The following is a 56,599-nucleotide window of genomic DNA, read 5'->3' as shown; positions in this document are numbered from 1 at the left end:
ACCGCGCCGCCATCTCGGCGCAGTCGCGGATGAAGGTGACCTCCGCGCACCGCATGAGTTCGTGCGGGGTGCGGGCGCCCATGTCCGCGATGTCCCCGCGCATCCGCTCGAACGCCTCGACGGCCAGCGAGAGCCGGGCGCCGCTCTTGGGCGGGGCGACGTAGTCGTTCACGAAGCGCCGCAGCTTGTACTCGACCTGTGGCTGCGGCGGTCCGTCCGGGTTCCGCAGCGGCGCGTACACCAGCGCGTGCGCGTCGGCGAGCTGGTCGCGCGGCAGTTCGCCGTCGTACGCCCGGTACTGGGCGGCGTCCTCGCCCGCCAGATCGCCGAAGACGAAGGCTCCGATCATGTAGTTGTGCGGTACGCACGCGAGGTCCCCGGCCGCGTACAGCCCCGGCACCGTGGTGCGGGCGTGTGCGTCGACCCGTACGCCCGAGGCCGAATGGCCGCCGCACAGGCCGATCTCGGAGATGTGCATCTCCACGTCGTGGGTGCGGTAGTCATGGCCGCGCCCCGCGTGGAAGGCGGCACGGGTGGGGCGTTCGGTGGAGTGCAGGATGGACTCCAGCGCCGCCACGGACTCCTCCGGCAGATGGCTGAGCTTCAGATAGACCGGGCCGCGCTCGCTCGCCACCTCCGCCGCGAACTCGGACATCATCTGCCCGGACCAGTAGTCGGAGTCGACGAACCGCTCACCGTGCCGGTTGACCTGGTAGCCGCCGAAGGGGTTGGCGACGTAGGCGCAGGCCGGGCCGTTGTAGTCCTTGATCAGCGGGTTGATCTGGAAGCATTCGATCCCGGTCAGCTCGGCGCCCGCGTGGTACGCCATGGCGTAGCCGTCGCCCGCGTTGGTGGGGTTCTCGTACGTCCCGTACAGATAGCCGCTGGCGGGCAGCCCGAGGCGGCCGCACGCGCCGGTGGCGAGGATGACGGCCCCGGCCCGCACGGTGACGAAGTGGCCGGTGCGGGTGTGGAAGCCCGCGGCGCCGACGGCCCGGCCGCCCGCCGTCAGGACGCGGACCGGCATGACCCGGTTCTCGATCCGGATGCGCTCGCGCATCTCGCGCCGCCGCAGCTGCCGGTAGAGGACCTTCTTGACGTCCTTGCCCTCGGGCATCGGCAGGACGTACGAGCCGGAGCGGTGCACTTGGCGGACCGCGTATTCGCCGTGCTCGTCCTTCTCGAACTTCACCCCGTACCGCTCCAGGCGCTTGACCATGTCGAAGCCCCGGGTGGCGGTCTGCCGGACGGTGGACTGGTCGACGATGCCGTCGTTGGCGCGGGTGATCTCGGCGACGTAGTCGTCGGGTTCGGCCCGGCCGGGGACGACCGCGTTGTTCACGCCGTCCATGCCCATGGCGAGCGCGCCGGAGTGCCGGACGTGCGCCTTCTCCAGCAGGAGGACGGAGGCCCCGCGCTCGGCTGCGGTGAGCGCGGCCATGGTGCCGGCCGTGCCGCCGCCGATGACCAGGACGTCGCAGGACAGCTCCTCGGCCGCGTCGAGCGCCGGGATTTCCAGGGGGTGCGGGGTTGTCACGAGAGGCCCTTTCAGGTGCCGAGTTCAGGTGCCGAGGGATTCGAGGACCCGGCGGCGCAGCGCGACCGTCGCGGCGGCGTCGTGCGCGGCGCGCTCGCGCGGATGCGGTACGTCGAGCACCCGGGCCGTGCCCGCGCCGTCCAGGAGGGCGATGCGGTCGCCGAGGAAGATCGCCTCGTCCACGTCGTGGGTGACGAAGACGACGGTGGCGTGCGTCCCGCGCAACACCTCCACCAGCAGTCGCTGCATCCCGGCCCGGGTCTGGGCGTCGAGCGCGCCGAACGGCTCGTCCATCAGGACGGCGCGCGGCGCACCGGCCAGCGCGCGGGCGAGCTGTACGCGCTGCCGCTGTCCGCCGGAGAGCTGGTGCGGAAGGCGCCGGGCGTGGTCGGTGAGCCCGACCCGCTCCAGCCATTCCGTGGCCCGGGCGCGGCGTGCGGCGCGCGGTACGCCCCGTATGACGAGGGGGAGTTCCACATTGGCGTGGACGGTGCGCCAGGGGAGCAGCGCGTCGTCCTGGAAGACTAGGGCGCGGTCGGCGGCGGGGCGGATGAGCGGCTCGCCGTCCTGGGTGACCCGCCCGCCGAGGGCGGGCAGCAGCCCGGCCAGCGTGCGCAGCAGGGTCGATTTGCCGCAGCCGGACGGGCCGACGACGGTCAGCACCTCGCCGGGCGCCACGTCCAGGCCGAGGCCGTGCAGGACGGGCGCCCCGGGGCGGCCCAGGACGGCGCCGTCCAGGCGCAGCCGCAGACCGGGCGGGGCCGGGGCGGTGACCGGCGGGGCGGTGGCGACATCGGGCGTGGTCACGGGGTGCCCTTCCTGATGAGGTGCGCCGACGGGGCGGTGTTCTCGGTACGCGGCAGCCAGCGGGTCAGCCGGCGGCCCGCCAGCTCCACCGCGGTGGAGGTCAGCCAGCCGAGGAGGCCGATGGTGGTCATGCCGACGAAGACGCCCGGATAGTCGACGATCGTGTAGTCCTGCCAGGTGCGGTAGCCGACCCCGTACGCGCCGGAGATCATCTCGGCGGAGATCACACAGATCCACGAGACGCCGATGCCGACCGAAAGACCGCCGAGGATGCCGGGCAGCGCGCCCGGCAGTACCACCGAGCCCAGGACGCGCCACCGGCCGCCGCCCATGGTCAGCACGGCCTCCTCCCACACCGGGGTCAGGGCGCGCACCGTGTGCCGGGTGCTGACCATGACGGGGAAGAAGGCGGCGGTGAAGGTGATGAAGACGATGCCCTGTTCATTGCTGGGGAACAGCAGGATCGCGACCGGGACGAGGGCGATGGCCGGGATCGGGCGGAGCACTTCGAGGACCGGGCTCAGCAGGTCGGACGCCAGCGGCGAGCGGGCGATCGCGGTGCCGACGGCGACGCCGAGGACCGCGGCGAGCGCGAAGCCGGTGAGGATACGGGTGAGGCTGTCGGTCAGGTCCTGCCAGTAGGAGCCGGTGGCCAGGCGCCCGGCGAACGTGTGGGCGACCTGGGTGACGGTCGGGAACTGCGCGAACCGCAGCCACAGGGTGACCTTCAGCGAGGTGAGCAGCTGCCACAGGCCGAGCGCGGCCAGCAGGGAGGCGGCGCGCAGCGCGTACCGCGGCCAGGGGCGGCGGCTCGGTGGTGCGGTGCCGGGCGCGGGCGCCGGGCGTACGGGGACGGTGGCGACCGCGCTTCCTCCGGCGCTTCCTTCGGCGGAGACCGTGCTGCCTTCGGCTGAGGTGGTCACTTCGCCTCCTTCAGCGCCGTGGCGTACGAGACGGTCCGGGCGCCGGGGTGCGCGGCGATCCACGTACGGGCGTTGGCCGCCGAGACGAACGCGTGCGGCTGCCCGCCGTCCTCGGCCCACACCGCCCGGTCCGCGAACCAGCGCGTCCCCGTACCCGCGTCGGGCACGTACGCGGCCCGGACCTTGCCCTGGTGGGCGGCGGTGAAGCGGAGCAGCGCGGCGGACGAGGGGAAGCTGCGGACGGTGTTCTCGCCCTGGAGCCACACCTGGTTCGGGGAGGCGGGCGGGGCGGCGCGCAGCGCCTTCGCGTAGGCGCCCGCGCTCCCGTACGCCCGTTTCAGATACCGGTCGTCGATGAAGGACTTCACGTCCACCGGGCCGGTCAGTTTGGCCTTGCGCAGGATCGGGACGTCCTTCTTCAGGGCGGCGATCAGCGCGGGTTTGAGGGCGGGGTCGAAGGTGGAGATGCCGCCCTCGCCGTTGTAGAGGTAGACCACCTCGGGCGGCAGCCCGGTCGCCTTCGCCACCTTCTGTGCGGCGGTGAGCGGATGGTCGTCCAGATAGCGGGTGGCGTCGATCTGGGCGGACAGGAACGCCTGGAGGACGTCCGGGTTGTCGTGAGCGAACGCGTCGCGCGCGGTGACACCGTGGAAGGTCGGCAGGTTCAGCCGGGCGCCGTCGTACAGCGCCTTGGCCTTCCCCTGGAAGGCCAGCAGCCCCGGCCAGGCCACGAACTGCGAGAGGGCGTCCACGCTGCCCGCCTCCAGGGCGGAGGCGCCGACGGCTGGCTGCTGGTTGAGCTTCTCGACGCCGTTCTCCGGGTCGATACCGGCGCCTTGAAGGGCGCGCACGAGCGTGCCGTCGGCGGCCGAACCGACGCTGGTGGAGACCTTCTTGCCGCGCAGGTCGGACAGGTCGCGCAGCTTCGATCCGGGCTTGGTGACGATCGTGTTGAGGCCGCCGCGCAGGTTGTAGCCGGTCACGGAGACGAGGCGGGTGGGCGCGTTCAACTGGGTGCCGCGCCCGGAGTTGATCAGCAGCGGGAAGTCGCCCATCGAGCCGATGTCGACCTTTCCGGCCACCATCTGCGCGGTGATGGGCGCCCCGGTGGCGTAGTCCTGCCACTTCACCTTGTAGGTGACGCCCTTGCGGTGGCCGAGCGCGCGCAGTTCGCGTTCGAAGTAGCCGAGCGAGCGCAGCAGGGTGCCCGCGGTCGTGGTGTTGATGGTCTTGGACTGGTAGCCGACGGTGACGGTCACGGTCTTGCCGCCCGCTTCCGCGTCGCCGCCGCAGCCGGTCAGGGACAGCAGCAGGGCGCCGGCGGCAAGAGCGGCCGGAAGGGTCGTGCGCTGCATCGGGGGGCCTTTCACCTCAGGAGATAGGGCATGTTGACCGTGACCGCGTCGGTGGGACAGCGGGCGGCGCACGGGCCGCAGTACCAGCACTCGTCGACGTGCATGTACGCCTTGCCGCTGTCGGGGTGGATCGCGAGGGAGTCCAGGGGGCACATGTCCACGCACAGGGTGCAGCCGTCGATGCACTTCGACTCGTCGATCGTCACGGGGACGTCGGCACGCTGGGGTGTCAGAGGCATGGCTGTCTCCAGGGAGGGCGTGAAAGGGGGGCGTGAAGGGTGGTGAAGGGGGCGGTGGGGGCGGTTTCAGGTGGTACGGCGCAGCAGTCCGCTCATGGTGATCCGGTCGCCGCGGAACCGGATGAACTCCAGGTCCACCGGGCGTCCGTCGGCCAGGTGGCTGAGCCGTTCCAGCATGAGGACGGCCGCGCCGCGCGGGGCCTGGAGCACAGCGGCCGAGTGGGCGTCGGCGTTGACGGCCTCAAGGGTGATCTCGGCGGTGCCGAGCCGCTGTCCGGTGATCTTCTCGATCAGCCGGAAGACGTCGGTGTTCTCCAGGTCGGCGCCCAGCAGCTCGGCGCCGATGTCCATCGGGAGGTAGGTGAGGTCGAGGGAGAGCGGCAGTCCGTCGAGCTGCCGCAGCCGCTCGACGTAGAGGACATCGGTGTGTACGGGGACCCGCAGCCGGTCGGCGACACAGGCCGGTGCGGGCACCGGACCGACGGTGCGCACCTCGTTGGTGACCCGGCCGTGTTCCTTCAGGGTCTCGGCCAGCCCCTGCAGCCGGTCGAGGCCGTGCGGGTACTTCTCGGCCACGACGACCGTGCCCACGCCCGGCTGCCGCTCCACCAGCCGCTCGGCGCGCAGCAGGTCGAGTGCCAGGCGCACGGTGTTGCGGGACGCGCCGTAGTCCGCGCCGAGCGCGTCCTCCAGCGGCAGGACGCCGCCGGGGAAGCCGCCGGTGAGGATCTGGTGGCGGAGCAGATCGGCGAGCTGCCTGGCCTGGTCGGCGCGCAACCGGCGACGGCGCGCGGCGGCGAGCGGCGGGGCGTGCTCGCGGGTGCGTTCGCGGGTGCGTTCGGCTGGCATCGGCCGGCTCCGGGGTGTGCTGGGCGGCGGGTCTCGTTCGGACCATACCGACGGGGCCGGTGCGGTGGTGTTGCCAGCACATTGCGCCACCTGGCGGTCCCTTGGAAACCGCCCCGACCTGCGCCTTTCACCGGAGCGAAAGCAAGATCTGCCACTGCCGCCACGCGCGCGGGCCCCCGGCGGTGTCGCCGGGGGCCCGCGCGCGGTGGAAGTGGATCAGCCGGAGGGGATGTCCTTCGGCAGGTCGGTGGGGAGGCCGGAGGGCAGCGAGGTCGGAATGCCCGACGGGATGTCGCTGGGGGAGGTGGTCCGGGTGAACGTGTCGTTCTCGGAGAGCGCGTCCCAGTCGACGGTGAGCGTCTTGCCGTCCCCGCTCGGGGCCACCTTGCCCATGGTGCGGTCGGTGTTGCCGTCGGCGCACTTGAACATCAGCATCTTCTCGCCGGTGTCGGTGTACTCACCGTTGCAGATGTGCTTGCCCGCGATCAGGGAGGCCTTCTCGCCGCTGATGGACAGGATGAGCGTCTGGCTGCCGGTCTTGGCGAGGTAGGCGCCGGTGATCGTGGAGTCCGCGCCCCCCTCCGCCGGGGCGCTCGACTCCTGCGCCGACGGGGTGTCCTTGGAGGTGTCCTTCGTCCCCTCGTCGCTGTCGCTGCCGCACGCCGTCAGCAGTAGGGCGGCCGCGGCCACCGTTCCGGCGATGCTCGCTGCCTTCTTCACGCGCTTCTCCTCAGATAGCCAGGTCATCAGGGCAGGAGCACGACAAATTAGCAGCCGCTCATGACGCAGCCGGGACAACGTGGCCGGTCACCTCGCCCATACCGATACGGACCCCGTCCGGGCCGGGGGCCCAGGCGGTGAGGGTCACTTCGTCGCCGTCTTCCAGGAAGGTCCGGGTGCCGCCGGGGAGGCGCAGCGGATCGCGGCCGCCCCAGGTCAGTTCGAGCAGGCAGCCCAGCTCGTCCGGGCCGGGGCCGCTGACCGTGCCGGAGGCGAAGAGGTCGCCGGTGCGCAGCGAGGCGCCGTTCACGGTCAGGTGGGCGAGCTGCTGGGCCGCCGTCCAGTACATGGCGGAGAAGGGGGGCCGGGAGACGGTGTGGCCGTTGACGGCGACTTCGAGGCGCAGATCGAACCCGCCGGGCTCGGCGGCCGAGTCGTCGAGGTAGGGGAGCGGGGGTACGTCGCGGGCGGGCGGGGCGGTACGGGCCGCGGCGAGGGCGTCCAGCGGGGTGACCCAGGCGGCGAGGGAGGTGGCGAAGGACTTGCCGAGGAAGGGGCCGAGGGGGCGGTACTCCCAGGCCTGGATGTCGCGGGCGGACCAGTCGTTGAGAAGGCAGACGCCGAAGACGTGATCGTGGAACCCGGCGAGGGGCAGCGGTGTATTCAGAGGGGAGGGCGCACCGACGACGAACGCGACCTCGGCTTCGAAGTCGAGGCGCAGCGAGGGGCCGAACACCGGCCGGGGAGGAGCGGACGATGCGGGAGCGGGCGATGAGGGGGCAGGCGATGCCGGGGCGGGAGATGAGGGGTCGGGCGATGCGGGAGCGGCCGGGGGCAGGTGCTGACCCTGGGGGCGGACGATGGGCGAGCCCGAGACGAGCACGGTACCGGCCCGGCCGTGGTAGCCGATCGGCATGTGCTTCCAGTTGGGGGTGAGAGCCTCGGCGTCCGGCCGGAAGATCTTGCCCGCGTTGGAGGCGTGATGCTCGCTGGCGAAGAAGTCGGCATAGTCCGCCACCTCGACCGGGAGGTGGAGCGCGAGAGTGGTGAGGGGGTGCATCAGGGGCTCGATGGCGTGCCGGTGCGCCGGGTTGGTCAGCCAGTCGCGCAGCTCCGCGCGGACGGCCTGCCAGACCGGACGGCCCGCGGCCATCAGCGGGTTGAGCGAGGACGCGCCGAGCAGTTCGGCGTGCGGGGAGGCCGCGACCGCCGCCGCGGCGCCCGCGTCCAGCACATGACCGCCGTAGCGCACGCCGATTTTCCGCAGATGAGGGGCGTCGGAGGTGGTGAAGACGCCATAGGGGAGGTTGTCCGGGCCGAAGGGATCGCCTTCGGGCAGGTCGAGCGGGCTTCGCTGCGCCATGGGTGCTGTCTCGCCTTCTCCTCGTCGCCACGGTCGGGCCAGGCCACACCCTATGGCCCGGGGGCGGTCCACCCCTGTGGGGCGACTGCCGCCTAAAGGGATGGCAATGTCCGGATAATCCTTGCTGGAGGAGGTAATTCCGAAGTAGCGTCCTTCATCAGGTCACGCACAGTGGGGGGACCACTGCGGTGGGGTGACCGAGGGGGGCTCGTGGCGAGCAGTGCTGTGCCATTCGCGGTGGACCGTTCCGTGCCGGGGCTGATCGTGAAGATAGGCGATTACCCGCTGCATCACGGGGGTGTGGGGGCCATCCGCTCCCTGGGCCGTCTCGGCATCCCCATGTACGCGGTCACCGAGGACCGTTGGACCCCGGCCGCCCGGTCGCGCTATCTCCAGCGGGCCTTCGTCTGGCCGACCACCGGCAGGGAGCGGCCGGAGTGGCTGGTGGAGGGGCTGCTGAGGGCAGGGCGGGCGATCGGCCGTCCGGCCGTCCTGCTGCCCACCGACGAGGAGGCGGCGGTGCTGATCGGCGAGCATGCCGATGTGCTCGCCGGGGAGGGCCGGTTCCTCTTCCCGCGCACCGAGTCGGGGTTGCCCAGACGGCTGGCCAGCAAGCAGGGCCTGCACGAGCTGTGCGTCGAGCACGGGGTGCCCACCCCGGAGGCGGCGTTCCCCGGTTCGTACGCCGAGGTGAAGGCGTTCGCGGTGGGCGCGCGGTTTCCGGTCGTCGCCAAGAACCGGGAGGCGTTCGAGCGGCGGAGGAGACCGGCGGTGGGCGGGACGACCCGGATCGCCGGGCCGCGCGAGCTGCTGGCGCTGGCCCGGGACTGGGGGCCGCGGCCCGGGGTGGTCCTGCAGGAGTACCTGCCGCGGGAGTCCGCCGAGGACTGGATCGTGCACGCCTACTTCGACGCGGAGTCCACGCCGCTGGTGATGTTCACCGGCGTCAAGGTGCGGTCCTGGCCACCGCACGCGGGCATGACGGCGTGCGCCTACGCGGTGGACAACGAGGAGCTGGCCCGGATGGCGGCCCGCTTCATCAAGCGGATCGGCTTCAGCGGCATCGTCGATCTGGACTGGCGCTTCGACCGGCGCGACGGGCGGTACAAGCTGCTGGACTTCAACCCGCGGATGGGCGCGCAGTTCCGGCTCTTCGAGAACGAGGCGCGGCTCGACGTCGTACGGGCCCAGCACCTCGATCTGACGGGGTGCAAGGTGCCCGAGGCCGCGCAGCTGGCGGGGCGGCGGTTCGTCGTCGAGAACATCGACCTGCCCGCCCTGCTCGCCTACCGCCGCAGTGGATACACCACGCCGCACGCGCCCGCCCGGGCGAGCGGTACCGAGCTGGCATGGGCCGCGCGCGACGACATGCGGCCGTTCTTCACCATGCTGGCGCGCAGCGTGCGGCCCGGCGCGACACATCTGTACCGGATGTGGCGTGCCAAGAACAGATAACGCCTTGGGGAGGGGATTCGTGAACGATCCGGTAGCAGTCATCGGGGCCGGTCCATACGGTCTGTCGGCCGCCGCCCACTTACGCGCCCGCGGCCTGCCGGTCCGCGTCTTCGGCGAGCCGATGGTGAGCTGGCGCGAGCAGATGCCCGCGGGCATGCTGCTCAAGTCCACCCCGGTCGCGTCGACCATCGACGCGCCGCAGCCGGGGCACACCCTGCTCGACTACTGCCACGCGGTGGGCGGCACGCCGTATCAGTCCGACTGGGACATCATCCCCGTCGAGACCTTCGCGCGGTACGGGCTGTGGTTCCAGGAGCGGCTGGTGCCGGACCTGGAGCAGACCCGGGTCGTGGCCGTCGACCGGCGGGGCGGCGGCGGCTTCGAGCTGAAGCTGGACTCGGGGGAGCAGTTCACGGCGCGGGCCGTCGTCGTGGCCAGCGGGCTCAGCGGCCTCGCCCATCTGCCCGCCGAGTTCGCCGCCGCCGTACCCGACGGACCGTCCGCTGCCGGGCCGGTGTCGCACAGTTCGCACCACCATGACCTCGGGCGGTTCGCGGGGCGCGAGGTCGTGGTCGTCGGCGCCGGGCAGTCGGCGCTGGAGAGCGCGGTGCTGCTGGCCGAGGCGGGCGCCGCGTCGGTGCGGGTGGTGGCGCGGGGGAGGGCCGCCGTCGCCTTCGGCGCCCCGCCGGACCGTCAGCCCCGGCTGCGGCCCGAATCGCCCTTCGGGCGCGCCTGGTCGCTGTACGCGCTGTCGTACCACGCGGCGGCCTTCCGGCGGCTGCCCGCACCGGCCCGGGAGCATCTGGTGCGCAAGGTCCTCGGCCCCAAGGGCGCCTGGTGGCTGCGCGAGCGCTTCGCGGGGCGGGTGCAGGTCACCCAGGGGGTGCGGGTCACCGGGGTCACCGTGGAGAGCGGCGGCAGGCCGGTGCTCACCCTGCGCGGCGGCAGCGGCCGGGTCGGGGAGCTGGCCGCGGACCATGTGATGGCCGCGACGGGCTACCGGATGAACCTGGCCGCGCTCGGCTTCCTCGGCCCCGAACTGCGCGCCGGGGTGGTCACCGGCGCCGGCGGCCCCTGGCTGGACGCGGGATATGGCTCGTCCGTGCCGGGGCTGTATTTCACCGGCCTCCAGGCGGCGGCCTCCTTCGGCCCGGTGATGCGGTTCGTCTGCGGCACCGAGTACGCGTCGCCCCGGCTGGCGAAGGCGGTGGCCACCGTGCGCGGATGAGCGACCCGGGCCCGGGGCGGACACCCCTGGGCCCGGTTCCGGTCCCCGACCGGTGAACGGTCGGGGGCCGCATGATGAATGATCTGCTGGTGATCGCGGTACGGCGTGGGGAAGGCGGTCGATCCGGGCGAGGGGCCTTGTGCGGCGCACAAGGCGGGAAGGCGCCCACAGCGATCGATACCCGACCGGATACGCTGCCTTTTGGTGGAGGCGGCGACACATCGACATTCCGCGTGAACGTAGGCAGACAGGAGTACCCCGTGAGCGTCATCGGGCCCTTCGGGCTGAGCGTGCGGGACCAGACTCTGGAAGCCGACACCCAAGCCGGGCTGGCGGCTGTCGAAGAAGGTCTGCTGGAGGCCACCAAGAGCGACGTACCGTTCATCACCGACGCCGCCCAGCACCTGGTGCGCGCGGGCGGCAAGCGGTTCCGGCCGCTGCTGGTGCTGCTGGCCGCCCAGTTCGGCGACCCGTACGCCCCCGGTGTGGTGCCCTCGGCGGTCGTCGTCGAGCTGACGCATCTGGCCACGCTCTACCACGACGACGTGATGGACGAGGCCGAGGTGCGGCGCGGAGTGCCCAGCGCCAATGCCCGCTGGGGCAATTCGGTCGCGGTGCTCACCGGTGACTTCCTCTTCGCCCGCGCCTCGCACGTCCTGGCCGATCTGGGTCCGGAGGCGGTGCGGGTCCAGGCGGAGGCGTTCGAGCGGCTGGTGACGGGTCAGATCCTGGAGACCGCCGGACCGCGCGGCCGCGACCCCATCGAGCACTACCTCGACGTCCTCGCGGGCAAGACGGGCTCGCTGATCGCCGTCTCGGGGCGGTTCGGCGCGATGATGTCGGGCGCCGACGAGTCCATCGTCAACATCCTGACCCAGTACGGCGAGCGGCTCGGCATGGCCTTCCAGCTGGCCGACGACGTACTGGACATCGCCAGCGACAGCCATGAGTCCGGCAAGACCCCCGGCACCGATCTGCGCGAGGGTATCGCCACCCTCCCCGTCCTGCACCTGAGGGCGCGGGCGGAGACGACCGGCGCGCCGGAGGACCGGGCGCTGTGCGAGCTGCTCGCGGGCGACCTCGCCGACGACGCCCGCCATGCGGAGGTGCTGCGGCGGCTGCGCGCCCACCCCGCCCTGGAGCAGGCCCGCCGGGACACGCTGCGCTATGCGGCGGAGGCCCGTTCGATGCTGGCCCCCCTTCCGGAGGGTGCGGCGAAGTCGGCCCTGGAAGGCCTGTGCGACGCGGTGGCCCACCGGGCCGGGTGACCTTAGGCCCATCGGGCCGGGTGACCTCACCCTTCCCGTGCCGTCCCGGGGCCGTCTTCCCGTGCCGTCCCGGGAGCCGTGGCCCCTACGGGATACCCCGAGGGGGATACCTCCCGCGGCGCGGAACGTCATACCCGAGCAGTACACGGACGTGATCCTGCGGGCTGACGTATCGGCGCTTCCGATTTGGTGGGATTGGAAGACCACCACATGGCGGGATCGGGAGACAATGGCCCGAGAGGTGGACGAGTGCAGGCTGACGACCGCCGCCGACGACGGAGGTAGAGCACACATGGCACGAATCCGACCGATACAGGTCGCCGACGACGGCTTCTGGGATGAGGAACGGCCCACACGACGCACCAAGGCGCTCCGCTACGGGGCCCCGGTGGCGGTGGCGGGCATCGCGGCCGCCACGATCGGGCTGGTCCCGGCGCTGGCCAGCAGCGGCGCCCCGGATCTGCCGAAGATCACCGCACAGCAGCTGATCAGCAAGATGGCCGCCTCGGACCAGCAGCGGGTGTCCGGCTCGGTGAAGATCACCACCGATCTGGGGCTCCCCACGCTGCCGGGCGGCGGCTCCCTCGCCGGTGCCGCGAACGACCTCGCGGGCGGGAAGGGCGACGGCGCCTCGCCGGAGGCCAAGCTCAGCGAGCTGGTGTCCGGTACGCACACCCTGCGGGTGGCCGCGGACGGCCCCGACAAGCAGCGGGTCTCGATCGTCGAGAACGCCGCCGAGTACAGCATGATCCACAACGGTGATCAGCTGTGGGCGTACGACAGCGGCAGCAACTCCGTCTTCCACTCCACCTCCCCCAAGGACGCCGCGGGCAAGCGCGGCCACCGGGGCGAGGCCCCCCGCGACCTGGGCGATGCCACCCCGCAGCAGTTCGCGAAGCAGATGCTCGCCGCCGTGGACGACACCACCTCGGTGACGGTCGACGGCACCACCCGGGTCGCCGGGCGGGACGCCTACCAGCTGCTGATCAAGCCCAAGGAGAGCGCGTCCACGGTCGGCTCGGTCCGGATCGCGGTCGACGCGGACAACGGGGTGCCGCTGAAGTTCACCCTCACCCCGAAGAGCGGCGGCAAGGCCGCCGTCGACGTGGGCTTCACCAAGGTGGACTTCGGCAAGCCCGCCGCGGGCACCTTCGACTTCACGCCGCCCAAGGGCGCCAAGGTCACCGAGGAGGACGGCGCCTCGGACCACCAGGAGAAGAGCTTCAAGGGTCAGCACCCGGGCGGCGCGGGCGCCATGGCCGGTTCCCTGTCCGGGCTGAACGTCACCGGGAAGGGCTGGGACACCATCGCCCGCCTCGACGACCAGGGCGCCGGTGGGTCCAAGGACGCTCCCTCCTCCGCCCCGAGCGGCAACGGCGGAGAGGCCTCCGGTCTCCTCGGCAGCTTCGGCACGAAGGTCAAGGGCGACTTCGGCTCCGGCACGGTGTTCAGCACCCGCCTGGTGAACGCGCTGATGACCGACGACGGCAAGGTCTTCGTCGGCGCTGTCGACAAGGACGCCCTGGTCGCGGCCGCGAACAAGGCCAAGTAAGGCCGGGTAGGAACAGTCAGAGGTAAGGGGAGCCCGTGGACGAGCCGTCCGGCGATGCCGTGGTGGAGACCCGCGGGCTCACCAAGCGCTACCGGGGCGGGCAGCTCGCCGTCGACGCGCTCGACCTGACCGTCCCGCGCGGCAGCGTCTTCGGCTTCCTCGGGCCCAACGGCTCGGGGAAGACGACGACGATCCGCATGCTCATGGGCCTGATCGAGCCCACCTCGGGCGGCGCCCGGCTGCTGGGGCGGCCGATGCCGCGCGCCGCCCGCAGCGTGCTGCCGAGGGTGGGCGCCCTCATCGAGGGGCCCGCCCTCTACCCGTATCTGAGCGGCCGGGACAACCTGCTGCGCTACGACGCCGCCGACCCGACCGCCGACCCGCGCACCCGGGCCTCCCGCGCCGCCGCGGCCCTGGACCGGGTCGGGCTCGGGGCCGCCGCGGGGAAGAAGGCCCGGGCGTACTCGCTGGGGATGAAGCAGCGCCTCGGCCTGGCCGCCGCCCTGCTCCAGCCGCGTGAGCTGCTGGTTCTCGACGAGCCGACCAACGGGCTCGACCCCCAGGGCATGCGTGAGATCCGTACCCTGGTGCGCGAGCTGGCCCGGGAGGGCACCACGGTCTTCCTCTCCTCGCACCTCCTCGACGAGATCGAACAGGTCTGCACCCATGCGGCGGTCATGACCCGGGGCAGGCTGATCGCCCAGGGCACGGTCGCCGAGCTGGCGGCGGGCAGCCGCGGCAGGCTGTCCGTCACCACCCCCGATCCGGCCGACGCCGTCCGCGTCCTCAAGGAGCACGGGGTGACGGACCTGGTGGTCCTGGAGGAGCGGGTCTCCGGGGAACTGCCCTCACCCGCGCCCGAGCCCGCCGACCTGAACGCCGCCCTGGTGCGCGCCGGGGTGCGGGTACGGGCGTTCGGCGTCGAGGGCGCCTCGCTGGAGGACGCCTTCGTCGCGCTGACCGGGGAGGGGTTCGATGTCGCGGGCTGAAGCGGACGGAACGACGGAAGAGGCGGAAGCGACCGGAACGACGGAAGAGGCCGGAACGACGGAAGTGGACGGAACGGCGGAAGCGGCTGTGGCGGCTGAGACCCGGCCGCGTCCGCTGTGGGCCCTGGCCCTGTTCCGCAGCGAGCTGTCCACCACCTTCCGCCGCTGGCGGACGCTGGCGCTGCTCGGGGTGCTCGCGGCCGTCCCGGTCCTCATCGGTGTCGCCGTGAAGATCGAGACCAGCGACGGCGGCGGCTTCGGCCGGGGCGGCGGGGGCGGCGGTGGAGGCGGAGCGAGCGGCGACGGGCCCGCCTTCTTCTCCCAGATCACCAACAACGGGATCTTCCTCGTCTTCGCCGCGCTGGCGGCGACGCTGCCCGTCTTCCTGCCCATGGCCATCGGCGTGATCGCCGGGGACTCCATCGCCGGTGAGGCGGGGCAGGGGACGCTGCGCTATCTGCTGGTCGCCCCCGCCGGGCGCGCCCGGCTGCTGCTCGCCAAGTTCGTCACCATCCTGGCGTTCTGCCTGGCCGCGACCCTCGCGGTGGCCGCCGCCGGGCTCGCGGCCGGGGCGATGCTGTTCCCGCTCGGCGATGTCACGCTGATCTCCGGCACCTCGGTGTCCTTCGGCGACGCGCTGGTAAGGGCGGTCGGCGTGGCGGGCGTCGTGGCGCTGTCACTGGTGGGGATCGCGGCGGTGGGCCTGTTCGTCTCGACCCTGACCAACAGCGGGATCGCGGCCATGGCGACCACGGTCGGGCTGGTGGTCACGGTGCAGATCCTGGACACGATCCCGCAGCTGCACGCGATCCAGCCGTATCTCTTCCCGCACTACTGGCTCAGCTTCGCGGATCTCCTCCGCCAGCCGGTCTACTGGGACCAGCTGATCAAGAACGCCGAGTTGCAGGGGCTGTATCTGGCGGTGTTCGGCTCGGCGGCCTGGGCCCGGTTCAGCACGAAGGACATCACGGTCTGAGCGGTCCGCACCGGGCGGTACGGACGCTCAGACCGTGCTGCCGACGGGTCAGGAGGACAGCGTCCAGACGGCGTACGCGATGGCGTCGCTGTTGCGGTCCAGCGCGGTGTCGTTCGTGTTGGACGTGGTGTCGCACGAGCGGTGGTAGCAGCGGTCGAAGGCCTGACCGGAGGTACCGCCCCACTTCTGGGCCTGGGCGGCGGTCTTGATGTAGTCGGCGCCGCTGAACAGGCCGCCCACCGGGATGCCCGCGTTCTTGAACGGAGCGTGGTCGGAGCGCCCGTCGCCCTCGGTCTCTATCTCCGTCGGGACGCCCTTGGTGGCGAAGAAGTCCTTGAAGACCCCTTCGAGCCGGGTGTCGTCGTCGTAGACGAAGTAGCCCGGGTTGGGCGAGCCGATCATGTCGAAGTTGAGATAGCTGTCGATCTTCGCCCGGTTGGCGGACGACAGGCCGTTGACGTAGTTCCGCGACCCGACCATGCCCAGCTCCTCGGCGCCCCACCAGGCGAACCGCAGATGCTTGGCGGGCTGCAGCCCCGAGCGGGCGACGGTGAGCGCGGTCTCCAGGATGGCGGCGGACCCCGAGCCGTTGTCGTTGATGCCGGGACCGGCGGAGACGGAGTCCAGATGGGCGCCGGAGAACACGACCTTGTCGGCGTCGCCGCCGGGCCAGTCGGCGATGAGGTTGTAGCCGGTGGAGCCGCTGGAGGTGAACTGCTGGACGGTGGTGGTGAACCCGGCCGCGTCCAGCTTGCCCTTGATGTAGTCGAGCGACGCCTTGTAGCCGGGGCGGCCGTGGGCGCGGTTGCCGCCGTTGGCGGTGGCTATGGACTGCAGCTGGGCCAGATGCGCCTTGACGTTGGCCAGGGGTACGTCCGGTACGGCGAGGGCGGCCCTGGATGAGGCGGCCGAGGCGACTGAGGCGGACGGCGCGGATGCGGCGGCCGCGGAGGTGGCCGGGGCGGCCGAGACCAGGGCGGCGATCGCCGCTCCGGCGGCGACGGCGGCGGCCGCCCGGCGGTTCGCGGATCTTCGGGGGGTGTGGTGCGGATCAGCACATGACGACATGGGGGGCTCCGATTCCGAACGAGGACTGCACGGAAGGACGTGACGCTGTGTGATGCACGTACGTGTACCCATGGGGGTGGTGGAGCGGTATGACGATATGACGCCGAGATGGCGCGTGCTGATGCTCCGGGTGTGGCTGATGCTCCGTCAAGAGCGGAAACCGGACATCATCCGCCGGATAGCGGTCCCGGCTGTGCCTCCGCCGCCCTGCCCGGCGTTACGCCCGGTGCCACGCCTGGCGTCACGTCCGGGCTCACGCCCGGTGCCACGGCCGCCCGTACGGCGGCGTCCGCCAGCGCCCGGCGCGCCCGGTGCGCCGTGTGCAGCGCGTCCCAGGTGAGCAGCGCGAGGGCGAGCCAGACGAGGGCGAAGCCCGCCCACCGCTCGGGCGGCATGGACTCGTGGAAGAGGGTCACCCCGAGGATGAACTGCGAGGTGGGGGTGAGGTACTGGAGCATCCCGATCGTCGACAGCGGCAGCCGTACCGCGGCGGCCCCGAACAGGATCAGCGGCCCCGCGGTGATCACCCCGCAGCTCACCAGCAGCACCGAATGCCCCATGCCGCCGCCGCTGCCGAACGTGCTGTCGCCGCGCGCCGTGAGGTAGACGAGGAAGCCCAGCGCGGGCAGGAACTGGACGGCGGTCTCGGCCGCCAGCGACTCCAGCCCGTCCAGTCCGATCCGCTTCTTGACCAGGCCGTACGTGGCGAACGAGAAGGCCAGCGTGAGGGAGATCCAGGGCAGCTTGCCGTAGCCGACGGCCAGCACGCCCACCGCTACCACGCCGACGCCGACCGCCGCCCACTGCGCGGGGCGCAGCCGCTCGCGCAGCAGCAGGACGCCGAAGCCGATGCTGACCAGGGGATTGATGAAGTAGCCGAGCGCCGTCTCGACGACGTGTCCGCTGTTGACGCCCCAGATGTACAGGCCCCAGTTGACGGAGATGGCGGTCGCGGCGAGCGCGACGAGACCGAGCCGCCGGGGCTGCCGCAGCAGCGGCCCGACCCAGGACCAGCGGCGCAGCACCAGCAGGATGAGTCCGACGACCACCAGCGACCAGACCATGCGGTGGGCGAGGATCTCCACCGCCCCGGCGGGCTGCAGCAGCGGCCAGAAGAGCGGGGCGAGGCCCCACAGGCCGTACGCGGCGAAGCCGCAGAGGAGACCGGCGCGGTCCTGGCGGTGCTGCGGCTGCATGAGGGCCCTCCCCGACGGCGCGGCGGCCCCGGGGCGTGACGACCGATCGGGAGCCTGTCCGACGGTAACGCCGGGCGGCCCGCCTGTCATCACCGTATCCGCGATATGGGACTGACAGGCAGGCCGCCCCGGGCCGCCCCGGGCCGTGCGCCCGGGCCGTGGGGTCAGCCCTTGAGGGCCAGGGTGAGGGAGTCCGCGATCGGGGTGGTGGGGCGACCGGTCAGTCGGGACAGGTCGCCGGGGGTGGCGGCCAGTCGGCCGCGCTCGATCGCGGCGTCGACGTCGGCCAGGATGGCGGCGAGCGGCTCGGGCAGGCCCGCGCCGGTGAGGATTCCCCGGACCTCGTCGGCGGAGACGGCGCGGTAGGCGATCTCCTTGCCGGTCTGGCGGGCGATCTCGGCGGCGTACTCGGCGAAGCTCCAGGCGGTGTCGCCGGACAGCTCGTAGGCCGTGTTCTCGTGGCCCTCGCCGGTCAGTACGGCGACGGCGGCGGCCGCGTAGTCGGCGCGCGAGGCGGAGGCGACCCGGCCCTCGCCCGCGGCGGCGACGACGGCGCCGTGCTCCAGCACGGGGGCCAGCCGCTCGGTGTAGTTCTCGTTGTACCAGCCGTTGCGCAGCAGCGCGTACGGCAGACCGGACTCGGTGATGGCCTGCTCGGTGGCGCGGTGTTCGTCGGCGAGCGTGAAGTCGGCGGCCGGACCGCCCAGGATGCTGGTGTAGGCGAGCAGCGCGACCCCGGCCTCCTTGGCGGCGTCGATGACGGCCTGGTGCTGCGGAACGCGCTGCCCGACCTCGCTGCCGGAGATCAGCAGCACCTTGTCGCCCGCGGCGAAGGCGCCGCGCAGCGTCTCGGGGCGGCTGTAGTCGGCCACCTTCAGGGTGACGCCGCGGGCGGCGAGACCGGCGGCCTTGTCGGCGTCGCGTACGACCGCGGTGATCCGGTCGGCCGGAACCTTCTCCAGCAGGCCGTCGATGACGAGGCGGCCGAGGTGCCCGGTGGCTCCGGTGACGACGATGCTCATGGGGGTGTCTCTCTCTTCTGCTCTTGTGCTCGCGGCTGCTGGCCGCGACGTCTCGTCTGGCTTCCGTGAGCCACTCTAGGCACAGCGCTAACCATTCGAAAGTACCCACTTTGACGTAAGGTACTGGCATGAAGGTAAGTGGTAACCCCACGGTCTGCCCTTCGCGGCTGATCCTGGAGCACATGACCAGCCGCTGGGGTGTGCTGGTGCTCGCCGTCCTGCTGGACGGCACCCACCGCTTCAGTGAGCTGCGGCGCGAGATCGGCGGGGTCAGCGAGAAGGTGCTCGCCCAGACGCTCCAGACCCTGGAGCGCGACGGTTTCGTCCACCGCGAGGCGCACCCCGTCATCCCGCCGCATGTGGATTACTCCCTGACCGGCCTGGGTCGGGAGGCGGCGAGCCGGGTGGGGGCGCTGGCGGGCTGGGCGGAGGAGTGCGCCCCGGAGGTACTGGAGGCCCGGGCGGCGTACGACGCGGCCAGGCCGGGTGCGTAGACCCGGCCTGGCCGTGTGTGCGGGAAATGCGGTCGTGCGGCTCAGCCGACGACGGTCCAGGTGTCGTTGCCCGCGAGCAGCGCGCCGAGGTCGCCCTTGCCCTTCTGCTCGACGGCGGCGTCGAGCTGCGTCGACATCTGGTCGTCGTAGACCGGGCGCCGGACGTCGCGCAGTACCCCGATGGGGGTGTGGTGCAGGGTGTCCGGGTGGGCCAGCCGGGACAGCGCGAACGCGTTGGTCGGGGAGTCCGCGTGGGCGTCGTGGACCAGGACGCGGTCCTCGTTCTCCGGGGTGACCGCGACGACCTCCAGGTCACCGGTGGCCTGGTCGCGGACGACGCCCTTGGCCAGCCCGGCGCCAAAGCGGATCGGTCTGCCGTGCTCCAGCCGGATCACGGCCTCCTCGGCCCGCTCCTTGTCCTTGAGCGCGTCGAAGGCGCCGTCGTTGAAGATGTTGCAGTTCTGGTAGATCTCCACCAGCGCGGTGCCCGGGTGGGCGGCGGCCTCGCGCAGCACCTGGGTGAGGTGCTTGCGGTCGGAGTCCACGGTGCGGGCGACGAAGCCCGCCTCGGCGCCGATCGCCAGCGAGAGCGGGTTGAACGGCGCGTCCAGGGACCCCATCGGGGTGGACTTGGTGATCTTGCCGACCTCGGAGGTCGGGCTGTACTGGCCCTTGGTGAGCCCGTAGATGCGGTTGTTGAAGAGCAGGATCTTCAGGTTCACATTGCGGCGCAGGGCGTGGATGAGGTGGTTGCCGCCGATGGACAGCGCATCGCCGTCACCAGTGACCACCCATACCGACAGATCGCGCCGGGAGGCGGCGAGACCGGTGGCGATCGCCGGGGCGCGGCCGTGGATGGAGTGCATCCCGTAGGTGTTCATGTAGTACGGGAAGCGGGAGGAGCAGCCGATGCCGGAGACGAAGACGATGTTCTCCTTCGCCAGCCCCAGTTCGGGCATGAAGCCCTGGACGGCGGCGAGGACCGCGTAGTCACCGCAGCCGGGGCACCAGCGCACTTCCTGGTCGGACTTGAAGTCCTTCATCGACTGCTTGCCCTCGGCCTTGGGCACCAGGGACAGCGCCTCGGCCAGAGCGGTGGGCGGCTGCGAGATGGTCTCAGTCATCGATGGCCTCCTTGAGGGCCGTCGCCAGCTGCTCGGCCTTGAACGGCAGTCCCCGCACCTGTGTGAAGGAGCGGGTGTCGACGAGGTACTTGGCGCGGATGAGGGTGGCGAGCTGGCCGAGGTTCATCTCGGGCACGACGACCTTGTCGTAGCGGGCCAGCACCGCTCCCAGGTTGGCCGGGAAGGGGTTCAGATGGCGCAGATGGGCCTGGGCGATCCGGTCGCCCGCCCGGCGCACCCGGCGCACGGCGGCGGTGATCGGCCCGTACGTCGAGCCCCAGCCCAGCACCAGGGTGCGGGCGTCGCCGGTGGGGTCGTCCACCGTCAGATCCTCGACCTCGATGCCGTCGACCTTGGCCTGCCGGACGCGGACCATGTAGTCGTGGTTGGCGGGGTCGTAGGAGATGTTGCCGGAGCCGTCCTGCTTCTCGATGCCGCCGATGCGGTGCTCCAGCCCCGGGGTGCCGGGCACCGCCCACGGGCGGGCCAGGGTCAGCGGGTCGCGCTTGTACGGCCAGAAGACCTCGGTGCCGTCCTCGGTGGTGTGGTTGGGGCCGGTCGCGAACTGGACCCGCAGATCCGGCAGGCCGTCGACATCCGGCACCCGCCACGGCTCCGACCCGTTGGCCAGATAGCCGTCGGACAGCAGGAAGACCGGGGTGCGGTAGGTGAGCGCGATGCGCGCCGCTTCCAGCGTGGCGTCGAAGCAGTCGGCCGGGGTCTTCGGGGCCACGATCGGCACCGGCGCCTCGCCGTTGCGCCCGTACATCGCCTGGAGCAGATCCGCCTGCTCGGTCTTGGTCGGCAGCCCCGTGGACGGCCCGCCGCGCTGGATGTCGATCACCAGCAGCGGCAGCTCCAGGCTGACCGCGAGCCCGATGGTCTCCGACTTCAGCGCCACCCCCGGCCCGGACGTGGTGGTCACCGCGAGCTGCCCGCCGAACGCCGCGCCCAGCGCCGCGCCGATGCCCGCGATCTCGTCCTCGGCCTGGAAGGTGCGCACGCCGAAGTTCTTGTGCTTGCTCAGCTCGTGCAGGATGTCGGAGGCCGGGGTGATCGGGTACGAGCCCAGGAACAGCGGCAGATCCGCCTGCCGGGACGCGGCGACCAGCCCGTAGGACAGCGCCAGGTTGCCGGAGATGTTCCGGTACGTCCCCGCCGGGAAGGCGGTGGAGGCGGGCGCCACCTCGTAGGAGACGGCGAAGTCCTCGGTGGTCTCGCCGAAGTTCCACCCGGCCCGGAAGGCCGCCACGTTCGCCTCGGCGATCTGCGGCTTCTTGGCGAACTTCTGGCGCAGGAACTTCTCGGTGTTCTCCGTGGGCCGGTGGTACATCCACGACAGCAGGCCGAGCGCGAACATGTTCTTGCTGCGCTCCGCCTCCTTCCGCGACAGCCCGAACTCCTTGAGGGCCTCGATGGTCAGCGTCGTCAGCGGCACCGGGTGGACCTGGTACGCATCCAGCGAGCCGTCTTCGAGCGGGCTGCGCTCGTAGCCGACCTTCGCCATCGGCCGCTTGGTGAACTCGTCGGTGTTGACGATGATGTCGGCGCCGCGCGGCACGTCGCCCAGGTTGGCCTTGAGCGCGGCCGGATTCATCGCCACCAGAACGTCCGGCGCGTCGCCGGGGGTGAGGATGTCGTGATCGGCGAAGTGGAGCTGGAAGCTCGACACTCCGGGCAGGGTTCCGGCGGGCGCGCGGATCTCCGCCGGGAAGTTCGGCAGAGTCGACAGGTCGTTCCCGAACGACGCCGTCTCCGAGGTGAACCGGTCTCCGGTGAGCTGCATACCGTCACCCGAGTCACCCGCGAATCGGATGATGACGCGATCCAGACGGCGGACCTCCTTGCCGCCGTCCGGTGTTCCCCGTTCCCCGGCGAGCCCCCGCTCGCTCTGCTGATCGGCTGGTTCGGCCTGCTCGGCCGGGCTGCTGACCTGGCTGGTCACTGCTTCGGACCTCCCTAGAGGCGGCGCACCTTAGACCGTCGGTGCCGACCGGTTGTCCCACGGCCATCGTACGTCGGTAAGGCTCGCCTTCCTTGGCCGGAGCGCCTGATGAATCCCGAGCCAAGTGTCCGTTATGCCGTGACGTGGCATGACTTTCCCTACCCCCGTGGCGTCAATTCTGGTGATCCCCTCACTCGGCCTTTGGTCCCGCTTTGGTCGTCCTGTGGTCCTACGACCCCCTTGGCGACCGGCGGCGGACACCGCCGTCAGGAGTTGAGGTACGTGAGCACGGCGAGCACCCGGCGGTGATCCCCGTCACTCGGCGACAGGCCGAGCTTCAGGAAGATGTTGCTGATGTGCTTCTCGACCGCGCCGTCGCTCACCACCAGCTGCCGGGCGATCGCCCCGTTCGTCCGGCCCTCGGCCATCAGGACCAGGACCTCCCGCTCCCGAGGGGTGAGCCCGGCCAGTACGTCCTGTTTGCGGCTGCGGCCCAGCAGCTGGGCGACGACCTCCGGGTCCAGCGCCGTACCGCCGCGGGCCACCCGCACCACCGCGTCCACGAACTCGCGCACGTCGGCCACCCGGTCCTTGAGCAGATAGCCGATGCCGCGGCTGTTCCCGGCCAGCAGCTCGGTCGCGTACTGCTCCTCCACGTACTGCGAGAGCACCAGCACGCCGATCCCGGGATGGTCGCGGCGCAGCTGGATCGCGGCCCGCACCCCCTCGTCGGTGTGGCTGGGCGGCATCCGTACGTCGGCGACCACCACATCCGGCAGCGCGCCCTCGTCGGCCAGCTCGCGGATGGCCTTGACCAGCGCCTCCGCGTCCCCCACTCCCATGACGACGTCATGGCCGCGGTCGGTCAGCAGCCGGGTCAGGCCCTCCCGCAGCAGCACCGAATCCTCGGCGATGACCACCCGCACTCTGTCCTCCACCACGATGCCCGGCCCCCAGTCGTTTCCGCGTTGTCGGGGCCAGCATTCCAGGATTCGGACGCCTTCGTCGCGCATACCGCGCGCGGGGGCCTGGGGGACCTGTGTGACCGGGACCGGGGGCCGCCGTCAGCGCCAGGGCAGCTCCACGGTCACCGAGGTCGGGCCGCCGGGCGGGGAGTGGACGATCAGCACCCCGTCGACCGCCTCGATGCGCTCGGCCAGCCCCGCCAGCCCGCTGCCCCCGGCCGAGGCATTGGCCCCGCCGCGCCCGTCGTCGCCGACCCGCAGCATCACCCGGCCGTCGGCGCGCCACACGTCGACATCGGCGGTGCGTGCGGCGCTGTGTTTGCTGATGTTCTGGAGGAGTTCGGAGACGGTGAAGTAGGCGATGCCTTCGATGGCGGGTGCGGGTCGTTGGGGTAGGTCGGTGGTGACGGTGACGGGGACGGTGCAGCGGGCGGCGAGTGCGGAGAGGGCGGGGCCGAGGCCGCGGTCGGTGAGGATGGCGGGGTGGATGCCGCGGGCGAGGTCGCGGAGTTCTTGGAGGGCGAGTTTGATTTCGCCGTGGGCTTCGTCGACCATGCGGGCGGCTGTTTGGGGGTCTTCGTCGAGTTTTTCTTTGGCGAGGCCGAGGTCCATGGCGAGGGCGACGAGGCGGGCTTGTGCTCCGTCGTGGAGGTCGCGTTCGATGCGGCGCAGGTCGGCGGCGGCGGTGTCGACGACCGTGCCCCGGTCCGACTCCAGCTCCCACACCCGGGTCGCGAGCCGGGACGGCCCCAGCAGCCCGATGACCAGGAGCCGGTCGACGGTGGTCAGCGCCCGCATCACCCACGGCGTCGCCAGGAGGACCAGCACCCCGAGGACGCAGGCCGCGGTGACCTCGAACGGGGTGTCCAGGTAGAAGTGGCGCCCCCGGCTGCCGTCCTCGAACAGCTCGATGCCCGGTCGGCCGAGGTACGTGGGGAAGACCCACCGCCACAGCGGATACGTCGCGAAACCCCAGCCGTAGCAGGCGAACACGATCGCCACGGTGAAGCCGAAGATCGCCCACGGCAGGTGCAGCAGCGCGTACAGGGCGTGCCGCCACGAGGTGCCGCTCTTGAGCAGCGCGCCCACCCACGACACCGGCCCCCGCTTGCCGCCGGACGTGCGCACCGGCTCCGGCTCCGCCACCTCCAGCCCCAGCAGCGCACGGGCGCGGGCCCGCTCCACGACCCCGATGCCCCGGCAGCCCGCGAGGGCGGCGCCGAGCACCGGAACGCCGAGGAAGGTGATCAGGAGCCCCGCGCCGAGGGAGAGCATGACAACCGCGTAGGTGAAGGTCAGGAGCGCCATCGGCAGGCTGATCATCAGATAGAGGAACTCGCGCCAGACGCGGGCCTCGAACGGCGCGCGCAGTACCGGCGGCACCAGGCCGCGCCGGGGCTCGCTCCCCGGCCCGTACGGTCCGTATGCGGTGGCCATCTCGTCGTCCGTCCTCCCGAAGCCGGTGCCCGGCTTGTCCGCTGTCGTCGTACCGCTGTCGTCGTGTTCCAGAGTCCCGGGCGCCGGTGGGCCGGGCCATGAAGCGGGTCGGCGTCTTCAGCCGGGGGCTAACCCCACCCCTTCCGCCCGGCTCATGGTGTGCGGCGGGCAGCCGCCGGGCGGCGGGGGGCTCCGCCGGTATGGCTGCCGCCGTCGCGGTCGCGCCACGGCAGCTCGGCGTCCACCGAGGTCGGGCCGCCGGGCGGGGAGTCCACCACGAACCGGCCGTCGACCGAGCCCAGCCGTTCCGCCAGCCCGGCCAGCCCGCTGCCCCCGGCCGGGGACGCACCCCCGCGTCCGTCGTCCCGCACCCGGATCAGCAGCCTGCTGCCGGACCGGGCCAGGGTCACCGATGCCGTCCGGGCGTGGCTGTGTTTGCTGATGTTCTGGAGGAGTTCGGAGACGGTGAAGTAGGCGATGCCTTCGATGGCGGGTGCGGGTCGTTGGGGTAGGTCGGTGGTGACGGTGACGGGGACGGTGCAGCGGGCGGCGAGTGCGGAGAGGGCGGGGCCGAGGCCGCGGTCGGTGAGGATGGCGGGGTGGATGCCGCGGGCGAGGTCGCGGAGTTCTTGGAGGGCGAGTTTGATTTCGCCGTGGGCTTCGTCGACCATGCGGGCGGCTGTTTGGGGGTCTTCGTCGAGTTTTTCTTTGGCGAGGCCGAGGTCCATGGCGAGGGCGACGAGGCGGGCTTGTGCTCCGTCGTGGAGGTCGCGTTCGATGCGGCGCAGGTCGGCGGCTGCGGTGTCGACGACCGTGCCCCGGTCCGACTCCAGCTCCGTGATACGCCGCTCCAGCTCATCCGACGGCGACAGCAGCCCGCGCACCATCAGCCGGTCGACGTTGGTCAGCGCCCGGGCGATCCAGGGCAGCACCGGCCAGGCGATGAACAGCGAGGTCAGCGTCACGGCGAAGGTCAGGATGCCCCAGGGCATCCGGATGGCGGCGTAGAGCGTCGCGCGCCAGCCCACCGGGTCCCGCAGGCTCCGCCACAGCCAGCCGAAGAAGCCTTCGCCGGGGCGGCCCGGCATCCGGCTGGGCTCGTCCACCCGGACCGACAGCAGCGCACGGGCCCGCTGCCGTTCGGACCGGGCGAACCCGCGGCTGCCCAGCAGGCCCACGGCCAGCACCGGCAGACCCGCGATCGTTACCGCCATGCCCACGCCCACGGCCAGCCAGGTCAGCGCGTAGACGAAACCGAAGATGCCCATCGGCAGATTGACCAGGAGATGGGAGATCTCCTTCCATGTCTGCGCGGGATAGCCGAAGGCGGGTGGGCGCGGCAGTCGCTCGCCGCCGCCCTCGCCGGGGGAACTGGAGGTCATGGCAGCAAAGACTGCCGCGCCCGGGCGGGCGGCGCCATGGGGTACGTCGCCGGGCGTGAGTAGGGCTATCCCCACCGTTCCGGCCCTGCCCCGGCCCCTTGCCGCGCTCGTCGGGGACCCGCCCCGGACCCGTGCCGCGCTCCGCATGCCGGACGGGCGGATCACCCCACCGCCGGTAGGGCCTAGACTCCCGTGCGTACGGATCGTCGAACACACGAGGTCGACGAGCAGCAGGCAGGAACAGGGAGCGAGGGGCGGACGTGCCGGAGGCGACGACCGTACGCGCGGCCAGTAGCGTCCCGCTCGCGGCCGACTACTTCCACGCCTATACGCTGGTGGGTCTGGCCGCGGCGGTTGGGGTGGTCTTCGTCGCCGTGGCCTTCGGGGCAGGGCGGCTGCTGCGGCCGGTGGTGCCGACGCCGGAGAAGCTGCTGACCTACGAGTGCGGCGTGGACCCCGTGGGCGAGAGCTGGGCACACACCCAGGTCCGCTACTACGTCTACGCTTTCCTGTACGTGATTTTCGCGGTGGATTCGATCTTCCTGTTCCCCTGGGCGACGGTCTTCGCCGCGCCCGGTTTCGGCGCCGCCACCCTGGTGGAGATGTTCATCTTCCTCGGGTTTCTCGCCGTAGGTCTGCTGTACGCATGGAAGAAGGGCGTCCTGGAATGGACGTGACACCGACCCCCGCGCAGGCTCCCGTGGATCTCCCGGAGCCGCGCCGCCTCGGCCCGCTCGCCCGGCTGGCGCCCGAACCGATGAAGGTGGTCCTGAACTGGGGCCGCCGCTACAGCCTGTGGGTGTTCAACTTCGGGCTGGCCTGCTGTGCCATCGAGTTCATCGCCGCCTCGATGGCCCGCCACGACTTCATGCGGCTCGGCGTGATCCCCTTCGCGCCCGGCCCGCGCCAGGCCGACCTCATGGTCGTCTCCGGCACGGTCACGGACAAGATGGCGCCCGCGGTCAAGCGGCTCTACGAACAGATGCCGGAACCGAAGTACGTGATCTCCTTCGGCGCCTGCTCGAACTGCGGCGGCCCGTACTGGGACTCGTACGCCGTCACCAAGGGCGTCGACCAGATCATCCCGGTCGACGTGTACGTCCCCGGCTGCCCGCCCCGGCCCGAGGCGCTGCTCCAGGGGATTCTCAAGCTCCAGGAGAAGATCGCCCGCGAGTCGCTGGGGGAGCGGTACGCGACGCGTGACGACCGCCCGTCCACGGCCGCGCTGCGCAGCGGCCTGGTCGCGCCCCCGACGGGTGGGGAGGACGCGCGATGACGGAGCCGAACGAGGCGCCTGAGCCGAACGAGGAGCCTGAGCCGACCGGGCCGACCGAGTCGACCCAGGAAGCCGCGGTGGGCTGGCTTCCGGCCCCCGCCGCCGAACTGTTCGGCGAAGGCGCCACGGCCGAGGAGGCATACAGCCTGCTCACCGTCGACGTGCCCGCCGAGGCCTGGATCACGGCGCTGGAGACCGCCCGCGACACCCTCGGCTGCACCTACTTCGACTGGCTGAGCGCGGTGGACGAGCCCGGCCAGGGCTTCCGCGTGGCCGCCCACGTCGTCGCCCTCACGCCCGGCGCCGCCATACGCCGCCTGCTGGTCCGCACCACCGTCCCGCACGACGCGGCCGCGCTGCCCACCGCCGTGGCCGTTTACGCGGGCGCAGCCTGGCACGAGCGCGAGACCCACGAGATGTTCGGGATCGGCTTCACCGGTCACCCCGGCCTCGCGCCGCTGCTGCTGCCCGACAACTTCGAGGGCCACCCGCTGCGCAAGGACTTCGTGCTGGCGGCCCGGGTCGCCAAGGCCTGGCCGGGCGCGAAGGAGCCGGGGGAGTCCGAGCACGGCGGCCCCAAGCGGCGCCAGATGCTCCCGCCGGGCGTGCCCGACCCCAACGAATGGGGCCCCCTCAAGGGCCAGCTCCCGCCCGCCCCCGCCCGCCCGGCCCGCGGCGCCCGCGCGGCGGGCGACCGCCCGGTCCGTCGCCCCCGCCCCACAGCACCGGGCTCGGCCCCCCAGCAGCCCGAGACGGCCGCTGAGGCGACGCCGCCCCCCGAGCGCCCTGCCCGCCGCGCACGCAGCGCGTCGGCGGGTTCGGCGAGCCAGCGGGCGGCCGGGACGACGGCCGCTGACGCGGAGCCCGGGACGACGGCCCCCGACGCATCGGGGGCGGCCTCGGCCGAGCAGTCGAGCCGCGCTGCCCGCAGTGCGGGCGAGGACTCGGCGGCCCAGCGGGCCGCGGCGGCTGCCGACACGGCACCGGCGACGGACGCCCCGGCGGATGCGGGGTCGACCGCGGAGCCGACATCGCCGGAGCAGACCCCGGCGCCCGAGCGCCCGGCCCGCCGCACGCGCAGTGCGTCACCTGGTGAGCCGACGCCATCGGAACAGACCTCGGCGCCCGAGCGGACGGCCGCTGACGCGGAACCCGGGACGACGGCGCCCGACGCATCGGGCCCCGCCCAGGCTGATGCGGCGGACGAGCGGTCCGACGGACGGCCCTCCGGCGGCCCGGGCACGCGCCCGGCACGGCGGCCCCGCTCGTCCGATGCCCCCTGGCACAACCCGCGCCCGGCCCGGGACGACGCGGAGGAGCCCGGCACCGCGCCGGAGGCCCCCGCGTCCGGTCGCGAGCCGGGAGCGGACGAGGGCCAATCCGGTACCCCGGAACAGGACGCCGCGAAACCGGACGCCCGCGAGCAACCGGACGCCGCGAAACCCGGCGGCGATGACGAGACGACGAACCACCCCGACGGACCACCAGGAGGCACCGCGTGAACGACGTCCTCGACGTCGCGCTGCGACTGCTCGCCCTGCTCGTCGCGTTCCTGGTCCTCCCGCTGCTCGTCGGTCAGACCGAGCACAAGGTCATGGCCCATATGCAGGGCCGCCTCGGGCCGATGTACGCGGGTGGGTTCCACGGGTGGGCCCAGCTGGTCGCGGACGGGGTGAAGTTCGCGCAGAAGGAGGACATCGTTCCGGCCGGGGCCGACCGGCGGATCTTCCAGCTCGCGCCCGCCGTCGCGCTGCTGCCGTATCTGCTGGTCCTGGTCGCGATCCCGATCGGCCCGGGCGGCGCGGTCGGGGAGACCATCGACGCGGGCATCTTCTTCGCGCTCGCGGTGATGGGCGTCGGCGTGCTGGGCTCGCTGATGGCGGGCTGGGCCTCGGCCAATAAGTTCTCCCTGCTCGGCGGCCTCCGCACCGCCGCTCAGCTCATGGCGTACGAGCTGCCGATGCTGCTCGCCGCCGCGTCCGTGGCGATGGCCGCGGGCACGGTGTCGCTGCCCGGCATCCTCGACGCGTTCGAGTGGTGGTGGGTGCCGTGGCAGATCGTCGGCGGGCTGGTGTTCTTCACCGCCGGGCTGGCGGAGCTGCAACGCCCGCCGTTCGACGCCCCGGTGGCCGACTCCGAGATCATCTTCGGTGCGTACACCGAGTACACCGGGCTGCGGTTCGCGCTCTTCCTGCTCGCCGAGTACGCGGGCATCGTGATCCTGTGCGGGCTGACCACCGTCCTCTTCCTCGGCGGCTGGCACGGTCCGTTCTCGGGCGACGTGGGCTGGCTGTGGACGCTGCTCAAGACGGCCGTCCTCGCCTTCGTCGTGATCTGGCTGCGGGTGAGCTATCCGCGGCTGCGCGAGGACCAGCTGCAGAAGCTCGCCTGGACCTGCCTCATTCCGCTCTCTCTCGCCCAGATCGCCCTCACCGGCGTCGTCAAGGTGGTGATCTCCTGATGGGTATTCCCGGTTCCGGCCTGGCCAAGGGCCTGGCTGTCACCCTGCGCACGATGACCCGCAGGTCGCACACCGCGCAGTATCCGGAGGTCCAGCCCGAACTGCCGCCCCGTACCCGCGGGGTGATCGGGCTGTTCGAGGAGAACTGCACGGTCTGCATGCTCTGTGCGCGCGAGTGCCCGGACTGGTGCATCTACATCGACTCGCACAAGGAGACGGCGCCCCCGGCGGCGCCGGGCGGGCGCGAGCGCAGCCGCAACGTGCTGGACCGGTTCGCCATCGACTTCGCCCTGTGCATGTACTGCGGTATCTGCATCGAGGTGTGTCCTTTCGACGCGCTGTTCTGGTCGCCGGAGTTCGAGTACGCGGAGGAGGACATCCGCGACCTCACCCATGAGCGGGACAAGCTCCGCGAATGGATGTGGACGGTGCCCGCGCCGCCCGCGCTGGACCCGGCCGCCGAGGAGCCGAAGGAGATCGGCGCCGCCCGCAAGGCCGCCGAGAAGCAGGCCGCGGCCGAAGCGAAGGCAGCCGAAGAAGCGAAGGCAGCCGAAGCCGCCAAGGCCGCCGACGCGGCGGAAGCGAACGACGGGACGAACGGGGCCGCCTCGTGAGCACCGCGGTCCACCTGGCCGCCACCGGCCACGGGTTCCTGTCGCCCACCGGCGTCGAGATCGCCTTCCTCCTCGTGGGCATCGTGACGTTCGCCGCGGCCGTCATCACCGTCACCACCAAGCAACTGGTGCACGCCGCCCTGTGGCTGGTGGTGGCGCTCGGTGGCATCGCCGTCGAATACCTGCTGCTCACCGCGGAGTTCATCGCGTGGGTGCAGGTGCTGATCTACGTCGGCTCCGTCGTCGTCCTCCTCCTCTTCGGGCTGATGATGACCAGGGCGCCCATCGGCCGCTCCCCGGACGCCGATTCGGGCAACCGCCCGGCCGCCCTCGCGGTGGCCGTCACCGCCGCGGCCGCGCTGGTGTGGGTGGTCGTGGACGCCTTCCGGGCCACCTGGATCGACCTGGACAAGGGCGTACAGGGCTCCACCGCCGTCTCGGGTGAGAGCCTCTTCCGGTACTGGGTGCTGCCGTTCGAGGCGCTGTCCGTGCTGCTGCTCGCCGCGCTCGTCGGCGCGATCGTGCTGTCCCGCAAGAAGGTCGAGGAGGAGCGCTGATGCACCTCGCCTACCCCGCCGTGCTCGCCGTCCTCCTCTTCTGCACCGGCCTGTACGGCGTGCTGGCCCGCCGCAACGCGATCCTGGTGCTGATGTCGGTCGAGCTGATGCTCAACGCCGTCAACCTCAACCTCGTCGCCTTCGACGTCTGGCTCCGCGACACCCTGCACGCGGGCCAGGCGCTCACCCTGTTCACCATCGCCATCGCCGCCGCCGAGATCGGCATCGGTCTCGCCATCGTCCTGCTCGTGTACCGCAACCGGGGCACCTCCGACGTCGACCGGCTCCGGGACCTGGCCGACCCCCCGCCGAGCGGCCAGGACCCCATGGACGACAGCATGGCAGCCGCCACTGACAACGGCCCTGGCAACGGCTCTGACAACGGCCCCGACCACAGCGCCGACCAGGGAATTCCCGCCCGGAGGCAGACCGCGTGACGACCACGACCGCCGCCGTTCTCGTCCCCCTCCTGCCCTTCCTCGGTGCCGCCGCGGGACTGCTCCTGGGCCGCCGCGCCCCCGGCTTCGTACGCCCCCTCGCCCTCCTGCCCACCCTCGCCGCGACCGTGCTGGCCGTGGTCGTCGCCGTACGCCAGGGCGGCGGCGAGGGCGCCGGGAAGGCCCCGCTGACCATCGCCACCCGGCTCGCCGACACCGGCTCGGTCCCGATCGACCTCGCGCTGCACATCGACGGGTTCGCCGCCCTGGTCGCGGTCCTCGTCGGCGTCGTCGCGTGCTGCGTGCAGATCTACTCGACCGGCTATCTGCGGGACGACCCCCGCTACCCCTCCTACGCCGCGCTCGTCTCCCTCTTCACCGCCGCGATGCTCCTCGTCGTCTACTCCGACGACCTGATCGTGCTGCTCGTCGGCTGGGAGATCATGGGCATCTGCTCGTACTTCCTGGTCGGCCACTACTGGGAGACCGCGGCCGCCCGGTCCGCCTCCCTCAAGGCGTTCCTCGTCACCAAGCTGGGCGACGTGCCGTTCCTGATCGGCATCTTCGCGCTCGCCGGGGACACCGGCACGTTCCGCATCAGCGAGATCTACGCCCGGCTCACCGCCACCACCTCCGGCGTCCCGCTGGACCACCCCACCCTGATCGCGCTGCTGCTGCTGGCCGGGGTCGCGGGCAAGTCGGCCCAGTTCCCGCTCCACACCTGGCTGCCGGACGCGATGGCCGGTCCCACCCCGGTGTCCGCGCTGATCCACGCCGCCACCATGGTCGCCGCCGGTGTCTACTTCATCGCCCGGCTGCTGCCCGTCTTCGCCTCCTCGGCCGCAGCCCTCGCCGTCCTCGCCGCCATGGCGGCCATCACCATGGTCGGCTCGGCGCTCGCCGCGCTCGCCCAGGACGACATCAAACGCGTCCTCGCCTACTCGACCGTCGGCCAGCTCGGCTACATGACCGGCGCGCTGGCCGTCGACGACCGCGGCGCGGCCGTCTTCCACCTCATCGCCCACGGCGCGTTCAAGGCGCTGCTCTTCCTCGGCGCGGGCGTGATCATCCACGCGGCCGGGACGAACTCCCTCGCCGCCATGTCCCGGATGAGCGGCCTGCCGGGGCGCATCCCGGACGCCTACTGGACGACCACGGTCGCGCTGCTCGCGCTCGCCGCCATCCCCCCGTTCGCGGGCTTCTTCTCCAAGGAAGCCGTCCTCGGCGCCGCCGAACACGCCGCCACCGGCCACACCGCCGCCGTGCCCACGGGCGTCGGCTGGACCGTACTCGTGGCCGGGGTGCTCACCGCGCTGCTCACCGCCGCCTACGCCGGACGGCTGTGGCTGCTCGCCTTCCGCGGCAAGGGCGAGCAGGCCCCCGACCACGGCAGGCAGCCGATCGCCCTGAACGCCGTCCTGTGGGTGCTCTTCATCCCCACCGTCGCCCTCGGACTGTTCTACGGCACCCTCCCCGACTGGTTCGACGGTGAGACGCTCACCCCGACCCTCACCACCTCCGTCCTCGGCACCGGGGCCGCCCTCATCGGCCTCCTGGTCATGTACGCCGCGTGGCGGCACACCTCGGCGCGGGCCGCCCGCGTACCGATCGGCGCCGTGGCCGCCCACCCGGACGCCGCCGACGCCGTCTCCGAGGTCGAGGCCATCGCCACCCACGAGGCCGCCTACGGCTCCATCGCCGGGGCCACCGACCCCGCCGACCCCGGCCGCCTCCTCCTCGGGCCCCTCCACCGCCACGCGGCAGCCGGTTTCCACCTCGACGCCGTCTACAGCGCCCTGTTCGTCCGCCCCGTGCGCGCCGCCGCCGGTCTCGTCCGCTTCCTCGACCGCGAGGTCGTCGAGACGTACGTACGCGGCGCGGCCGGTGCGCCCCGCCTGCTCGGCGCGGCCGTCCGCCGCGCCCAGACCGGCAATGTGCAGACCTACCTCGGCGCGCTGCTCGCGGGTTCCCTCGTCCTGGCCGTGGCCGCCGTCCTCGTCGCAGCGGGAGCCTGACCCGTGAACCACACCGTCCTGCAATACCTCCTCGCGGCCGTCGTCGTGCTCCCCCTGCTCGGCTCCGTCGCCGCCCTGCTCCCGGCCCCGCCCGGCCTGAAGGGCCGCGACCCCGGCCAGGCCGTGCTGCGCCACGGCGTCACCGTCGCCGGCGCCGTGCTCGTCGCCGCCGTCGCGCTCGCCGCGGGCTTCGACCACGGCCGCCCGGCCACGATGCAGGCCCAGACCGACATCAGCTGGATTCCGGCGCTGAACATCCGCGTCCACCTCGGCGTGGACGGCGTCTCGCTGCCCCTCCTGGTCCTGACCGCGCTGCTGACGTTCCTCTGCGCGGTGTACTCGTACCGCAAGATGCCCGCCGGGGGCTCTCCCAAGGGCTTCGTCTCGCTGCTGCTCCTCCTGGAGGGCGGCACCCTGGCCAGCTTCGCGGTCCTCGACCTGATGCTGTTCTTCCTGGCGTTCGAGATGACGCTCATCCCGATGTACTTCCTCATCAACCGGTGGGGAGGCGCCGAACGGGAGCGCGCCGCCTGGCGGTTCATCCTCTACACGCTGCTCGGCTCCGTCATCATGCTGCTCGGCCTCCTCCTCATCGGGGTCAAGGGCGGCACCTTCGACATGGTGGCACTCGCCACTGACAACGGCTCCGGGCTCAGCCACACCACCCAGCTCATCGCGGCCCTCGCCCTCATCGCCGGGCTCGCCGTGAAGGCCCCGATGTGGCCGCTGCACAGCTGGCTGCCGGACGCCCACACCGCCGCGCCCACCGTCGGCTCGGTGCTCCTCGCGGGCGTCCTGCTCAAGATGGGCACGTACGGACTGGTCCGCATCGTGCTGCCGATGGTCCCCGAGGGCGCCCACACGTTCGCGCCCTACCTGGCCGCCTTCGCCGTCGTCGGCATCATCTACGGATCGCTCGCCTGTCTGGCGCTGGCGCGCAGCGGCGCGGGCGGCGACCTCAAGCGGCTCATCGCCTACTCCTCCGTAGGCCACATGGGCTTCATCCTGCTCGGCATCGCCACCCTCACCCCCACCGGGGTGAACGGCGCGCTCTTCGCCAACATCGCCCACGGCCTCATCACCGGCCTGCTCTTCTTCCTGGTCGGCGCCCTCAAGGACCGCTCCGGCACCACCGACCTGGACCAGCTCTCGGGCGTCAGCGGCGCCGCCCTTTACGGCAGGGCACCCCGGCTCGGCGGACTGCTCGCCTTCGGCGCCGTCGCCTCCCTCGGACTGCCCGGACTCGCCGGATTCTGGGGCGAGATGCTCGCCATGTTCGGCGCCTTCGAACCCGCCGACGGGCTCAGCCGCCCGGCCTACCTCACCTATATGGCGCTCGCGGGCTTCGGCACCCTGCTGACCGCCGCCTACATGCTCATCGTCGTACGGCGCGTCTGCATGGGCGACCATCCCGAGGAACCCGGCGCCGAGCACGCCGCCGCCCGGCCCGCCCTGGCCGACGTCCACGGCTACGAATACGCCGCCTGGAGCCCCCTGGTGGTCCTCACCGTCCTCGCCGGACTGTGGCCCGCGGCCCTCCTCGGCCTCACCGACCCGGCCGTGCAGCAGCTCCTCGCGGGAGGCAACCGATGACACCGCTCGCCTCTGGTCTCGCCGCGGGCCTCGTCCAGTCCGTCGACTGGCCCGCCGTCGCCCCGCCCACCATCGCCGCCGTGGCCGGTCTCGTCGTCCTCGTCGCCGACCTCTTCCTGCCCGAGCCCAGGAAGGCCCTCCTGGGCTGGCTGGCGACCGCGGGCCTCGTCCTGGCCGGGCTCAGCCTGCTGCCCCTGCTGGACGGCGACCGCTCCACGTTCTGCCTCACCTCCGGCGACGGGGCGTGCAGCTACACGGCCGACACCTTCACCCTCGTCATCCAGCTGCTGGTGCTCGGCGGGGCGCTGCTCACCGCGCTGCTGTCCATCAGCAGCGTCGCGGACCTCAAACTTCCCGCGGGCGAATTCTGGTTCCTGCTGCTGTCGTCCGCCGCGGGCGCGGCCCTGCTGCCCGCCTCCCGGGACCTCGCGACCCTCGTCGTCGCCCTGGAGGTGGCGTCCCTGCCCGCCTTCGCGCTCGTCGGGCTGCGCCGGGAGAGCCGGCTCTCCTCCGAGGCCGCGCTGAAGTTCTTCCTCTCCTCGGTCACCGCGACCGCCGTCATGCTGCTGGGCGTCAGCTTCGTCTACGCCGCCACCGGCAGCCTCCACCTGTCCCGGATCGCCGACGGCCTCGCCCACGTCGACCCGCGGCTCGACACGCTCGCCCAGACCGGCGTCGTCCTCACCCTGGTCGGCTTCGCCTTCAAGACCGCCGCCGTGCCCTTCCACTTCTGGGTCCCGGACACCTACGTCGGCGCGCCCATCCCGGTGGCCGCCTACCTCTCCGTGGTCGGCAAGGCGGTCGGCTTCTCCGGCCTCATCCTGGTGACCGTCCTCGCCTTCCCGGCGTACGACGACGTATGGGGCCCGGCCATCGCCGTCCTCGCCGCCCTCACCATGACCGCGGGCAACGTCGCCGCGCTGCGCCAGCGCCCCGAGCGCGCGCACAGCGCCGTACGCCTGCTGGCCTGGTCCTCCGTCGGCCAGGCGGGCTATCTGCTGGTCCCCATCGCGGCCGCCGGATACGCGGACTCGCCCCGGGACGCGGCCCACGCCATCGGCTCGACCGTCGCGTACGCCCTCATGTACGCGGCCGTGAACCTCGGCGCCTTCGCGGTCGTCGCCCTCGTCGCCCGTACGAACGCCACCGGCCGCATCACCGACTTCCGCGGCCTGTACGCCGCCCGCCCGGCCACCGCCCTCGCGCTCGGCTTCTTCCTGCTGTGCCTGGCCGGGCTGCCGCCGGGCATCATCGGGCTCTTCGCCAAGGTGACCGTCTTCTCCACGGCCGTCGACGCCGGGCTCGGCTGGCTGGCCGTCGTGATGGCGGTGAACGTGGTGATCGCCCTCTACTACTACCTCCAGTGGACGGCGCTCCTCTTCCGCGCCCCGCAGACCCCCGAGGGGGAGACCGCGCCCGTCACCCCGGTGGCGGCCACCGGCCCCCTGACGGCCGCCATCGGACTCGCCGCCGTCCTCGGTATCGCCCTGTCCGGCGCCCCGCAGCTCGTCCTCAGGTTCGCCTCCGGCGCCCTGCTGTAGGACGGCCCCGGGGCCGTGGCTGGCCTCGTGTGCACAAGGGAACTAGTGACCCTCACCTGGCGTTGACCAGTTCAGGAGGGTCCACTGCAAGGTGGAAACACCAGTTCAGGGACGGTTCCCCTGCGGCATCATCGGGAGGGCGTACAGTGCACCGCCGGCACAACGGGCTGAAGACCGCCGTACTCCTCGGGGGACTGTCCGCGCTCATCATCGTCATCGGCAGCTTCTTCGGCCGGATGGGGCTGATCATCGCGGTCTTCGTCGCCCTGGGGACCAACGCGTACGCCTTCTGGAACAGCGACAAGCTCGCCCTGCGGGCCATGCGGGCGCGCCCCGTCAGCGAGTTCGAGGCGCCCGGGCTCTACCGGATGGTGCGCGAGCTCTCCACGGCCGCCCGTCAGCCCATGCCGCGGCTCTACATCTCCCCGACCGAGGCCCCCAACGCCTTCGCGACCGGCCGCAACCCCCGCAAGGCGGCGGTCTGCTGCACCGACGGCATCCTGCGCCTGCTCGACGAGCGCGAGCTGCGCGGGGTCATCGGCCATGAGCTGAGCCATGTCTACAACCGCGACATCCTCATCTCCTCCATCGCGGGCGCGCTCGCCAGCGTCGTGGTGTTCCTGGTGAACTTCGCCTGGCTGATCCCCATCGGCCGGTCCGACGACGACGAGGGCCCCGGCTTCGTCGGGATGCTGCTGATCATGCTCCTCGGCCCGCTCGCGGCCGCCATCATCCAGCTCGCGGTCAGCCGCTCCCGCGAGTTCCAGGCCGACGCGTCCGGCGCCCGGCTCACCGGCGACCCCCTGGCCCTCGCCAGCGCCCTGCGTAAGCTGGAAGCGGGGACGCAAGCGCTGCCGCTGCCCCCGGAACCCCGGCTGGAGACCGCCAGCCATATGATGATCGCCAACCCGTTCCGGGCCGGGGACGGTATGGCCAGGCTCTTCTCCACCCACCCGCCCATGCGGGAACGCATCGCACGACTCGAAAAAATGGCGGGGGAGCAACCGTGAAGACCATTCTGAACATCATCTGGCTCGTACTCTGCGGCTTCTGGATGGCCTGCGCCTATGTCGTGGCCGGGCTGCTGCTGTGCATCACCATCATCGGCATCCCCTTCGGGATCGCCTCGTTCCGCATCGCCGGGTTCGCCCTGTGGCCCTTCGGCCGCACGGCCGTCCCCCGTCGCGACGCGGGCGCCGCCTCCTGCGTGGGCAATGTCCTGTGGCTCGTCCTCGCGGGCTGGTGGCTCGCCCTCGGCCACATCATCACCGGCGTTCTGCTGTGCGTGACGATCATCGGCATCCCGCTGGCCATCGCCAACTTCAAGCTGATCCCGATCTCCCTGACCCCCCTCGGCCACGACATCGTCTCGACGGACCAGCCCTTCGCCGGGCGTTGATCATCCGGCGAGCAGTCGTCCGTCGACGCCGAGCGGTACGGTCCCGCGGCGGCGGGTTCAGCTCGCCCTCGCCGTCTGCCTCACGAGGTCCAGCACTCCCGGGGGAGCGTCCGGCTGGCGGGCCATCACCCGCAGCGTGGTGCGCAGTCTGGCGCGGCTGCGCTCGGAGGCGACCGTCTCCAGCAGGGTGTTGATCGAGACCAGAGTGGCCTCGCACTCACGCCAGGCGTGGGTGGTCGCGTACGCGGCCAGCAGGGCGACGCTGTAGTAGAGCGTCCCCCGGCCCTCCGGGAAGTGCGCCGAGGCCAGTTCGAGCGCTCGCCGCATCTTGGGGATCGCGGCCTTGGCCTCACCGGCGGCCAGGAGCGCCTCGCCCTCGTGGCCGGTGATCTCGCTGTCGTTCACCCACCACGCCCACGCCGGGTCCCGGGGGCTGATCGAGTCCTCCAGCCCGGCCCTGGCGCCCTCCAGCGCGGCCAGCGCCCGCCGGTGGTCGCCCACTTGGGCGAGCGCCCTGCCCTGGCGCATGCGTGCGAGCAGCGCGATACGAGGCGGGACGCGGGGCCTCGTCAGCAGCTCGTCCGCGATCCGCAGCGCCTCGCCCGCACGACCGGTCTGTACGCCGTGCATCGCGAGCATGTCCAGGGCGAACCACTCCATGGTCCTGTCCCCGGCCTGCCGGGCGAGCAGGTGGGACTCCAGGAACGCCGTCCGTGAGGCGTCCCACTGCCTGGAGTCGAACAGCAGCCAGCCCGCGATCTCGGCCAGCTCGGCGACGGCCGACAGGTACCCGGCCCGTGCCCGCTCGGGAACGGCGCCCCGGTCCAGTTTCCGCTGCTCCGCCCGCCAGACTTGTACGGCCGCCGGTGCCACCGTCCCACCGCCGTACCGGTTGTCGTGCGCCAGCAGATGGGCGACAGAGGCACGCATGTGCGCGATGTCTCCGTCGATGCCGAGGGGACGCCCGGCGCCCGGCTCCGGTGGGCGCACCTCCGGCACTCTGAGCGAGACCAGCGCCCCATCGGCCTCCAGAAGGCCGTCCAGGGCCGCCGCCAGCGCCTCCGACGGCTGCTGCCTGCCGTTGATCACGCGCGAGAGATAGGCGGGGTCGTAGTTGAGCGCGCGGGCCGTGGCGCGCAGGGATATGCCCCGCTCGGCGAGCAGAGCACGAACGCGCGACCCGAAATCGCCCATGGCGGAACCCCCTGCGTGGACCGTTGACTCCTCAGCGTAGTCAACGCCCGGCAACTCCCGCAGGTATGGGCCCGCGCTCAAGGATGGCCGCAACAACCCCGGCGACAGGAAGATCGCGATGAACGGCCTACGCCTACTGCCCTGGACCACCCCGGACGGCAAGCCCTGCTACCTGTCCTCCGACGACGCCGACAGCCGACTGAACCGGTGGGCCGACGAGGCCGAGGCGGTGCAGCTGGGCATGGGGGCGGACCTGCTCGCCCATGCCCACGCCCTGCTGGGCGACCGTAAGGCGGCCGCCGGGGAACTCCGCTACCTGGCGCACCGGCTGACCGAAGCCCTCCGCGACGCTCTGCGGATCGCCGACAGCCGGGGCGGCCGACCGGCCGCCGACGACGGGGGCGCCGCACACATGGACGCCGGGGCCCCTTGAGGCCCCGGCGTGCCGTGAACCGGCGGAAACGCCTACCGGTAGTTGACGAACTGGAGCGCGAAGTCCAGGTCCTTGCCCTTGAGCAGGGCGATCACGGACTGCAGATCGTCGCGGTTCTTCGAGGTGACCCGGAGCTCCTCGCCCTGCACCTGCGCCTTGACGCCCTTCGGGCCCTCGTCGCGGATGATCTTGGCGACCTTCTTCGCGTTGTCCTGCGAGATGCCTTCCTGCAGCGAGGCGAAGATCTTGTACTCCTTGCCGGACGCCTGCGGCTCATCCGCGTCCAGGGCCTTGAGCGAGATCCCGCGCTTGATCAGCTTGGACTGGAAGACGTCGAGGATCGCCTTCACCCGCTCCTCGGAGTTGGCGCGCATCTCGATCCGCTCGCCCGACCAGTCGATGGAGGCCCCGACGTTCTTGAAGTCATAGCGCTGGGAGATCTCGCGGCTCGCCTGGTTGAGCGCGTTGTCGACCTCCTGCCGCTCGACCTTCGAGACGATGTCGAAACTGGAGTCGGCCATCTTGAGTTGGCTCCTCGTACGTAGATCCGTCAGTGGCACGGCCCAGCGGACCGTAAGCGCCAGCCTAGCCATCCCGGCCATGATCCAGAGGCGATCAACCGGGTGGCGGACCACCCCTGGGGATCAGGTATTGTTTACGTCGTTGCCAGGGAGCAGCGCCGCGGAAGCGGGGCACCTGGCCACATCCCAGGCGGTGTGCCCGAGTGGCCAATGGGAGCGGACTGTAAATCCGTCGGCTTAGCCTACCCAGGTTCGAATCCTGGCGCCGCCACGCTGGGAAAACGGCCCCCGAGCTGCGATTACGCGGCCGGGGGCCGTTGTCGTTCCCAGGGCTTAACCTGAAACCGTGCCCAGGTACGAGCAGATCGCCGAGGCGCTGCGGCGGGGCATCCGGGCGGGGCGGCTGCGGCCGGGGGAGCGGCTTCCGGCCGAGGACCGGCTCGCGGCGCGGTACCGGACCGGCGTGCCGACGCTTCGGCGGGCGCTGTCCGAGCTGGCCGCCGAGGGGCTGATCGACCAGCGGCACGGGGCCGGGACCTTCGTCCGGACACCGCGCCGGAGGGTCGAGCGGAGCAACGAGCGGCACCAGTGGGAGAAGGACCGGGTGCGGCGGCCCAGGGCCGAACGTCTGAGGACCGGGGCCACGGAGCACGACACCGGGCTGGACGTGACCGATCTCGCGTTCCGCATCGAGTACCGCGAGACGAAGGCCGGCGAGGATCTGGCGGCGGTCTTCGGGGTCCCCGTGGGCACGCGGCTGCTGGAGCGGATGTACCGGACCAACTGCCGCGCGGAGGACGCCCCGTTCGCGCTGGTGCACTCGTATCTCGTCCACGACGTGGTGGCCGCCGATCCGGAGCTGCTCGACGCCGCCAACGAGCCCTGGCCCGGGGGCACACAGCACCAGCTCTACACGATCGGCATCGAGCTGGACCGCGTCGAGGAACGGGTCACGGCCCGCCCGCCGACGGCGGAGGAGGCCGGGGCGCTCGGGCTCGGGGAGGGCGTCTCGCTGATCGTCATCCGGAAGATCTGCACGGATACCGACGGCCGGGTGGCCGAGGTCTCGGATGTGCGGCTGCCAGGAGACCGAACGGAACTCATCTTCACCACGTACCTGACAAGGTGGTGACCATGCCGAACCTCATCACGGTCATCACCGCGGTCCATGCCCCCGGCGCCGGGCATCTGCCGGACGCGTACCAGTCGTTGTGCCAGCAGGAGCTGCCGGACGGCTGGGAGTGGCGGTGGGTCGTCCAGGAGGACGGCGAGACCGGCGCCGTACGCCCCCACGTGCCCGACGACGACCGGATCAGCTTCGGCCAGGGCCGGGCCGGGCGGGCGGCGATGGCCCGCACGATGGGGCTCTCCCGCGCCGAGGGCCGTTACGTCAAGGTGCTGGACGCCGACGACATGCTGACCCCCGGCGCCCTCGCCCGCGACCTGCGCGCGCTCAACGACAACCCGGGGCTCGGCTGGGCCACCTCGCGCGCCCTGGACCTGCTGCCCGACGGCTCCACCGCGGGCTTCGACGACGACCCGTCCCAGGGGCCGATCGCGCGCGGCGCCCTCCTCGACCGCTGGAAGGCGAACGACTACCGCGCCCAGGTGCACCCGGCGACCCTGTTCGTCCGCCGTGACCTCCTCCTGGCCCTCGGCGGCTGGATGGCCCTGCCCGCCTCCGAGGACACCGGTCTGCTGATGGCCCTGAGCGCGGTCAGCCGGGGCTGGTTCACCGCCGAGACCGGCCTGCTCTACCGCAAGTGGCCCGGCCAGGTCACCAGCGAGCCCGCCCACACCGACGAGACCGAACGCAAAGCCCGCTCCGCGGTCGTCGAGGCCCGCGCCCGCGTCCTGGCGGGTCTGGACGGCTGGCGCTACGAGGGCGCCTGACCGGCGCGGCGGGAGGGCGGCGTCAGAGCTCGGAAGCGGTCACCACTGTGCCCGCACGGCCGGGAGCCGGCCGGCCCGGTGCGGCGGCGCCGCTCATGGCGCTCAGGGCAGGAGCTCGGCGTCGACGCGGGAGAAGACCAGGTCGCTCTCGGCCGTGACCGGGCCGTGCCACCGCACCGGCACCTTCGCCGGACCCCGCAGCGCGGCCGGGTAGCTGCCCGCGGCGTAGTCGTTGGGCAGGTGGTAGGTGTGGAAGCCGTGGGCGTTCAGGGTTTCCAGCAGCTCGTCCACGGATTCCCCCAGGTCGGCCATCCGCCGCGGGGTGACCTCGATGGTCAGCTCCGCGTCGGGGTGCAGCTGGGGCAGCAGGGGCGCGAGGCCGCGGACCACGCCGCCTTCCGCGCCCTCGACGTCGATCTTGATGACCCTGGCCCGGGCGATCTCCTCTTCGGTGAGGAGGTCGGGCAGCGGCCGGGCCGCGATGTCGAAGGTGGACTCGGCGGGGCCGTCGTAGGGGACGATGCTGTTCGCGCCCATGTTGCGCGAGCTGGCCAGGATGAACGTCAGCAGCTCTTCGCGGTCGGACACCGCGGCGTTGACCGCGCGGATGTTGGCGCAGGCGTTGCGCCGGGCGTGCCGCAGCAGGAGCTGGTGGAACGTCGGCGAGGCCTCGACCGCCACCACCGTCCCGCCGGGTCCGACGAGGCGGGAGGCGAGGATGCTGTAGTAGCCGATGTTGGCCCCGACGTCCACGAACACATCGCCGGGCCGCAGCCTGCGCTGGAGCCAGCGCGTCATATGCGGTTCCCAGACGCCGAAGAGGTACAGGTACCGCTGGATGAGGTCCTGGGTGTCGACGGCGAGGGTGGCGCCGAAGCGGGTGCGGGCCAGGCGGTGCAGGGGGCGGTCCCGCAGGGCGGCGTTCAGGTGGCGCTCGACCAGGGCCCGCTTCCCGGCGGTCCAGGGCGCGTGGCGGACGTAGGCGCGGATGAGGTCCGAAGCGGCCTCGTCGAGCCAAAGCATCAGGGGGGACCTCCGGCTCCGGGCCAGGTGGGACGGGCCGTCGAAGCATAGGCAAGCGCCCGATCGCTGGCGACGGGGGATGCACCAGCGATCGGGCTGTTCCCCAGCGTAACGCGACTGCCCCCGTCCGGGTGCCGACTGGTCGGAATGAACGCGGAGTTGTGATCGTGATCACTCACGGCGGGCCCCTCTCTCAGTCGTCGCACGGAGGTTCGTACGAGAGCCGGGGCAGATACTCGTGCCATTTGTCGACCGTCAGCACGCCCCGGGTCATCGAGCAGACGCGGCGGATGGCCTTGTCGACGTCCACGTCCCACAGCCGCACGGTATCGGCGCCGCTCGACACCCCGAGCAGACCGCTCCGGGGGCTGAACGACAGGAAGTTTCCGGTCTTGGCGTTGGGGCTCATGGACTCGCCGATGGCATCGGCCCGGGACGGGACGGCGACGTCCCAGATCCGGACCGCGTTGTCGTTGCCGCCGCTGGCCAGGGTGGCGCCGTCCCGGCTGAACGACAGCGATACGACCGCGTCGGTGTGCCCGGTCAGCGGGCGGCCCAGCCGGGTCGCCCCGCCGTGACCGGTGACGTTCCACAGCCGGACCGTGTTGTCGTCGCTGCCGCTGGCGAGCGTGTCGCCGTCCCTGCTGTAGGCGAGCGCGTTGACGGGCCCGAGATGCCCCGTGAGCGGCGCGCCCCGCGGCACGGCATGACGCCGGTCGGCCACGTTCCACAGCCGGATGGTGTTGTCCGCGCTGCCGCTGGCGAGCGTGCGGCCGTCCGGGCTGAAGACGAGGGCGTTGACATAGCCCTTGTGGCCGGTGATCGGCGCGCCGAGCGGACGGACGTGGGACGGGTCGCCGACGTCCCACAGCCGGATGGTGCGGTCGTCGTACACGCTGGCCAGCGTCCGCCCGTCCGGGCTGAAGGCCAGCGCGCCCGCGAACCGGGACCGCAGGGCGATGCCCGGCCCGGCGGCGACGGGCCGGGCCGGATCGCCGACGTTCCACAGCCGCACCGTGGCGTCTCCGGACATCACCGCGAAGATGCGGCCGTCCGGGGAGAAGGTCGGCTCGCGCACCGTGCCCTTCCCGGGGCTGAACGGTTTGCCCAGCGGCACCGGGCGGCCGGGCTCCGCCACGTTCCACAGCCGGACCTTCTCGTCGCGCGCCGCCGTGGCCAGCACGCGCCCGTCCCGGCGGAACGTGCCGACCCGGCCGATCATGTCCGACGTCGGGATCGACCACAGCCGGACCGTGTTGTCGCCGCTCCCGGTGGCCAGTGTCCGGCCGTCGGGGCTGAAGCCCAGCGCGTACATCTCGCCGCTGCTCCCCGCGAGCGGCTCGCCGACCTGCGACGGATAGGCCGGGTCCTGGACGTTCCACAGGCTCGCCGTGGAGTCCTGGCTGGCGGCGGCGAGCATATGGCCGTCCGGGCTGAAGGCCACCGACCAGATGGGGCCGGTGTGGCCGGTGAGCGGCGCGCCCAGCTGCTCGGCGTGGCGCGGGTCGCCGACGTCCCACAGCCGGATGGTGTTGTCCGCGGCGCCGCTGGCGAGAGTGCGGCCGTCCGGGCTGAACGCTACGGAGTGCACCAGGTCCGTGTGGCCGGTCAGCGCCTTCCCGAGCCGCTTCGGATGCCGCGGATCGGCCATGTTCCACAGCCTGATCGTGCCGTCGTCGCCGCCGCCCGCGAGCGTCCGCCCGTCGGGGCTGAACGCCACGGATCGCACGGCGGCGGTGTGGCCGGTGAGAGCGCCGAGCGTCTTCGGCCGCGTCCGGTCGCTCATGTCCCACAGGTGGACGCTGCGGTCCTCGGTGGCGGCGGCCAGGGTCCGCCCGTCCGGGCTGAAGGCGATCAGATAGATCGTGCCGTCATGGCCGGCCAGCGGCGCGCCGAGCGGGCGGGGATGGCCCGGGTCCCGTACGTCCCACAGCCGGACCGTGCCGTCGTCGCCCGCGCTGGCGAGGGTGCGGCCGTCGGGGCTGAAGACCGCGCTGCTCACCCAGCTCTTGTGGCCGGTGAGCGGCTTGCCCAGCGGTTTGGGGCGGGTCGGGTCGCTGGTGTCCCAGAGCCGGACGGTCCGGTCGTAGGCGGCGGTGGCCAGGGTCCGCCCGTCCGGGCTGAACGAGGTGAGGTAGACGGCGCCGGTGTGGCCGAGCAGCGGGGTGGCCAGCGGCGCGTTCACGATCGAGATCAGCCGGTTCCGGGTGGCCGCGTCGTCCGGCCGCAAGCGGTGCGCCACCAGGGCGAGCTGGGCGGACAGCGACGGGTCCCGGTACTGGAAGCGGTCGGCCTCGGTGACCACCTGCTCGAACACCGCGTCGTCCCGCTGCTGCCACGCGACCACCGCCGAGCCGACGGCCACCATCGCCAGGACGACCAGCGCCGCCACCGCGCCCCGGCTGATCCAGAGGGTGCGCTTGCGCAGCCGCACCGAGGCGGCCAGGAACTCCACCGCGCCACGGGTCAGCAGGGTGTCCCCGGCGGACTTCGCCCAGGTGTGGGCCTGTTCCAGCCGGGAGCCCCGGTAGAGCAGCGACGGGTCGCGCTTCATGCCCTCCCAGGCCCGGCCGTCCTCCTCCAGGCGCTGGCGCAGCAGATGGTCGTTCCGGCCCTCGTCGATCCAGTCGCGCAGCCGGGGCCAGGCGTGCAGCAGCGCCTCATGGGTGATCTCCACGGTCTCCGCGTCGAGGGTCACCAGGCGGGCGCGGACCAGCGCTTCGAGCGATTCCTGCGTCTTCCCGGGTTCCGTCGACTCCTCCGACAGCTGGCGCCGCGTCCCGCGTCTGCGGGTGGCCTGGGTGTCCTCGCCCAGCCGGACCAGCCGGAGGAGGAGCAGCCGCGCGGCGGTGCGCGCGGCGGGGTCGAGGCCGGACCAGGCGTGTTCGGCCGTCGCGGCCACCGCCCCCTGGATGCCGCCCGCCGCGCGGTAGCCGGCCAGGGTCAGCCGTCCCGCCTTCCGGCGCTGCCAGGTGGCGAGCAGGGCGTGCGAGAGGAGCGGCAGCGCCCCCGCGTCGTGGGTGCCCCGGGGGCCGTCGGCGCTCACCTCCCGGACGATCAGCTCGGCGAGCCCCGGTTCGAGTTCCAGCCCCACGGCCCTGGCCGGGCCGGTCACCGCCTCGCGCAGTTCGGCGGAGGTCAGCGGGCCGAGCACCATGTGGCGGTGCTGGAGCGCGTCGGCCAGTTCGGGGTAGGCCAGGCACCGTTCGTAGAAGTCGGCGCGTATGCCGAGGACGACGAGGACGGGGGCCGGGTCACCGGTGACGGCGGGCGAGCACGCGGCGTGGAGCAGCTGGATGAACACGCGCCGGTCCGCCTCGTCGGTGGCGAGGGTGAACGCCTCCTCGAACTGGTCCACGATGACGACCGGGCGGGCGGCGGAGGGCTCCGCCCAGGCTGTGACGGCCTCCCGCACCGCGCGCGCGAACCCGGGCGTACCGGGCTCCTTGCGGAGGGCGTCCGCGAGGAGGGGGATACGGCGGGTCAGCTCCGCGAGCGGATCGGCGCCGGGGGCGAGCTGGAGCACCGCGCGCGCCGGGCCGTCCTGGCCGCGGCCGTGCTGGTCGCGGCCATTCTGGTCGCGTCCGTCCCGGTCGCCCGGAGCGCCGTGTTCCAGTACGGGCACCAGCCCGGCGTTCAGCAGCGAGGACTTCCCCGCCCCCGAGGCGCCCACGAGCATGACCAGGCCGCCCGTCTTCTCCGCCGCGCGCAGCTGGCCGACGAGTGCCTCCGTGCTCCGCTCCCGGCCGAAGAACCACCGGGCGTCCTGCTGCCGGTAGGCGGCCAGCCCCCGGTAGGGGCACACCGCGCCGGGCACGGCCGTGGCGTCGGCCGGGGGTCGCTCCTCCTCGGCCGCCGCCGGGGGGCGATCGCCGACCGGGTCGGCCACCGCGCGCTCCCAGAGGCGCTGCCACTGGCCCATGTCGTACAGGCCGGTGGAGACCGGCACGGGCCGCAGCCGCCGGGCGTCGGGGATCAGTACGTGCAGCACCGCCGCGAGGGCCGCGAACTGAGCGGGTACGTTCTTGGCACGCCGCCAGTCGCTGATCCGCTGAGCGGACACCCGTACGGGGCGCCCCCGCTCGTCGACCCGCTGGAGCCGGACGACCGCGTCGGCCACGCTCTTGAGGGGAGGGTTGCCGGCCTCCCGGTACAGCAGCGCGAGGCGTTCCGCGAAGGCTGTGCGTACCCCTGAGTCGGAACTCAAGGTCTCCACCCCTTACTTCCCCCACGCCTGGATATCCGGACCGGAAAAGTCACTTTATACGGATGACCTGCGACGAAGGCCGCGGTCCCGGACCGGTACCTCCTCGGCGGAAGGCGCAGCTGGCAGGATCACGGCCCAGCGGCGAAAACGGTCGCGGCGCCTGGCGGGCCACTGGCTCGGACCCGGCCGGGCCGCCGCGTCGACCACCGAACCGGCCCTGCCGCGATCCGTACCCGCACGGGGGGCGCGGACCGGCACCGCCCCACCGTTCGGCACCGGTCCCCACGTGGGGAGGGACCGGCGCCGAACGCCGTGGGGCATGGAGGCGGTGCGGCACCGCCGGCTGAGGCTCGGGCATGCACCGATCCCATGACCGGCGCGGCCGAAAGGCAAGGGGTTGGCCCGGATCACGGCCGTCATGGCGCCGTCATGGCCGAAATCCTTCCCCTACACGGTCCGGTCCTGGTCGGCTTTGTCGAAATCCAGCTCCAGCATCCGGATCGCGTTGCCGCGCAGGATCTTGTACGTGGTCTCCGGCGGCAGCCCCGCGACATGCTCGGCCGCGACCCGCTCGGTGTGCGGCCAGGTGGAGTCCACATGCGGGTAGTCGGTCTCGAACGTGGCGTTGTCCACCCCGACGGTGTCGAGCGAGGCGACGCCGTGCCGGTCGCGGAAGAAGCAGCAGTAGATCTGCCGGTAGTAGTACGTGGACGGCGGCTCCGGGATGAGGTCCCGGACGCCGCCCCACGCCCGGTGCTCCTGCCAGACGTCGTCCGCGCGCTCCAGGGCGTAGGGAATCCAGCCCATCTGGCCCTCGGCGTAGGCGAGCTTCAGCCGCGGGAACCTCACCAGGACGCCGCTGAAGAGGAAGTCCATCATCGAGGCCATGGCGTTGTTGAAGCTCAGCGCCGCCTGGACGGCGGGCGGGGCGTCCGGGGAGGCGGCGGGCATCTGCGACGACGAGCCGATGTGCATGCACACGACCGTCCCCGTCGCCTCGCACTCGGCGAAGAACGGGTCCCAGTAGCCGCTGTGGATGCTCGGCAGGCCGAGATACGTCGGGATCTCGCTGAACGTCACCGCGCGCACCCCCCGTGCGGCGTTCCGCCGGATCTCCCGCACCGCCAGCCCGACGTCCCACAGCGGGATCAGGCACAGCGGGATCAGCCGCCCGCCGCTGTCACCGCACCACTCCTCGACCATCCAGTCGTTGTACGCCCGCACACAGGCCAGCCCGACCTCCTTGTCCGCGGCCTCGGCGAACGTCTGGCCGCAGAACCGGGGGAACGTCGGGAAGCAGAGCGACGCCTCGACGTGGTTCATCTCCATGTCCGCGATCCGGGCCTTGGGGTCCCAGCACCCGCGGCGCATCTGCTCCCGGGTGATGCCGTCGAGGGTCATCTCGTCGCGTGAGAAGCCGACGGCCGCGATGATCCGCTTGTACGGGAACAGCCCGCCCTCGTACTCCCACCAGTCCGTGAGCGGGCCGTCCGGGTCGGTCGTGATGCGGTATTTGCCCCCGACGTACGCCAGTTCCCCGATCCCGGCCGTGAGCGGCTTCGGCCCGCGGTCGCGGTACCTGGCCGGAAGCCAGGTCTCGAAGAGATGGGCGGGTTCGATCACATGGTCGTCCACGCTGATGACCATGGGCAGCTCGGTCGCCGTGCCGTTCGTCTCGCCCGTCATGTCGCCATCTCCCCACTAAATCTGACGGTCCGTCAGATTCAGATTAGAGGTGATCGCCCCAGGCAACAAGGGAGGACCGCTTCCGCGTTTCCGCGGGGCCGTCCGGGGCAAACGCGGCACAGCGGCCGGGGCCGGACATCGGGAGGCAAACGGTGAACGCATCGTCGATCGCACGAGTACCGGGCCTGGCACCGCGCACCCGGCCCCCGCACCGGGCTGTCGAGGCCGCGGCCCGCGGCGGCCTCACCGCCCGCGGCGTCCTCTACCTGCTCATCGGCGTCCTCGCGCTGCGCGTCGCCTTCGGTGACGGCGGCGAACAGGCCGACCGGAGCGGGGCCCTCCAGATGCTCGCCCACCAGCCGTTCGGCGCGGCGCTGGTCTGGGCCGTCGGGGCCGGGCTGGTCTGCATGGCGCTGTGGCGGCTGTCCGAGGCGGCCTTCGGCGCCGCCGGACCGGACGGCCGCAAGGCGACGAAACGCCTCGCCAGCGCCGCCCGCGCGGTCTTCTACGCCTTCGTGGCCTACTCCGTCCTCGCCTTCGCGGCCGGTGAGCAGGGCAGCGGCTCCAGCGACCGGCAGTCCCAGGACGTCACGGCCCGCGCGCTCGGCCTGCCGGAGGGACGCTGGCTGGTCGGCCTGGGCGGCGCGGTGGTCGCCGGGGCCGGGGTATGGATCGCCGTCCGGGCCCTGCTGCGCACCTTCCGCAAGCACCTGACACCGCCCCCGCGGGCCAAGCGTCCGGTGGAGGCGCTCGGCGTCTGCGGCGGTGTGGCCCGCGGCGCCGTGTTCGCGGTGGCGGGCGGCTTCGCCGTCTCGGCCGCCGTACGGTACGACCCGGACCGCGCCAAGGGCGTCGACGACACCCTGCGCACCTTCGCCACGACCTCGGCCGGCCCCTGGCTACTGGCAGCGGTCGCGGCGGGCCTGGCGCTGTTCGGCGTCTTCTCCTTCGCCATGGCCCGCTGGCGCCGAGTCTGAACGGCGGGGGGTATTCCCCCACCCAGCCCCTTCCCGAACCTGGGGCTCCGCCCCTGGACCCCGCTCCTCAAGCGCCGGAGCGGCTGGTGGGTGCGAGCCGCCCCCACCGGTGCACCAGCCCCGAGCCGGGGGCCCGGGGCCACCGGCGGCGAGTAGCCGACGACCGCCCGCCGCCGGGTGGGAACCGGCCGGCTACGGGGCGGTGGTCGCCAGACGATGGGAGGGGCGGGGCGCACCCACCCTCACCCAGCACCCGCTGCCGAACGGGCCGGAACCGTGCGGGCCCCACCCTTCCCCGCCCGGTGCCCGCGCCGCCGGGGCGGGGGTTGGGGCCACCGGCGGGGAGCCGTTGCTCGGCGGGCTGGGGCGGACCTACCCCGTCCCCCGCCACGCCACCGGGCGGGCCGGAACCGTGCTGGGGGTGCGGCCACCGGGCCGGGAGTCGCCGACGACGCGGGAGGGTGCGAGGGCCCGCACGCGCCCCCCCCGCCCCGGTGCCCGAGCCGCCGGGGCGGGGGTTGGAGCCACCGGCGGGGAGCCGCTGCTCGGCGGGCGGGGGCGGGGTCGGACCCACCCCTGCCCAGCGCCACGCCACCGGGCGGGCCGGATCGAACCGAGGCTCGGGGCCGCCGGGGGAGGGGGCGGGGTCGCAGGGGTGGGGTGCTGGACGATGACGTGTATTTGTGGCGCACACTTCCGGCCCACCCCACGTCTCCGGGCACCGGCGCCAAAAATATACGAGTCCAGGGCCCTGCCCCGGAGGCCCCGCACCCGGCACCCACCACCACACCCGCCCCCCACAGGCTCAGCCGTCGGCGGCTGCTCGCACCGCCTCTGTCACCGGCACCGTGCCGCCCAGGAGTTCCAGGGTGCGGCCCGCCGTGCGGGGTTCGTCGAGGAGGGCGGCCAGGACGGCGGCCACGTCGTCGCGGGTCACCTCGTCCCGGCCCGTGTGCTCGGCCAGCCTCACCAGGCCCGTACCCGGGTCGTCGGTGAGGCGGCCCGGGCGCAGCACGGTCCAGTCGAGGGCGCCGCGCGCCCGGACGTCGTCGTCGGCGGCGCCCTTCGCGCGCAGGTAGGCGGCGAAGACCGGGTCCGTGCCGGGCGGGGGCTCGTGCCCCGCACCCATCGCGGACACGGTGAGGAACCGCCGCACGCCCGCCCGCTCGGCCGCGTCCGCGAAGAGCACGGAGGCCCCGCGGTCGACGGTCTCCTTGCGGGCGACGCCGCTGCCGGGACCCGCACCGGCGGCGAAGACCGCGGCGTCCGCGGCCTCCAGATGCTTGGCCACGTCGTCCACGGAGGCCGATTCGAGGTCGCAGACGACGGGTTCGGCGCCCGCCGCCAGCAGGTCGCCCGCCTGTTCCGGCTTGCGGATGATGCCCGCCACTTCGTCTCCGCGCGCCGAGAGCAGCCGCTCCAGCCGCAGGGCGATCTGTCCATGTCCACCAGCGATGACAATGCGCATGATCCCGACCGTACGCCGGTTGGACTACGACTGCCCGTCACCGTCCGCGGGCCGGGAATCGGGCCGGGAATCGGGCCGGGAGTCGGGCCGGGACTGGCGCGGCAGGTCGAGGGCGACCGCGGCGGCGGAGTCGCAGTACTCCCGTACCGCGCTGGTGCGGGCGACCACCCGGCCGTCGTGGATCACGACCCGGCTGTACGCGAGCGACAGCACGCCCGCGAGCCCGTCGCCGCGCACCGCCAGCAGCTCCGCGGGGAACCCGGCCTCCACCCGCACCTCGGGCAGCCCCAGCGCGGCCCGCGCCCGGGCGCAGACCGCGTCGTAGGCCTCCGCGGGTCCCGATTCGCCCCGGGAGGCCAGCAGATAGGCGGCCTCCAGGGGATCGCCACGCCCCACCGGGTTGACGGTGTCGCGGAGGGCGCCGCTCCCGGCGGCCACCGCCACGCCCGCGGCCCGCAGCAGCCGCACCGGCGCGCACCCGGCCACCCGCGCCCCCTGCCCGCCCCGGTGCTCCAGCCCGGCGCAGTCGCCCTGGGGCAGGCAGACGACGGTGACGCCCGCGGCCGCGAGCCGGTCGGCGATCCGCCCCGCGACGTCCCGGGGCAGCCGGGCCAGCCCGCCGCAGGGGCCGATGGTGACGCCGGGCCGCAGGCCACCCGCCATCGCCGCGAGCCGGGCGAGCCGGGCCGGGTCGTCACCGTCCGTGTGCAGGTCGACGGCGCAGCCGTGGCGGGCGGCGAGGTCGAGGACGGCTTCGGCGTGACCGGTCGGGTCGGGGTCGAGGTCGGGGCAGCCGCCGATGACGGAGGCGCCCATTCCGACGGCGTCCCGCAGCATCGCGAGCCCGTCCGCCCCGGCCACCCCGGTCAGCACCCGCGCCACCGCGACCGCGCCGAGGTCGATGAGCCCGCGCAGGCTGTGCCGGGCCTCCAGGACCGCTTCCAGGGAGCGCAGCCCCCGCACCCCGCCGATCCGCACATGGGTGCGCACGGCGGTCGCCCCGTGGCCGAGGTGGAGCAGGGCGGCCTCGGTGGTGCGGCGCTGGACGTCCTCGGCGGTGTACGGGACGGGGCCCGCGAGGTCGGCCGTCAGGGCGGTGTCGCAGTGGGCGTGGGGTTCGACGGGGGCCGGGAGCAGCAGATAGCCGCCGAGGTCGAGCCGCGGCCCGGGAACCAGGCTGCCGGTGGTGCCGACCGCCTCGATCCGGCCGCCGCTGAGCCGTACGTCCACCGTCCGGCCGTCGGCGAGCCGGGCGCCGCCGAGGACCAGCACGGTGGACCCGGTGGCCGCCCCGCCGCCGTCGCCGGAGGGCTGCTGCTGATGGCTCTCGGGCGGCTGGCTCTCGGGCATCGCACTCCTGGGGCGGCCTGGGGCGGCGCAAGATCACGCGGGGCGAACCGAGCCTAGGACGCGGTGGGTGCGGCTTCGCGGAGGAGGCGAATAGTCGTACTGGTGTGGTGCGTGCGCACGCTGTGTCGCGCCCAGCGGCCCCGGGCCGATACGGATTTCACCTTCGGCTGCGGAGCGTGTAATGTCTTCATCGCTCGCCCCAATAGCTCAGTCGGCAGAGCGTCTCCATGGTAAGGAGAAGGTCTACGGTTCGATTCCGTATTGGGGCTCTGATGTGTGAGGTTTCCCGTTCGACTCCGGTCGGGCGGGGTCCGACTCGCATCGAAGCGGTGTAGCTCAGTCGGTAGAGCAAGCGGCTCATAATCGCTGTGTCACCGGTTCAAGTCCGGTCACCGCTACACACAGTAGCCGATTGTGGGGTCGGTCCTCCGGTCGGCTACTCTTTATTGCGTTCTACAGTCCTATCCGTTCGTCAAGGAGCACTCAACGTGGCTGCCACCGACGTCCGCCCGAAGATCACGCTGGCCTGCGTGGAGTGCAAGGAGCGGAACTACATCACCAAGAAGAACCGGCGCAACGACCCGGATCGTCTTGAGATCAAGAAGCACTGCCCGCGTTGCAACGCGCACACCGCGCACCGCGAGACGCGATAGCAATAAACTCTCATTCGAGGCCGCCCCCACTAGCGGGGGTGGCCTCGTTTCGTTAGTCATCAACCGCAGGAGGTGCCGAGGCGATGGCGCTTGATCCGTCTTTCGTCGGGCGGACCTACCCGCCCACCGACCCGTATGAGGTCGGCAGGGAGAAGATCCGCGAATTCGCCGAATCGATCGGCGAGACCAACCCGGTCTACACCGATCCGGAGGCGGCCAAGGCACTCGGCTACTCCGATGTGATCGCCCCGCCCACGTTCGTCTTCGCGATTACCTTCAAGGCCGCCCGACACCTGGTCGTCGGCGACCCGCAACTGGGCCTGGACTTCAACCGGGTGGTGCACGGGGACCAGAAGTTCGCGTACACCCGGCCCATCGAGGCGGCCGACCGCCTCACCGTCATCACCAGGATCGACGACATCAAGTCCCTCGCGGGCAACGATGTGATCCTCATCAGCGGTGAGGTGCGCGACGCCGCGGGTGAGCACGTGGTGACCGCGATGACGAAACTGGTGGCCCGCGCCGCCGAAGCGGAGGCAAGCAGATGATCGCCAAGATCTCGTACGACGCCGTCGAGGTCGGCACCGAACTTCCCGCGCAGACCTTCCCGGTGAACCGCGCCGACCTGATCCGGTACGCCGGTGCCTCGGGTGACTTCAACCCGATCCACTGGAACGAGAAGTTCGCCAGGGAGGTCGGCCTCCCCGACGTCATCGCCCACGGCATGTTCACGATGGCCGAGGCGATCCGCGTGGTGACCGACTGGACCGGCGACCCCGGGGCCGTCGCCGACTACGGTGTGCGCTTCACCAAGCCGGTCGTCGTCCCGAACGACGACAAGGGGGCGCTCATCGAGATCGCCGCCAAGGTCGCCGCCAAGCTGGACGACGAGGCCCGTACGGTACGGGTGGACATCGTGGCGACCAGCGAGGGCCAGAAGGTGCTGGGCATGGCCCGCGCCGTCGTCCGCCTCGCGTAGGCAAGCGCGTAGGTACGCGCGTAGGCGTAGGTAAGCGCGTCAGCGTAGATACGCGCGTCAGCGATCGCCGGGGGCCACCGCCCGCCCCCGGCACCGCGCCGGGGGCGCCCCCGTACTCTTGAGCGCGTGCAGGAACTCCATGACGCTCCCCTCGCCCCCCTCACCACCTTCCGTCTCGGCGGCCCGGCCACCCGGCTGATCACGGCCACCAACGACGACGAGGTGATCGCCGCGGTCCGCGAGGCCGACGCGACCGGCACGCCGCTGCTGCTGATCGGCGGCGGCAGCAACCTGGTCATCGCCGACAAGGGCTTCGACGGCACCGCCCTGCACATCGCCACCACCGGCTTCACCCTCGACGGCACCCGGCTGGAGCTGGCCGCCGGCGAGAACTGGTCCGAGGCCGTGGCCCGTACGGTCGAGGCGGGCCTCGCCGGTATCGAGTGCCTGGCCGGAATCCCCGGCTCCGCGGGCGCGACCCCGATACAGAACGTCGGGGCGTACGGCCAGGAGGTCTCCGCCACCCTCACCGAGGTGGTCGCCTACGACCGCCGCGCCGACGCCGTCGTGACGATCCCCGCCGCCGACTGCGCCTTCTCCTACCGCCACAGCCGCTTCAAGGCCGAGCCGGACCGCCATGTCGTCCTGCGGGTCCGCTTCGAGCTGGAGGACGCGGGCGGGGCGTCCGCACCCATCAAGTACGCCGAGACCGCCCGGGTCCTCGGCGTCGGGGTGGGCGACCGGGTGCCCGCCGACACCGCCCGCAGGACCGTGCTGTCGCTGCGCGCGGGCAAGGGCATGGTGCTCGACCCCGAGGACCACGACACCTGGTCCGCGGGGTCGTTCTTCACCAACCCGGTACTGACCGAGAGCGCGTACGAAGCCTTCCTGGCCCGCGTCGCCGACCGCCTCGGCGCCGACACCGCGCCGCCCGCCTTCCCGGCGGGGGAGGGGCGGATCAAGACCTCCGCCGCCTGGCTGATCGACAAGGCGGGCTTCGCCAAGGGCTACGGCACCGGCCCGGCCCGCATCTCCACCAAGCACACCCTGGCGCTCACCAACCGCGGCGAGGCCACCACCGAGGACCTGCTGGCGCTGGCCCGCGAGGTGGTGGCCGGGGTCGAGGAGGCGTTCGGCGTACGGCTGGTCAACGAGCCGGTGACGGTGGGCGTGAGCCTGTAGCCGGGAAGCCACTTCCGAAATTTCGGAGGTGGTCTAGCCCGCCAGCCAGTCGTCGATCCCGGTAAGCAGCCGCCGCCGCACATCCTCCGGCGCCGCCGACCCCCGCACCGACTGCCGCGCCAGCTCGGCCAGCTCCTCGTCGGTGAACCCGTGGTGCTCGCGCGCCAGCTGGTACTGCGCGGCCAGCCGCGACCCGAACAGCAGCGGGTCGTCGGCGCCCAGCGCCATCGGCACCCCGGCCTCGAACAGGGTGCGCAGCGGTACGTCCTCGGGCTTCTCGTAGACCCCGAGCGCGACGTTGGAGGACGGGCACACCTCGCAGGTCACCCCGCGGTCGGCCAGCCGGGCCAGCAGCCGCGGGTCCTCGGCCGCGCGGACTCCGTGGCCCACCCGGGACGCCACCAGGTCGTCCAGGCAGTCGCGGACGCTGCCGGGCCCGGACAGCTCGCCGCCGTGCGGGGCGGCGAGCAGCCCGCCGTCCCGGGCGATGGCGAAGGCGCGGTCGAAGTCGCGGGCGAAACCGCGCCGCTCGTCGTTGGAGAGGCCGAAGCCGACCACGCCGCGGTCGGCGAAGCGCACCGCGAGCCGGGCCAGGGTGCGGGCCTCCAGGGGGTGCTTCATCCGGTTCGCGGCGACCAGGACCCGTATCCCGAGCCCGGTGTCGCGGGAGGCGGCGTCGACCGCGTCCAGGATGACCTCCAGGGCCGGGATCAGCCCGCCCAGGCGCGGGGCGTACGAGGTGGGGTCGACCTGGATCTCCAGCCACCCCGCGCCGTCCGCGACGTCCTCCTCGGCGGCCTCGCGCACCAGCCGCCGGATGTCGTCGGGCTCCCGCAGACAGGACCGCGCGATGTCGTACAGCCGCTGGAAGCGGAACCAGCCGCGCTCGTCGGTGGCCCGCAGTCTCGGCGGTTCGCCGCCGTTCAGCGCGTCGGGAAGATGGACGCCGTATTTGTCGGCGAGTTCGAGCAGAGTTCCAGGCCGCATCGAGCCGGTGAAGTGCAGATGCAGATGCGCCTTGGGGAGCAGATGTACATCGCGTGCCATCTGGAGATTTTGCCGCACGTCCGGACCCGCCGGTACCGCTTTCACCGAACGTGGGCTTGCCCGCACAGGAATCCGACCTCGGACGACGACCCGGATGACGGCCTGAACGAGGGCCTGAACGAGGGCCTGAACGAGGGCCTGAACGAGGGCCTGAACGAGGGCCTGAACGAGGGCGGGCGCCCGGCCATAGCCGGGCGCC

Annotated in this window: 52 protein-coding genes and 3 tRNA genes (1 of these 55 cut by a window edge); 31 read left to right on the top strand and 24 right to left on the bottom strand. The window is 72.4% G+C overall.

The features are described 5' to 3' along the window. From ABZ370_RS32195 to fahA, 8 genes are all read right to left on the bottom strand, one after another. Positions 1-1,537, bottom strand: partial view of a fumarate reductase/succinate dehydrogenase flavoprotein subunit gene (locus ABZ370_RS32195; RefSeq protein WP_358627882.1) — the 5' portion only. The gene continues 1,214 nt to the left of window position 1, outside the view; only the first 1,537 of its 2,751 coding nucleotides appear in the window; its start codon is at positions 1,535-1,537; its stop codon lies beyond the left edge, outside the window. Positions 1,538-1,561: 24 nt separating this feature from the next. Then, a complete protein-coding gene (locus tag ABZ370_RS32190; protein WP_358628126.1) occupies positions 1,562-2,287 on the bottom strand; it encodes an ABC transporter ATP-binding protein in 726 nt (241 codons plus the stop codon). 53 nt (positions 2,288-2,340) lie between these two features. Continuing rightward, positions 2,341-3,129, bottom strand: a complete 789-nt coding sequence (locus tag ABZ370_RS32185; RefSeq protein ID WP_358628123.1) for an ABC transporter permease — start codon at positions 3,127-3,129, stop codon at positions 2,341-2,343. A 134-nt stretch (positions 3,130-3,263) separates the two neighbouring features. After that, on the bottom strand, positions 3,264-4,622 hold the full coding sequence (locus ABZ370_RS32180) for an ABC transporter substrate-binding protein (RefSeq protein WP_358627879.1): 1,359 nt from the start codon (positions 4,620-4,622) through the stop codon (positions 3,264-3,266). 11 nt (positions 4,623-4,633) lie between these two features. Next, positions 4,634-4,861, bottom strand: coding sequence for a ferredoxin family protein (locus ABZ370_RS32175; RefSeq protein WP_358627876.1), 228 nt, complete (start codon positions 4,859-4,861; stop codon positions 4,634-4,636). A 66-nt stretch (positions 4,862-4,927) separates the two neighbouring features. After that, on the bottom strand, positions 4,928-5,710 hold the full coding sequence (locus ABZ370_RS32170; RefSeq protein ID WP_358627873.1) for a GntR family transcriptional regulator: 783 nt from the start codon (positions 5,708-5,710) through the stop codon (positions 4,928-4,930). Positions 5,711-5,926: 216 nt separating this feature from the next. Continuing rightward, positions 5,927-6,430 carry a hypothetical protein gene (locus ABZ370_RS32165; RefSeq protein WP_358627870.1) on the bottom strand — a complete coding sequence of 168 codons (504 nt, stop codon included), beginning with the start codon at positions 6,428-6,430 and terminating at the stop codon, positions 5,927-5,929. Positions 6,431-6,488: 58 nt separating this feature from the next. Next, positions 6,489-7,793 (bottom strand): fumarylacetoacetase, encoded by a 1,305-nt coding sequence (fahA, locus tag ABZ370_RS32160; protein ID WP_358627867.1) that lies wholly within the window; start codon positions 7,791-7,793, stop codon positions 6,489-6,491. A 210-nt stretch (positions 7,794-8,003) separates the two neighbouring features. Here fahA and ABZ370_RS32155 point away from each other — a divergent pair, with 210 nt between their 5' ends. From ABZ370_RS32155 to ABZ370_RS32130, 6 genes are all read left to right on the top strand, one after another. Beyond that, complete coding sequence (locus ABZ370_RS32155) at positions 8,004-9,248, top strand: ATP-grasp domain-containing protein (RefSeq protein WP_358627865.1); 1,245 nt, start codon at positions 8,004-8,006, stop codon at positions 9,246-9,248. 19 nt (positions 9,249-9,267) lie between these two features. Further along, positions 9,268-10,476 (top strand): FAD-dependent oxidoreductase, encoded by a 1,209-nt coding sequence (locus ABZ370_RS32150; protein ID WP_358627862.1) that lies wholly within the window; start codon positions 9,268-9,270, stop codon positions 10,474-10,476. A gap of 260 nt (positions 10,477-10,736) precedes the next feature. Continuing rightward, on the top strand, positions 10,737-11,744 hold the full coding sequence (locus ABZ370_RS32145) for a polyprenyl synthetase family protein (RefSeq protein ID WP_358627859.1): 1,008 nt from the start codon (positions 10,737-10,739) through the stop codon (positions 11,742-11,744). 292 nt (positions 11,745-12,036) lie between these two features. Further along, complete coding sequence (locus ABZ370_RS32140; RefSeq protein ID WP_358627856.1) at positions 12,037-13,296, top strand: DUF2092 domain-containing protein; 1,260 nt, start codon at positions 12,037-12,039, stop codon at positions 13,294-13,296. Between the two features lie 35 nt (positions 13,297-13,331). After that, a complete protein-coding gene (locus ABZ370_RS32135; RefSeq protein WP_358627853.1) occupies positions 13,332-14,285 on the top strand; it encodes an ABC transporter ATP-binding protein in 954 nt (317 codons plus the stop codon). Beyond that, positions 14,272-15,261, top strand: a complete 990-nt coding sequence (locus ABZ370_RS32130) for an ABC transporter permease subunit (protein ID WP_358627850.1) — start codon at positions 14,272-14,274, stop codon at positions 15,259-15,261. Before ABZ370_RS32135 ends, ABZ370_RS32130 begins: the two co-directional genes overlap by 14 nt. A gap of 48 nt (positions 15,262-15,309) precedes the next feature. On the opposite strand, the gene ABZ370_RS32125 is transcribed toward ABZ370_RS32130, so the two are convergent. From ABZ370_RS32125 to ABZ370_RS32115, 3 genes are all read right to left on the bottom strand, one after another. Next, the gene (locus ABZ370_RS32125) at positions 15,310-16,329 is read right to left on the bottom strand and encodes a M28 family metallopeptidase (RefSeq protein ID WP_358627847.1); all 1,020 of its coding nucleotides are present in this window, start codon (positions 16,327-16,329) and stop codon (positions 15,310-15,312) included. Positions 16,330-16,496: 167 nt separating this feature from the next. Then, positions 16,497-17,525, bottom strand: a complete 1,029-nt coding sequence (rarD, locus tag ABZ370_RS32120) for an EamA family transporter RarD (protein ID WP_358627844.1) — start codon at positions 17,523-17,525, stop codon at positions 16,497-16,499. A 164-nt stretch (positions 17,526-17,689) separates the two neighbouring features. Further along, on the bottom strand, positions 17,690-18,547 hold the full coding sequence (locus ABZ370_RS32115; protein ID WP_358627842.1) for an SDR family oxidoreductase: 858 nt from the start codon (positions 18,545-18,547) through the stop codon (positions 17,690-17,692). Positions 18,548-18,675: 128 nt separating this feature from the next. On the opposite strand from ABZ370_RS32115, the gene ABZ370_RS32110 reads away from it, so the two are divergent. Next, positions 18,676-19,041: a helix-turn-helix domain-containing protein gene (locus ABZ370_RS32110; protein WP_358627839.1), complete on the top strand. Its 366-nt coding sequence runs from the start codon at positions 18,676-18,678 to the stop codon at positions 19,039-19,041. Between the two features lie 41 nt (positions 19,042-19,082). On the opposite strand, the gene ABZ370_RS32105 is transcribed toward ABZ370_RS32110, so the two are convergent. From ABZ370_RS32105 to ABZ370_RS32085, 5 genes are all read right to left on the bottom strand, one after another. Further along, positions 19,083-20,165, bottom strand: a complete 1,083-nt coding sequence (locus ABZ370_RS32105) for a 2-oxoacid:ferredoxin oxidoreductase subunit beta (RefSeq protein WP_358627836.1) — start codon at positions 20,163-20,165, stop codon at positions 19,083-19,085. Continuing rightward, entirely contained in the window at positions 20,158-22,110 is a 1,953-nt protein-coding gene (locus tag ABZ370_RS32100; protein WP_358627833.1) for a 2-oxoacid:acceptor oxidoreductase subunit alpha, read from the bottom strand. The genes ABZ370_RS32105 and ABZ370_RS32100 overlap by 8 nt, the downstream gene beginning before the upstream one ends. 266 nt (positions 22,111-22,376) lie before the next feature. Beyond that, a complete protein-coding gene (locus tag ABZ370_RS32095; RefSeq protein ID WP_358628120.1) occupies positions 22,377-23,036 on the bottom strand; it encodes a response regulator transcription factor in 660 nt (219 codons plus the stop codon). 138 nt (positions 23,037-23,174) lie between these two features. Beyond that, positions 23,175-24,512 carry a sensor domain-containing protein gene (locus tag ABZ370_RS32090; protein WP_358627830.1) on the bottom strand — a complete coding sequence of 446 codons (1,338 nt, stop codon included), beginning with the start codon at positions 24,510-24,512 and terminating at the stop codon, positions 23,175-23,177. A gap of 152 nt (positions 24,513-24,664) precedes the next feature. Further along, positions 24,665-25,894 carry a sensor domain-containing protein gene (locus ABZ370_RS32085; protein ID WP_358627828.1) on the bottom strand — a complete coding sequence of 410 codons (1,230 nt, stop codon included), beginning with the start codon at positions 25,892-25,894 and terminating at the stop codon, positions 24,665-24,667. A gap of 260 nt (positions 25,895-26,154) precedes the next feature. Between ABZ370_RS32085 and ABZ370_RS32080 the strand changes: the two genes are divergently transcribed. The 12 genes from ABZ370_RS32080 to ABZ370_RS32025 all read left to right on the top strand — a co-directional run bounded on the left by ABZ370_RS32080 (position 26,155) and on the right by ABZ370_RS32025 (position 37,787). Next, complete coding sequence (locus ABZ370_RS32080) at positions 26,155-26,571, top strand: NADH-quinone oxidoreductase subunit A (protein WP_358627825.1); 417 nt, start codon at positions 26,155-26,157, stop codon at positions 26,569-26,571. Continuing rightward, entirely contained in the window at positions 26,562-27,170 is a 609-nt protein-coding gene (locus ABZ370_RS32075) for an NADH-quinone oxidoreductase subunit B family protein (RefSeq protein ID WP_358627822.1), read from the top strand. The genes ABZ370_RS32080 and ABZ370_RS32075 overlap by 10 nt, the downstream gene beginning before the upstream one ends. After that, the gene (locus tag ABZ370_RS32070) at positions 27,167-28,672 is read left to right on the top strand and encodes an NADH-quinone oxidoreductase subunit C (protein ID WP_358627819.1); all 1,506 of its coding nucleotides are present in this window, start codon (positions 27,167-27,169) and stop codon (positions 28,670-28,672) included. Before ABZ370_RS32075 ends, ABZ370_RS32070 begins: the two co-directional genes overlap by 4 nt. Next, positions 28,669-29,631 carry a complex I subunit 1 family protein gene (locus tag ABZ370_RS32065; RefSeq protein ID WP_358627816.1) on the top strand — a complete coding sequence of 321 codons (963 nt, stop codon included), beginning with the start codon at positions 28,669-28,671 and terminating at the stop codon, positions 29,629-29,631. Before ABZ370_RS32070 ends, ABZ370_RS32065 begins: the two co-directional genes overlap by 4 nt. Beyond that, positions 29,631-30,245, top strand: coding sequence for an NADH-quinone oxidoreductase subunit I (locus ABZ370_RS32060; protein WP_358627813.1), 615 nt, complete (start codon positions 29,631-29,633; stop codon positions 30,243-30,245). Before ABZ370_RS32065 ends, ABZ370_RS32060 begins: the two co-directional genes overlap by 1 nt. Continuing rightward, entirely contained in the window at positions 30,242-30,802 is a 561-nt protein-coding gene (locus tag ABZ370_RS32055) for an NADH-quinone oxidoreductase subunit J (protein WP_358627810.1), read from the top strand. Before ABZ370_RS32060 ends, ABZ370_RS32055 begins: the two co-directional genes overlap by 4 nt. Then, positions 30,802-31,239 carry an NADH-quinone oxidoreductase subunit NuoK gene (gene nuoK / locus ABZ370_RS32050; RefSeq protein WP_358627807.1) on the top strand — a complete coding sequence of 146 codons (438 nt, stop codon included), beginning with the start codon at positions 30,802-30,804 and terminating at the stop codon, positions 31,237-31,239. Before ABZ370_RS32055 ends, nuoK begins: the two co-directional genes overlap by 1 nt. Continuing rightward, on the top strand, positions 31,236-33,254 hold the full coding sequence (locus ABZ370_RS32045; RefSeq protein WP_358627804.1) for an NADH-quinone oxidoreductase subunit L: 2,019 nt from the start codon (positions 31,236-31,238) through the stop codon (positions 33,252-33,254). Before nuoK ends, ABZ370_RS32045 begins: the two co-directional genes overlap by 4 nt. A gap of 3 nt (positions 33,255-33,257) precedes the next feature. Continuing rightward, the gene (locus tag ABZ370_RS32040; protein WP_358627801.1) at positions 33,258-34,847 is read left to right on the top strand and encodes an NADH-quinone oxidoreductase subunit M; all 1,590 of its coding nucleotides are present in this window, start codon (positions 33,258-33,260) and stop codon (positions 34,845-34,847) included. Beyond that, a complete protein-coding gene (locus ABZ370_RS32035; RefSeq protein WP_358627798.1) occupies positions 34,844-36,388 on the top strand; it encodes an NADH-quinone oxidoreductase subunit N in 1,545 nt (514 codons plus the stop codon). Before ABZ370_RS32040 ends, ABZ370_RS32035 begins: the two co-directional genes overlap by 4 nt. A 146-nt stretch (positions 36,389-36,534) precedes the next feature. Beyond that, positions 36,535-37,398 carry a zinc metalloprotease HtpX gene (gene htpX, locus ABZ370_RS32030; protein ID WP_358627795.1) on the top strand — a complete coding sequence of 288 codons (864 nt, stop codon included), beginning with the start codon at positions 36,535-36,537 and terminating at the stop codon, positions 37,396-37,398. Continuing rightward, positions 37,395-37,787: a YccF domain-containing protein gene (locus ABZ370_RS32025; RefSeq protein WP_358627792.1), complete on the top strand. Its 393-nt coding sequence runs from the start codon at positions 37,395-37,397 to the stop codon at positions 37,785-37,787. The genes htpX and ABZ370_RS32025 overlap by 4 nt, the downstream gene beginning before the upstream one ends. Positions 37,788-37,844: 57 nt before the next feature. Here ABZ370_RS32025 and ABZ370_RS32020 read toward each other — a convergent pair whose 3' ends face one another. Then, positions 37,845-38,981, bottom strand: a complete 1,137-nt coding sequence (locus ABZ370_RS32020; protein ID WP_358627789.1) for a helix-turn-helix domain-containing protein — start codon at positions 38,979-38,981, stop codon at positions 37,845-37,847. 118 nt (positions 38,982-39,099) lie between these two features. Between ABZ370_RS32020 and ABZ370_RS32015 the strand changes: the two genes are divergently transcribed. Continuing rightward, the gene (locus ABZ370_RS32015) at positions 39,100-39,414 is read left to right on the top strand and encodes a hypothetical protein (protein WP_358627786.1); all 315 of its coding nucleotides are present in this window, start codon (positions 39,100-39,102) and stop codon (positions 39,412-39,414) included. A gap of 32 nt (positions 39,415-39,446) precedes the next feature. On the opposite strand, the gene ABZ370_RS32010 is transcribed toward ABZ370_RS32015, so the two are convergent. Next, positions 39,447-39,935: a YajQ family cyclic di-GMP-binding protein gene (locus tag ABZ370_RS32010; protein ID WP_358627783.1), complete on the bottom strand. Its 489-nt coding sequence runs from the start codon at positions 39,933-39,935 to the stop codon at positions 39,447-39,449. 189 nt (positions 39,936-40,124) lie between these two features. Between ABZ370_RS32010 and ABZ370_RS32005 the strand changes: the two genes are divergently transcribed. The 3 genes from ABZ370_RS32005 to ABZ370_RS31995 all read left to right on the top strand — a co-directional run bounded on the left by ABZ370_RS32005 (position 40,125) and on the right by ABZ370_RS31995 (position 41,828). Then, a tRNA-Tyr gene (locus ABZ370_RS32005) sits at positions 40,125-40,206 on the top strand. A 75-nt stretch (positions 40,207-40,281) separates the two neighbouring features. Beyond that, a complete protein-coding gene (locus ABZ370_RS32000) occupies positions 40,282-41,067 on the top strand; it encodes a GntR family transcriptional regulator (protein WP_358627780.1) in 786 nt (261 codons plus the stop codon). Between the two features lie 2 nt (positions 41,068-41,069). Next, complete coding sequence (locus ABZ370_RS31995; RefSeq protein WP_358627778.1) at positions 41,070-41,828, top strand: glycosyltransferase family 2 protein; 759 nt, start codon at positions 41,070-41,072, stop codon at positions 41,826-41,828. A gap of 102 nt (positions 41,829-41,930) precedes the next feature. On the opposite strand, the gene ABZ370_RS31990 is transcribed toward ABZ370_RS31995, so the two are convergent. From ABZ370_RS31990 to ABZ370_RS31980, 3 genes are all read right to left on the bottom strand, one after another. Then, positions 41,931-42,851 (bottom strand): FkbM family methyltransferase, encoded by a 921-nt coding sequence (locus ABZ370_RS31990; RefSeq protein ID WP_358627775.1) that lies wholly within the window; start codon positions 42,849-42,851, stop codon positions 41,931-41,933. A 193-nt stretch (positions 42,852-43,044) separates the two neighbouring features. Continuing rightward, complete coding sequence (locus ABZ370_RS31985; RefSeq protein ID WP_358627772.1) at positions 43,045-47,067, bottom strand: hypothetical protein; 4,023 nt, start codon at positions 47,065-47,067, stop codon at positions 43,045-43,047. Between the two features lie 438 nt (positions 47,068-47,505). Further along, positions 47,506-48,744 (bottom strand): amidohydrolase family protein, encoded by a 1,239-nt coding sequence (locus ABZ370_RS31980; RefSeq protein WP_358627769.1) that lies wholly within the window; start codon positions 48,742-48,744, stop codon positions 47,506-47,508. A gap of 167 nt (positions 48,745-48,911) precedes the next feature. Between ABZ370_RS31980 and ABZ370_RS31975 the strand changes: the two genes are divergently transcribed. Then, a complete protein-coding gene (locus ABZ370_RS31975; RefSeq protein WP_358628117.1) occupies positions 48,912-49,721 on the top strand; it encodes a DUF1206 domain-containing protein in 810 nt (269 codons plus the stop codon). Between the two features lie 805 nt (positions 49,722-50,526). Here the strand turns inward: ABZ370_RS31975 and ABZ370_RS31970 are convergent. Next, positions 50,527-51,189: an SDR family oxidoreductase gene (locus tag ABZ370_RS31970; protein ID WP_358627767.1), complete on the bottom strand. Its 663-nt coding sequence runs from the start codon at positions 51,187-51,189 to the stop codon at positions 50,527-50,529. Between the two features lie 24 nt (positions 51,190-51,213). Beyond that, on the bottom strand, positions 51,214-52,539 hold the full coding sequence (locus ABZ370_RS31965; protein WP_358627764.1) for an amidohydrolase family protein: 1,326 nt from the start codon (positions 52,537-52,539) through the stop codon (positions 51,214-51,216). Positions 52,540-52,735: 196 nt separating this feature from the next. On the opposite strand from ABZ370_RS31965, the gene ABZ370_RS31960 reads away from it, so the two are divergent. From ABZ370_RS31960 to ABZ370_RS31935, 6 genes are all read left to right on the top strand, one after another. Then, positions 52,736-52,808: transfer RNA gene (locus ABZ370_RS31960), tRNA-Thr, on the top strand. Positions 52,809-52,864: 56 nt separating this feature from the next. Beyond that, a tRNA-Met gene (locus ABZ370_RS31955) sits at positions 52,865-52,937 on the top strand. A gap of 90 nt (positions 52,938-53,027) precedes the next feature. Then, entirely contained in the window at positions 53,028-53,192 is a 165-nt protein-coding gene (rpmG, locus tag ABZ370_RS31950; RefSeq protein WP_009715907.1) for a 50S ribosomal protein L33, read from the top strand. An 83-nt stretch (positions 53,193-53,275) separates the two neighbouring features. Beyond that, positions 53,276-53,740 (top strand): MaoC family dehydratase N-terminal domain-containing protein, encoded by a 465-nt coding sequence (locus tag ABZ370_RS31945; RefSeq protein WP_358627761.1) that lies wholly within the window; start codon positions 53,276-53,278, stop codon positions 53,738-53,740. Further along, positions 53,737-54,171: a MaoC family dehydratase gene (locus ABZ370_RS31940; protein WP_358627759.1), complete on the top strand. Its 435-nt coding sequence runs from the start codon at positions 53,737-53,739 to the stop codon at positions 54,169-54,171. Before ABZ370_RS31945 ends, ABZ370_RS31940 begins: the two co-directional genes overlap by 4 nt. 126 nt (positions 54,172-54,297) lie before the next feature. Then, complete coding sequence (locus tag ABZ370_RS31935; RefSeq protein ID WP_358627757.1) at positions 54,298-55,353, top strand: UDP-N-acetylmuramate dehydrogenase; 1,056 nt, start codon at positions 54,298-54,300, stop codon at positions 55,351-55,353. A 33-nt stretch (positions 55,354-55,386) separates the two neighbouring features. Here the strand turns inward: ABZ370_RS31935 and ABZ370_RS31930 are convergent, their stop codons facing one another. After that, entirely contained in the window at positions 55,387-56,400 is a 1,014-nt protein-coding gene (locus ABZ370_RS31930) for an adenosine deaminase (protein WP_358627754.1), read from the bottom strand. Here ABZ370_RS31930 and ABZ370_RS31925 point away from each other — a divergent pair. After that, positions 56,383-56,599: hypothetical protein (locus ABZ370_RS31925; protein ID WP_358627751.1), on the top strand; the 217-nt coding region annotated here is incomplete at its 3' end. The genes ABZ370_RS31930 and ABZ370_RS31925 overlap by 18 nt on opposite strands.

The organism is Streptomyces sp. NPDC005962 (genome assembly GCF_040629205.1).
In the GTDB taxonomy this organism is placed as follows: Bacteria; Actinomycetota; Actinomycetes; order Streptomycetales; family Streptomycetaceae; genus Streptomyces.
Note: the sequence above shows the minus strand (reverse complement) of the source record. Positions and strands in the feature narration are given on the sequence as shown.

What these genes read in the sequence shown, in the direction of transcription:
- ABZ370_RS32180 (WP_358627879.1), bottom strand. Translation starts at nt 4,622, where the DNA reads ATGCAGCGCACGACCCTTCCGGCCGCTCTTGCCGCCGGCGCCCTGCTG.
- ABZ370_RS32175 (WP_358627876.1), bottom strand. Translation starts at nt 4,861, where the DNA reads ATGCCTCTGACACCCCAGCGTGCCGACGTCCCCGTGACGATCGACGAG.
- ABZ370_RS32170 (WP_358627873.1), bottom strand. Translation starts at nt 5,710, where the DNA reads ATGCCAGCCGAACGCACCCGCGAACGCACCCGCGAGCACGCCCCGCCG.
- fahA (WP_358627867.1), bottom strand. Translation starts at nt 7,793, where the DNA reads ATGGCGCAGCGAAGCCCGCTCGACCTGCCCGAAGGCGATCCCTTCGGC.
- ABZ370_RS32140 (WP_358627856.1), top strand. Translation starts at nt 12,037, where the DNA reads ATGGCACGAATCCGACCGATACAGGTCGCCGACGACGGCTTCTGGGAT.
- ABZ370_RS32130 (WP_358627850.1), top strand. Translation starts at nt 14,272, where the DNA reads ATGTCGCGGGCTGAAGCGGACGGAACGACGGAAGAGGCGGAAGCGACC.
- ABZ370_RS32125 (WP_358627847.1), bottom strand. Translation starts at nt 16,329, where the DNA reads ATGTCGTCATGTGCTGATCCGCACCACACCCCCCGAAGATCCGCGAAC.
- rarD (WP_358627844.1), bottom strand. Translation starts at nt 17,525, where the DNA reads ATGCAGCCGCAGCACCGCCAGGACCGCGCCGGTCTCCTCTGCGGCTTC.
- ABZ370_RS32115 (WP_358627842.1), bottom strand. Translation starts at nt 18,547, where the DNA reads ATGAGCATCGTCGTCACCGGAGCCACCGGGCACCTCGGCCGCCTCGTC.
- ABZ370_RS32110 (WP_358627839.1), top strand. Translation starts at nt 18,676, where the DNA reads ATGAAGGTAAGTGGTAACCCCACGGTCTGCCCTTCGCGGCTGATCCTG.
- ABZ370_RS32105 (WP_358627836.1), bottom strand. Translation starts at nt 20,165, where the DNA reads ATGACTGAGACCATCTCGCAGCCGCCCACCGCTCTGGCCGAGGCGCTG.
- ABZ370_RS32090 (WP_358627830.1), bottom strand. Translation starts at nt 24,512, where the DNA reads ATGGCCACCGCATACGGACCGTACGGGCCGGGGAGCGAGCCCCGGCGC.
- ABZ370_RS32085 (WP_358627828.1), bottom strand. Translation starts at nt 25,894, where the DNA reads ATGACCTCCAGTTCCCCCGGCGAGGGCGGCGGCGAGCGACTGCCGCGC.
- ABZ370_RS32075 (WP_358627822.1), top strand. Translation starts at nt 26,562, where the DNA reads ATGGACGTGACACCGACCCCCGCGCAGGCTCCCGTGGATCTCCCGGAG.
- ABZ370_RS32070 (WP_358627819.1), top strand. Translation starts at nt 27,167, where the DNA reads ATGACGGAGCCGAACGAGGCGCCTGAGCCGAACGAGGAGCCTGAGCCG.
- ABZ370_RS32060 (WP_358627813.1), top strand. Translation starts at nt 29,631, where the DNA reads ATGGGTATTCCCGGTTCCGGCCTGGCCAAGGGCCTGGCTGTCACCCTG.
- nuoK (WP_358627807.1), top strand. Translation starts at nt 30,802, where the DNA reads ATGCACCTCGCCTACCCCGCCGTGCTCGCCGTCCTCCTCTTCTGCACC.
- ABZ370_RS32035 (WP_358627798.1), top strand. Translation starts at nt 34,844, where the DNA reads ATGACACCGCTCGCCTCTGGTCTCGCCGCGGGCCTCGTCCAGTCCGTC.
- ABZ370_RS32020 (WP_358627789.1), bottom strand. Translation starts at nt 38,981, where the DNA reads ATGGGCGATTTCGGGTCGCGCGTTCGTGCTCTGCTCGCCGAGCGGGGC.
- ABZ370_RS32015 (WP_358627786.1), top strand. Translation starts at nt 39,100, where the DNA reads ATGAACGGCCTACGCCTACTGCCCTGGACCACCCCGGACGGCAAGCCC.
- ABZ370_RS32010 (WP_358627783.1), bottom strand. Translation starts at nt 39,935, where the DNA reads ATGGCCGACTCCAGTTTCGACATCGTCTCGAAGGTCGAGCGGCAGGAG.
- ABZ370_RS31995 (WP_358627778.1), top strand. Translation starts at nt 41,070, where the DNA reads ATGCCGAACCTCATCACGGTCATCACCGCGGTCCATGCCCCCGGCGCC.
- ABZ370_RS31990 (WP_358627775.1), bottom strand. Translation starts at nt 42,851, where the DNA reads ATGCTTTGGCTCGACGAGGCCGCTTCGGACCTCATCCGCGCCTACGTC.
- ABZ370_RS31980 (WP_358627769.1), bottom strand. Translation starts at nt 48,744, where the DNA reads ATGACGGGCGAGACGAACGGCACGGCGACCGAGCTGCCCATGGTCATC.
- ABZ370_RS31970 (WP_358627767.1), bottom strand. Translation starts at nt 51,189, where the DNA reads ATGCGCATTGTCATCGCTGGTGGACATGGACAGATCGCCCTGCGGCTG.
- ABZ370_RS31965 (WP_358627764.1), bottom strand. Translation starts at nt 52,539, where the DNA reads ATGCCCGAGAGCCAGCCGCCCGAGAGCCATCAGCAGCAGCCCTCCGGC.
- ABZ370_RS31945 (WP_358627761.1), top strand. Translation starts at nt 53,276, where the DNA reads ATGGCGCTTGATCCGTCTTTCGTCGGGCGGACCTACCCGCCCACCGAC.
- ABZ370_RS31940 (WP_358627759.1), top strand. Translation starts at nt 53,737, where the DNA reads ATGATCGCCAAGATCTCGTACGACGCCGTCGAGGTCGGCACCGAACTT.
- ABZ370_RS31930 (WP_358627754.1), bottom strand. Translation starts at nt 56,400, where the DNA reads ATGGCACGCGATGTACATCTGCTCCCCAAGGCGCATCTGCATCTGCAC.